Origin of the sequence: Borreliella americana (genome assembly GCF_021043605.1) — a bacterium.
Taxonomy (GTDB): Bacteria; Spirochaetota; Spirochaetia; order Borreliales; family Borreliaceae; genus Borreliella; species Borreliella americana.
On the sequence record NZ_JAJNFB010000004.1, the window covers coordinates 1 to 57671 of the forward strand.

The 57671-nt window shown below is 27.6% G+C and carries 46 protein-coding genes, 2 tRNA genes and 1 pseudogene (1 of these 49 running past the window's edge); 26 read left to right on the plus strand and 23 right to left on the minus strand.

Translation table 11 applies throughout. The features are described 5' to 3' along the window. Positions 1 to 100 precede the first annotated feature (100 nt). The 6 genes from LRB30_RS01755 to trxB all read left to right on the plus strand — a co-directional run bounded on the left by LRB30_RS01755 (position 101) and on the right by trxB (position 12881). Positions 101 to 1360 (plus strand): hypothetical protein, encoded by a 1260-nt coding sequence (locus LRB30_RS01755; protein ID WP_231014028.1) that lies wholly within the window; start codon positions 101 to 103, stop codon positions 1358 to 1360. Then, complete coding sequence (locus tag LRB30_RS01760) at positions 1357 to 2049, plus strand: HAD family hydrolase (RefSeq protein WP_231014027.1); 693 nt, start codon at positions 1357 to 1359, stop codon at positions 2047 to 2049. Before LRB30_RS01755 ends, LRB30_RS01760 begins: the two co-directional genes overlap by 4 nt. 19 nt (positions 2050 to 2068) lie before the next feature. Then, positions 2069 to 8569, plus strand: a complete 6501-nt coding sequence (locus tag LRB30_RS01765; RefSeq protein ID WP_231018722.1) for a SpiroCoCo family coiled-coil protein — start codon at positions 2069 to 2071, stop codon at positions 8567 to 8569. 11 nt (positions 8570 to 8580) lie between these two features. Further along, positions 8581 to 10152, plus strand: a complete 1572-nt coding sequence (gene pheS, locus LRB30_RS01770) for a phenylalanine--tRNA ligase subunit alpha (protein ID WP_231014024.1) — start codon at positions 8581 to 8583, stop codon at positions 10150 to 10152. After that, complete coding sequence (gene pheT / locus LRB30_RS01775; RefSeq protein ID WP_231014021.1) at positions 10130 to 11830, plus strand: phenylalanine--tRNA ligase subunit beta; 1701 nt, start codon at positions 10130 to 10132, stop codon at positions 11828 to 11830. The genes pheS and pheT overlap by 23 nt, the downstream gene beginning before the upstream one ends. A gap of 70 nt (positions 11831 to 11900) precedes the next feature. Next, positions 11901 to 12881, plus strand: a complete 981-nt coding sequence (gene trxB, locus LRB30_RS01780) for a thioredoxin-disulfide reductase (RefSeq protein ID WP_231014019.1) — start codon at positions 11901 to 11903, stop codon at positions 12879 to 12881. Positions 12882 to 12936: 55 nt separating this feature from the next. Here trxB and rlmB read toward each other — a convergent pair whose 3' ends face one another. The 4 genes from rlmB to grpE are packed head-to-tail and all read right to left on the minus strand — an operon-like array spanning position 12937 to position 17266. Further along, positions 12937 to 13677 carry a 23S rRNA (guanosine(2251)-2'-O)-methyltransferase RlmB gene (gene rlmB / locus LRB30_RS01785; protein WP_231014017.1) on the minus strand — a complete coding sequence of 247 codons (741 nt, stop codon included), beginning with the start codon at positions 13675 to 13677 and terminating at the stop codon, positions 12937 to 12939. Position 13678: 1 nt separating this feature from the next. After that, positions 13679 to 14773, minus strand: coding sequence for a molecular chaperone DnaJ (dnaJ, locus tag LRB30_RS01790; protein ID WP_231014016.1), 1095 nt, complete (start codon positions 14771 to 14773; stop codon positions 13679 to 13681). Further along, a complete protein-coding gene (gene dnaK, locus LRB30_RS01795; RefSeq protein ID WP_231014015.1) occupies positions 14773 to 16680 on the minus strand; it encodes a molecular chaperone DnaK in 1908 nt (635 codons plus the stop codon). Before dnaK ends, dnaJ begins: the two co-directional genes overlap by 1 nt. 22 nt (positions 16681 to 16702) lie before the next feature. Beyond that, on the minus strand, positions 16703 to 17266 hold the full coding sequence (grpE, locus tag LRB30_RS01800) for a nucleotide exchange factor GrpE (RefSeq protein WP_231014014.1): 564 nt from the start codon (positions 17264 to 17266) through the stop codon (positions 16703 to 16705). A 370-nt stretch (positions 17267 to 17636) separates the two neighbouring features. Here grpE and nadE point away from each other — a divergent pair, with 370 nt between their 5' ends. Further along, positions 17637 to 19175 carry an NAD(+) synthase gene (gene nadE / locus LRB30_RS01805; RefSeq protein ID WP_231018726.1) on the plus strand — a complete coding sequence of 513 codons (1539 nt, stop codon included), beginning with the start codon at positions 17637 to 17639 and terminating at the stop codon, positions 19173 to 19175. Between the two features lie 627 nt (positions 19176 to 19802). Continuing rightward, positions 19803 to 20632 (plus strand): annotated as a pseudogene (locus LRB30_RS01810) (inositol monophosphatase family protein). Between the two features lie 17 nt (positions 20633 to 20649). On the opposite strand, the gene LRB30_RS01815 reads toward LRB30_RS01810, so the two are convergent. Next, positions 20650 to 21072, minus strand: a complete 423-nt coding sequence (locus LRB30_RS01815; protein WP_231018728.1) for a hypothetical protein — start codon at positions 21070 to 21072, stop codon at positions 20650 to 20652. 103 nt (positions 21073 to 21175) lie between these two features. Here LRB30_RS01815 and LRB30_RS01820 point away from each other — a divergent pair, with 103 nt between their 5' ends. Next, entirely contained in the window at positions 21176 to 22999 is a 1824-nt protein-coding gene (locus LRB30_RS01820; RefSeq protein WP_231014632.1) for a hypothetical protein, read from the plus strand. Next, positions 22992 to 23762 (plus strand): type III pantothenate kinase, encoded by a 771-nt coding sequence (locus LRB30_RS01825; protein ID WP_231014631.1) that lies wholly within the window; start codon positions 22992 to 22994, stop codon positions 23760 to 23762. Before LRB30_RS01820 ends, LRB30_RS01825 begins: the two co-directional genes overlap by 8 nt. Here LRB30_RS01825 and LRB30_RS01830 read toward each other — a convergent pair. From LRB30_RS01830 to LRB30_RS01845, 4 genes are all read right to left on the minus strand, one after another. After that, positions 23759 to 24673 (minus strand): aldo/keto reductase, encoded by a 915-nt coding sequence (locus LRB30_RS01830; protein ID WP_231018729.1) that lies wholly within the window; start codon positions 24671 to 24673, stop codon positions 23759 to 23761. The genes LRB30_RS01825 and LRB30_RS01830 overlap by 4 nt on opposite strands. Positions 24674 to 24761: 88 nt before the next feature. After that, a complete protein-coding gene (locus tag LRB30_RS01835) occupies positions 24762 to 25571 on the minus strand; it encodes a TIGR02757 family protein (protein ID WP_231018738.1) in 810 nt (269 codons plus the stop codon). Continuing rightward, positions 25555 to 26169, minus strand: a complete 615-nt coding sequence (locus tag LRB30_RS01840) for a glucosaminidase domain-containing protein (protein WP_231018739.1) — start codon at positions 26167 to 26169, stop codon at positions 25555 to 25557. The genes LRB30_RS01835 and LRB30_RS01840 overlap by 17 nt, the downstream gene beginning before the upstream one ends. 2 nt (positions 26170 to 26171) lie before the next feature. Further along, entirely contained in the window at positions 26172 to 27467 is a 1296-nt protein-coding gene (locus LRB30_RS01845; protein ID WP_231018741.1) for a hypothetical protein, read from the minus strand. 194 nt (positions 27468 to 27661) lie between these two features. On the opposite strand from LRB30_RS01845, the gene LRB30_RS01850 reads away from it, so the two are divergent. Genes LRB30_RS01850 through LRB30_RS01865 form a run of 4 tightly spaced genes read left to right on the plus strand, consistent with a single transcriptional unit; the run spans position 27662 to position 32782 of the window. Beyond that, positions 27662 to 28423 carry an MBL fold metallo-hydrolase gene (locus tag LRB30_RS01850; RefSeq protein ID WP_231014628.1) on the plus strand — a complete coding sequence of 254 codons (762 nt, stop codon included), beginning with the start codon at positions 27662 to 27664 and terminating at the stop codon, positions 28421 to 28423. 20 nt (positions 28424 to 28443) lie between these two features. Beyond that, positions 28444 to 29211 (plus strand): exodeoxyribonuclease III, encoded by a 768-nt coding sequence (gene xth, locus LRB30_RS01855; RefSeq protein ID WP_231014629.1) that lies wholly within the window; start codon positions 28444 to 28446, stop codon positions 29209 to 29211. Positions 29212 to 29226: 15 nt separating this feature from the next. Continuing rightward, the gene (locus LRB30_RS01860; RefSeq protein WP_231018744.1) at positions 29227 to 30012 is read left to right on the plus strand and encodes a hypothetical protein; all 786 of its coding nucleotides are present in this window, start codon (positions 29227 to 29229) and stop codon (positions 30010 to 30012) included. After that, positions 29981 to 32782, plus strand: a complete 2802-nt coding sequence (locus LRB30_RS01865) for a M16 family metallopeptidase (RefSeq protein WP_231018746.1) — start codon at positions 29981 to 29983, stop codon at positions 32780 to 32782. Before LRB30_RS01860 ends, LRB30_RS01865 begins: the two co-directional genes overlap by 32 nt. A 159-nt stretch (positions 32783 to 32941) precedes the next feature. On the opposite strand, the gene LRB30_RS01870 is transcribed toward LRB30_RS01865, so the two are convergent. The 6 genes from LRB30_RS01870 to fusA all read right to left on the minus strand — a co-directional run bounded on the left by LRB30_RS01870 (position 32942) and on the right by fusA (position 37123). Then, a tRNA-Lys gene (locus LRB30_RS01870) sits at positions 32942 to 33014 on the minus strand. A 108-nt stretch (positions 33015 to 33122) separates the two neighbouring features. After that, a tRNA-Lys gene (locus LRB30_RS01875) sits at positions 33123 to 33195 on the minus strand. Between the two features lie 48 nt (positions 33196 to 33243). Beyond that, positions 33244 to 33888 (minus strand): tetratricopeptide repeat protein, encoded by a 645-nt coding sequence (locus LRB30_RS01880; RefSeq protein ID WP_231014081.1) that lies wholly within the window; start codon positions 33886 to 33888, stop codon positions 33244 to 33246. Next, on the minus strand, positions 33885 to 34241 hold the full coding sequence (locus LRB30_RS01885) for a bactofilin family protein (RefSeq protein WP_231014080.1): 357 nt from the start codon (positions 34239 to 34241) through the stop codon (positions 33885 to 33887). Before LRB30_RS01885 ends, LRB30_RS01880 begins: the two co-directional genes overlap by 4 nt. Positions 34242 to 34319: 78 nt before the next feature. After that, entirely contained in the window at positions 34320 to 35018 is a 699-nt protein-coding gene (locus LRB30_RS01890; RefSeq protein WP_231014079.1) for a Bax inhibitor-1/YccA family protein, read from the minus strand. Positions 35019 to 35041: 23 nt separating this feature from the next. After that, entirely contained in the window at positions 35042 to 37123 is a 2082-nt protein-coding gene (gene fusA, locus LRB30_RS01895; protein ID WP_231014078.1) for an elongation factor G, read from the minus strand. A 305-nt stretch (positions 37124 to 37428) separates the two neighbouring features. On the opposite strand from fusA, the gene LRB30_RS01900 reads away from it, so the two are divergent. From LRB30_RS01900 to LRB30_RS01920, 5 genes are all read left to right on the plus strand, one after another. Beyond that, entirely contained in the window at positions 37429 to 37656 is a 228-nt protein-coding gene (locus tag LRB30_RS01900) for a KTSC domain-containing protein (RefSeq protein WP_014023757.1), read from the plus strand. Positions 37657 to 37894: 238 nt separating this feature from the next. Then, positions 37895 to 38422: a tetratricopeptide repeat protein gene (locus tag LRB30_RS01905; RefSeq protein ID WP_231018748.1), complete on the plus strand. Its 528-nt coding sequence runs from the start codon at positions 37895 to 37897 to the stop codon at positions 38420 to 38422. 117 nt (positions 38423 to 38539) lie between these two features. Beyond that, complete coding sequence (locus LRB30_RS01910) at positions 38540 to 39190, plus strand: hypothetical protein (protein WP_231018750.1); 651 nt, start codon at positions 38540 to 38542, stop codon at positions 39188 to 39190. A 199-nt stretch (positions 39191 to 39389) separates the two neighbouring features. Further along, on the plus strand, positions 39390 to 40610 hold the full coding sequence (locus LRB30_RS01915; RefSeq protein WP_231014075.1) for a ribose-phosphate pyrophosphokinase: 1221 nt from the start codon (positions 39390 to 39392) through the stop codon (positions 40608 to 40610). A 3-nt stretch (positions 40611 to 40613) separates the two neighbouring features. Then, positions 40614 to 41978, plus strand: a complete 1365-nt coding sequence (locus tag LRB30_RS01920; RefSeq protein ID WP_231018751.1) for an FGGY-family carbohydrate kinase — start codon at positions 40614 to 40616, stop codon at positions 41976 to 41978. On the opposite strand, the gene LRB30_RS01925 is transcribed toward LRB30_RS01920, so the two are convergent. Genes LRB30_RS01925 through LRB30_RS01950 form a run of 6 tightly spaced genes read right to left on the minus strand, consistent with a single transcriptional unit; the run spans position 41961 to position 47206 of the window. Beyond that, a complete protein-coding gene (locus LRB30_RS01925; RefSeq protein WP_231014072.1) occupies positions 41961 to 42704 on the minus strand; it encodes an SPOR domain-containing protein in 744 nt (247 codons plus the stop codon). The genes LRB30_RS01920 and LRB30_RS01925 overlap by 18 nt on opposite strands. Beyond that, positions 42688 to 43305, minus strand: a complete 618-nt coding sequence (gene coaE / locus LRB30_RS01930) for a dephospho-CoA kinase (RefSeq protein ID WP_231014070.1) — start codon at positions 43303 to 43305, stop codon at positions 42688 to 42690. Before coaE ends, LRB30_RS01925 begins: the two co-directional genes overlap by 17 nt. Next, a complete protein-coding gene (gene polA, locus LRB30_RS01935; RefSeq protein ID WP_231014069.1) occupies positions 43287 to 46013 on the minus strand; it encodes a DNA polymerase I in 2727 nt (908 codons plus the stop codon). Before polA ends, coaE begins: the two co-directional genes overlap by 19 nt. Continuing rightward, positions 46010 to 46408, minus strand: coding sequence for a hypothetical protein (locus LRB30_RS01940; RefSeq protein ID WP_231018752.1), 399 nt, complete (start codon positions 46406 to 46408; stop codon positions 46010 to 46012). The genes polA and LRB30_RS01940 overlap by 4 nt, the downstream gene beginning before the upstream one ends. Beyond that, positions 46398 to 46817: a flagellar export chaperone FliS gene (gene fliS / locus LRB30_RS01945; protein ID WP_231014063.1), complete on the minus strand. Its 420-nt coding sequence runs from the start codon at positions 46815 to 46817 to the stop codon at positions 46398 to 46400. Before fliS ends, LRB30_RS01940 begins: the two co-directional genes overlap by 11 nt. Before the next feature lie 8 nt (positions 46818 to 46825). Further along, positions 46826 to 47206 carry a response regulator gene (locus LRB30_RS01950; RefSeq protein ID WP_231014060.1) on the minus strand — a complete coding sequence of 127 codons (381 nt, stop codon included), beginning with the start codon at positions 47204 to 47206 and terminating at the stop codon, positions 46826 to 46828. 240 nt (positions 47207 to 47446) lie between these two features. Here LRB30_RS01950 and ligA point away from each other — a divergent pair, with 240 nt between their 5' ends. Further along, a complete protein-coding gene (ligA, locus tag LRB30_RS01955; RefSeq protein ID WP_231014059.1) occupies positions 47447 to 49429 on the plus strand; it encodes an NAD-dependent DNA ligase LigA in 1983 nt (660 codons plus the stop codon). A 19-nt stretch (positions 49430 to 49448) separates the two neighbouring features. On the opposite strand, the gene LRB30_RS01960 is transcribed toward ligA, so the two are convergent. Further along, on the minus strand, positions 49449 to 50942 hold the full coding sequence (locus LRB30_RS01960) for a hypothetical protein (RefSeq protein WP_231018753.1): 1494 nt from the start codon (positions 50940 to 50942) through the stop codon (positions 49449 to 49451). A gap of 283 nt (positions 50943 to 51225) precedes the next feature. Here LRB30_RS01960 and LRB30_RS01965 point away from each other — a divergent pair, with 283 nt between their 5' ends. The 6 genes from LRB30_RS01965 to crr all read left to right on the plus strand — a co-directional run bounded on the left by LRB30_RS01965 (position 51226) and on the right by crr (position 57115). After that, positions 51226 to 53088 (plus strand): hypothetical protein, encoded by a 1863-nt coding sequence (locus LRB30_RS01965; RefSeq protein WP_231018755.1) that lies wholly within the window; start codon positions 51226 to 51228, stop codon positions 53086 to 53088. Further along, complete coding sequence (locus tag LRB30_RS01970; RefSeq protein WP_231014196.1) at positions 53075 to 53542, plus strand: hypothetical protein; 468 nt, start codon at positions 53075 to 53077, stop codon at positions 53540 to 53542. Before LRB30_RS01965 ends, LRB30_RS01970 begins: the two co-directional genes overlap by 14 nt. Further along, positions 53535 to 54404 carry a xanthine dehydrogenase family protein subunit M gene (locus LRB30_RS01975; RefSeq protein ID WP_231014197.1) on the plus strand — a complete coding sequence of 290 codons (870 nt, stop codon included), beginning with the start codon at positions 53535 to 53537 and terminating at the stop codon, positions 54402 to 54404. The genes LRB30_RS01970 and LRB30_RS01975 overlap by 8 nt, the downstream gene beginning before the upstream one ends. A 136-nt stretch (positions 54405 to 54540) precedes the next feature. Further along, positions 54541 to 54801: an HPr family phosphocarrier protein gene (locus LRB30_RS01980; RefSeq protein WP_215535396.1), complete on the plus strand. Its 261-nt coding sequence runs from the start codon at positions 54541 to 54543 to the stop codon at positions 54799 to 54801. Positions 54802 to 54821: 20 nt separating this feature from the next. Further along, positions 54822 to 56543 carry a phosphoenolpyruvate--protein phosphotransferase gene (ptsP, locus tag LRB30_RS01985; RefSeq protein ID WP_231018758.1) on the plus strand — a complete coding sequence of 574 codons (1722 nt, stop codon included), beginning with the start codon at positions 54822 to 54824 and terminating at the stop codon, positions 56541 to 56543. 2 nt (positions 56544 to 56545) lie between these two features. Then, positions 56546 to 57115, plus strand: a complete 570-nt coding sequence (gene crr / locus LRB30_RS01990) for a PTS glucose transporter subunit IIA (protein ID WP_151060193.1) — start codon at positions 56546 to 56548, stop codon at positions 57113 to 57115. Between the two features lie 37 nt (positions 57116 to 57152). On the opposite strand, the gene htpG is transcribed toward crr, so the two are convergent. After that, positions 57153 to 57671 carry the final stretch of a molecular chaperone HtpG gene (htpG, locus tag LRB30_RS01995; protein ID WP_231018761.1) on the minus strand. Its footprint extends 1332 nt past the window's final position, so 519 of the gene's 1851 nt are visible here — the last part of the coding sequence; its start codon lies beyond the right edge, outside the window — the gene reads right to left on this strand; its stop codon occupies positions 57153 to 57155.

The window sequence follows — 57671 nt, forward strand, 5'->3', positions numbered from 1 at the left end:
CAAATTCTTACTATAATTATTTAATAAATAATTTGCGTAAAGTTGGATATAAAAATATTCCAATTTTAGTAGAATTAAAGGAAAAAATAAGAGATTTAAAGTGAGATATATATTTTTATTCTTAATATTTAAGAGTCTAAATCTTTTTGCTCTTGAAAGTTTTTTTTATGATTTTGATGTAAGGACTAAATATTCAAAATATTTTAATTCAAGTTATTTGCAAAAAAAAATAAATCCAATAAAACATTTTATTACAGAAGATTATTATATTGAAGTTTCAAGTGAAGTTTCTTCTGAGTATGTTTATTATTCTTTTTTTAATAAAAAAAAGAATGTAGGCTATATTTTTCCAGGATCTTATGTGATTAAAGTGGGTAAAGAGGGTATTGAGCAAATAAAAATATTTTTTATAAACAGAGGGGATACGTTTATTAGAATAAAGTCTGCAAAATTTTCTTCTAGTGCTGATTTTTATTTAATAAATACTTTAATTTATAAAGATATTAAATTGCCGTTTAAGATTGAAGAAATTGCAGCAATTTCTCTTGCCAATATAATAAATTATATTGGCAAGGTTATTGATTTTAGATATTTTATTCCCGAATATTTTGATATTTATAAAAATATTTCTAATATGGTAATTAGTTTAAGAAAATTTCTTACATCTTTTCCCATTGTCGAAGTTGTTGATGGTGCAATGGATGAGTATGGCAAAATGGTGCATATAGAAACTGGGTTGTTGCAAAAAGATCCTGTGGGTTTTAATTGTTCAGGATTTGTTAAATGGGTGGCCGATTCGATTTATAAATCAATTACAGGACGACTTTTAAAAATTGATGATCTTAAGCTTAGACATATTGGTGTTAGAGGTAGTGGTTTTACTAGAAGTCAAGAATTTAATAAGGATCCTTTTTTTGGTCTTGATTGGATTCGTAATATTGCTTATAGAATAAATAATATTAATTTAGATTTAAATTTATCTAAAATCAAGGAAAATGATGTCAATAATATTAAGTTTTTTGATTATATTGACAATCGTGGTTATAAAATTGAAAATTTAGAGTTTTTATTATATAGTTTGGCTTTAGATGAGCCTGGATATATTTATTTAGGATCTATTAGCACGGGTGTTAACAATTTATCAAGCATGGTGCTTCATAAGCATGTTGTTTTGTTTCTCCCATTTCTTGATGAAAATAGGATTTTTAGGGTTTCTGTTAATGAGGTTAATTCTGAAACTTCAATCAAGTCTCTCCAGAAAAGATATCCAAAATCTTATATTCATTTGGTTAGAGTTAAGGTTCCTGGAAATTTACCAATAGTGCCTATACCCATAAAGGCAAATAATCAATCATCATGATTAAAGCTGTAGTATTTGATTTAGATGGTACTTTGTATCCTGAGGCAGATAGAAATAAATTAATGTTTTTTGAATTTTTAACCAATGTTAAGTTTTTTTTAGCTTTTAAACAGATTAGGAAAAAAATACGAATTTTACAAAGCAATCAATTTTTACCCTCAAATAGGGATGAACTCTTTTCTCTCCAGGTTAAAATGCTTTCTGAGCATTTAAATCTTGATGAGAATCGGTGTGCTTTTTTATTAAATAAAATATATTATAGTCAGAGTTTTAGTGATAAGTTTAAAAAACTTAAGCCATATCTTGGAGTTCAAGATTTAATCTATTGGCTTAAATTTAAGGGAATAAAATTGGGTGTAATGTCAGATTTTCCTATTTTAGGTCGTGTCAAAAATCTATTAGGCATTAATGACAGTTTTTGGGATATTCTTTATTCCTCAGAAGATACTGGATATTTAAAGCCCCATAAAGCACCTTTTTTAAAGGTTATTGAGGATTTGAATTTAAGTAGCAATAATATTTTGTATGTAGGGAATTCTTATGAATATGACATTTTAGGTGCTAGAAATGTTTCAATGAAAGCGGCTTTTTTTTCAAAAAAGAATATAAATATAAATTACAAGGGGACGATTGATTTTATTTTTCATGATTATAAAGACTTAAGAGAATATATACGTTTGAATATATAGAATATGGGTAAAATATTTTATGATAGATTTTGCGACTATTTTAGTTAATCTTTTTTTGGTTTCAATAGTTTTATTTGTTTATAGACAATATGATAAGCGTTCTAGAGCATTAGATAAAATTAAAAAGTTCGTTGATCTTACAAAGGTTAATCTTGAAGATTTTATTGAAGATAAGACAAAAGAGATTAATGATCTTGCTGTTGATATGGAGGCTTATCAAAGATCTAGTATAGAAATAATAAAAAAGATTGAAGAAGTTCAGCAAAAGATTAAAAATAAAAGCAATGATTTTGCAGAGGTTGAAAAAAAGATAGCCTATCATGATTCTATGCTTAAGGATCTTGATGAAATGACTTTTAAAGTTCAAGAGAATATACAAAGATTGCAAGTTGATGGGAAAATAGTAGATAAACTTTCAAAAACTTTAAAAGGATTTAATACTCAAATTGATTCGGTTGAATCAAATTTGAATTCAGTGTTAGAAAAATTTGACAAGACTAATAAAGAAAATCTCGAGTCTATTAAAATTGCTAGTTGGGAAAAGTTTGATACTAATATTAAGGAACTTGTTTTTAAAATGGATAATTTGAATAAAGAGATTAGTCTTTATGAAAAAGATTTAGCAAACATTGAAGAGAGAAAAAATGACATTTTAGTTAAGGGTAATGAGAAATTAGATTTAGAATTCAACGATTTTCTTGAAAAGGTCGAATTTAATATTGGCAAATATAGCAAAGAAATTGAAAGTTCTTTTAATTTTTATGAAAACAAATATAAGTTAATAGAAAATTCTATAGAACTTATTATGGAGAGTGTAAAGAATAAAATTAATGAAAAAGAAGATTTTATTTTAAATAGGCTAAATGAAGAATTACAAAATAAATTTAAGGATATCTTTGCATATGTTGATGATCGTTCTAAGGAAATTAAAGATAAGCTTGAGAATAAATTGGTTTTGGTGGACAATGAAATTTCTTCTATGAGTTCTTCTTTCAAAGATGATGTTTATTCAAGAATTAATTCGCTTGAGGAGGCAATGCGAATAGAGATGGGAAAGTATGAGGAGCAAGTTGATGATGTTTTTGATAAATTTAGATCTCAAGTGGAGTTGAATCTTAAAAATATTTATGAGGATTATGAAGATAAAATAAGTCAAGTTGATAATAACATTAGGGAAAGGGTAGAGCTTAGTTTGTTAGATTTGAATTCTAAAATGGAAAGTGTTCGGGTAGGTGTTATTGATTTAATAAAGAGGCTTGAAGATGATTCTAATGGAATATATCTTGAATTTAAAGGCAAATTTGGGGCAGATATTGAAGTATTTAGTGAAAGTTTTAAGGGCGATATTAATCAGCTTAAAATGCAGTTAGAATCTCAACTCTTAGATGTTGATTCAAATATTCAAGACAAGCTTATTAAGCTTAATGATAATTTGATTTCTAATTTTGAAGAAATTAATGGTAGGTTTAATAATAATTATTCAAGTTTAATTGATAGTATAAATGCTAAGTATACAACTCTTTTTGAATCTTTGGATTCTAGTAGCTCTAAATTTGAAGATAAAATGGAATCTAAATACAAGAGCGTTACAGATAAATTAACGGCAGAAATGAATGAGTTTTCTTTAATTTATGGCGAGAAATTTAAGACACTCTCTCAAGAGGCGATCAACAGTTATCAAGAATTTCAAGATTTAAACAAAAAATTAGAAAATGAAATTGAATCTTTTAATAATATGTTTGAAAAAACCCAGGAGACTTTAAAGGAAGATTTTAATGCCAGTTTAATTAATATTAAAGATGAAATTAGCAAAAATATAGTGGAGTTTAAGGATCGTTATTACAATGAGGTCAATGTTTTTGTTACTCAACTAGAAGAAAGTAAGCTTCAATATTCAAAGTGGCAAGGTGAAATGGATTCTAATTTAAAAAATATTGAATCTCAAATAAATAAAACAAATGAAGAATTTTTAAGTTTGATTCAGATTCAAAAAGAAAAAGGAATAGAGCTTAGTGAGAGCGTTTTTAATGATCTTTCAGATCATATTCAAAAAAAAGCTATTGATATGCATGGCAGTTGGAAAGATGAACTTATTTCTTTAAATAAATCTTTGCTTGATATTAAGATTTCTAGTGAAGAGCTACTTTCATCTGCTACTTTAAAAATAGAAAATTTAGAAAAAGATGTTAATGACAGAATGGAATATGTTTTATTAAAAACAGGCGATATTGAGAGTTTAGTGATAGAAAAATACAAAGAATTAAAAGATATGTCATATTCACAAAGTGATGAGGCTATATTAGGAATTAAAGAGTTTATTAATAGGCAAACAGAAATAATTAAAGATAAAAGCGTATTTATGCTTGAAGATTTGAATAAAAAATTTGATGATAAAAATAATCTTGTCATAAGCAAGATTGAAGAATGTGATTATAAATTAAAAGATTTCAAGATTGAATCAGAAGATATTTTAAATAATTTTAAGTCTGATCTTAATGAATTTATTGAATCAAAACTACAAATTGTCTCTAATATAAAATCGGACAATCAAAAGCAAATTGATGATTTTTTAGATAGAATTTCTAAAGATATTTTAAACAGGAAGGATTCAATTAACAATGAAGTAGATAGTAAGCTTAGTGATTGGCAAAGTAAATTAAATGAAATAACCGTTAAAATTGAAAATTTATTGTCTTCAGGTAAAGTTGATCTGGATTTAATAGATTCTGAGGTTACTACAAAAATTAAAGAGCTTAAGTTTTCTATAGAAAGTCTTGAGAGTTATTACCTTGAGAAAATAGATGAGTTTAGAAATCAAGGCGCTATATATTCTGATGAGCTTTTGCAAGACATAATGAACCATTTTAATAAAGAGACTAGAGAACTTGAAGAAAATTTATCAAAGAAATTTGTTTCAGTTTTAAATAATTCAGAGGAATTTGTTAAAGAGGTTGATAGTTTGTTGCAAGATAAAAGAACCGACATTGCTTCTTTTCAAGCCAATATAGATATTACCCTTGATTCTCTTAGTGTAAAGTTTAACGATATAAACAAAGAAATTAATGGAAAATACAATGAAGTGATATCTAATTATAGGGGGTATTCAGAGAATATTTCTAGTAAACTTGAAAACGAAATAATGCATGAGATTGAAAATCTAAGTAGAAGATTGACAGATAGAATAGACAGTCTTAGTAAAGGTATGGATGAAAATCTTCAAAAACTTAAGGAATCTTTTGATGTGTCAAAATATCAAGTTGAAAAATTTGAATTGAAAGTTAAAGATTTAACAGATGATGGAGAAGCAAAAATTAACGAGCTTATTAAAGAGATCGAACAGTATTATAAATCTAGATTAGAAGAAGCAATTGATTATAGAAGAATGATTGATAGTGATATTATGCAAGCAAAAGAGAGATTTGGGGAGATAACAAATGAGCTTAAAAATAATATTGAAAATAAGTCTGAGTTTTTGAACGATCTTTATAAGGAGAGATTTAAACTTATTGAGAGTAATTTTGAAGAGAGATATTCTACATTTTTAATTGAAAGTGAGGGAGCTATTTCAAAAATTAGAGATGAAATCTATAAAACACTTACAAGCAATGATGAAAATTTGCAAATTAAGATTTCTGAAATGGATCATAATTTTGAGATAATAGAGCAAAGATCAAAAGATATTTTAGAATTTGAAAAAGAATTGCAAGATAAAATTAAAAATTGTTACGGCGTTATAAATTCTCAATTTGGAGAGATTAAAGCAAATGTTGAAGAGAATATAAAAAATCATTTTGAGGCTTGTATAAAAAAGGCAAACACCTTGATTGATGATGACATTTTAAAGTATGAAAATGAAATTCAAAAGAGAATTGATTCTTTAAAATCGATTGAGAGTGCTTTTGATAGCATAGAAAAAAATTTGAATGATAAAGTGAGTGGGTGTGTTGATAAAATAACCAATGATTTTAATCTTAAGTACATTGAACTTGAAGAGAGGTGTAATGAAGGTCAATTAAATTTAGAGAATAAAATTGACAACAAAATTAAAGCCATTGATAATTTAGCTTTAAGTCAATATGATGGGCTTGAGAAAAAGTATACCGATATGTACGATGAGTTTTCAGAGAGATTAGATTCTTATATTGCAACTTTAAGTGAAGAGTTTAAGAGTTCTAATAAAGAGATGATTTTTGAACTTGAATCTCAACTGAAAAATCTTAAAAATCTTGAATCTGATTTAAATAATATTGAAAAGGATGTTATTAGATTAAAAGAAGAGTCTTATCATAATGTTTCATCACATCTTAAACTATTAGAAGAAGACTTTTTTAAAGATTTAAAAATTAGAGGTGAAGAGCTTAAATATTCTTTGGAAAACTTTATTGCCTCATATAATGATAAAATTCAAAATTTAGAATATGATTTGTCTAAAAATTTGGAAGACAAATCAGAACTTATTCAAAGTTTTCGATTAGATATTGAACAGAAAATGAAAGATGATAAAGAGAATTTTTATTTGGATTTTACTAAAGAATTTTCTTCTAAAAAAAAAGATATGCAGAGTGAGATAGCTTTAATGGAAACCAATATTACAGGGAAAGTAGATGAGTTTGTTGATTTTGTAAATAATAAGCAAAGTATTATTGATTCTTGGTTTTTGAATATTAAAGATGATGTAAAAAATTGGCAAGAAAAATCTTATAGCACAATAGAGAAGAGAATAAATCTTGCTGAGCTTGGAATTAAATCATTTGAGGATGATATTTTTAATGTTAAGATTGGTTTAGAATCTTTTAAAGATGGTTTTGAGATTAAGGCTGAAGAGATTTTTAGCAATTTGCAAAACGAGGCTAAAAAAATTGAACAATCGGTTCATCTTGATTTTAAAAATATTGGTGAGTCATTAAATCTTAAGGTTTTAGATCTTGAAAAATTTGTTGATTTTAAAGTAGAAAAGATAGATGAAAAGGTTAATAAGAAAACCGAGGACATTTTAATTCAAGCAGAAGTTAAATTTTTAACTCAGCAAAAGGATCTTGAAGATAAGATTTTTGAGCTTAATCAGAAATTAGAGCATGAATTTACAACTTTGTCTTCTAATCTTGATAAAGTAAGGCGAGAAATAGTTGATGTAATTTCTAGTGATAAAGAAAGTTTTGAAGGGCAAATTGAATTAATGAATAAAAATATTTCAGAATTTTCTGAAAGAATTAATTTATACAGAAATAATATTGAGACATCAATTGAGAATGAATATAATTCGTTTTCTAAGTCTATAAAATCGGATTTTGATTTACTTGAGGATGAGCTTAAAAAAAGTTTAAAACATTCAACATCAGAGATTGAAACCATAAAGAGTGGCTTGCAAGAACAAATTGATAAATTTGAGGTTGAATTTAAGAAAAATCATAAAGAATTATTAAAAGAAGTTGATACCAATATTTTAGAACTTGAATCTAAAATATTAAATTGTGATATTCAATTTAATAAATTTATTAGTGAGATTAAAGAGAATTTAATTGAATATAAATCTGATTTGAGAGCAGAATTTGAATCCAGTTATGATAGAATAAATTTCCAAATTGAGAATCAAATTGAAAATTTTAAAAAATTGGATGCTGAGCTTGAAAAAAATAATTCAATATTTCTGGAGGCTTATTCTCTTAAGGACAAGTTGGAAAAATTATGGAAAACTTTAAAAAATGAAATAGATCTTGCTCAGGAATATAAAAATAATTTTGAAAACGTTAACGAAGAATTCTATAATATTCAAAAAGAAACAGTAGGCATTATTGAAACTTTTAATGAGTTAAAGTTAGAACAAGAATCAATTAAATCTATTAAGAATGATTTTAATAGATTTTTTGAATTTTACTCTTCATTTGATAGTAGATATAAGAGTTTAATTGAATCTTATGATGAAATGCAAATTTATAAAGCTAAAATAAAAGAGATAGCTGGCGAGCAGAGAACTATTCTTGATAATTATGAAAGAATTAGCAATAAAGAGAGTATATTAAAGAGTACTATAGAGTCTATTGATAAAAATTTTGATTTAATAAATGAAGTGGAGAAAAGATTTAATAATTTAAGCAAAGAGAGCGCTAAGTTTCAAGACAATCTCAAGGATATGGAAAATGTTGTTTCAAGCCTCTTATTAAACAAAGGGCTATCAGAAGAAGTGTTGATTAATGCTCAGAATTTAAAGGAAATGCTATTAGATATTGAAAATAAGTTGAAAAATACTTTGATTATGAGAGAGAAGGTGGTGAAATCTGAGACAAGGTTGGAGAATTTAAATATTGCAGCAGAAGAGAGAATAAAAACTCTTGGCATTCTTGTTAAAACTGATTCTAAATATCAAGATAATGTTGGTCTTAATAATGAAACTGTTAGGAATTCTGTAATAAAATTAATGAGGCAGGGATGGAGTGCTGAAGAAATTTCTAGAGCTACCAAATTGTCTATTGGGGAAGTTGAGCTTATTTTAGAGCTTGGTATAAGCAATAAGGATGATTAAAGGTTATATTTATGAAGTTAGATTTAAATTTAATAAAAACATTGCATCCTCTTGAGATTAAAGTAATTGTAAACAATAAAGAAGAGGATGATATTTCTGCTTCAATTATTATTGAAAAATTGGGGTTTAATGAGGGTCAAGCAAATAAAACAATTGAATGGTTAAATTCTAAAGGGATTATTGAAGAGATTTATAGAAAATTAAATGTATTTTATAAAGCAACAGAAAGGGGTCTTGGTGCTTTAAGAGATGGATTTATTGAAGAAAAAATAATAAATCTAGTATCTCAAAAGGCAGTGCTTGCTTCAAATTTAGCCTTAGAGCTTGGTATTGATGTTAAGGAAGTGAGAAAAGCCTTTGGTAATTTATTAAAAGAGGGCATTCTTTCTCTTGATTTAAATAAACAGATTATTGTAAATTGTTTAGACGGCATAGAGGCTAATTATAATAAAATACGTGTTTTGTTAAAAAGAGCAAAAAGTAGCGATCTTCTTAGAGAAAGTTTGACAACCGAAGAGCTTTTATTAATATCAAATTTTGCTAAGAAAAAAGGATCAGATTCTGTATTTTTTAAAATAATAGAAAAACTTAATTTAAAGTTTAGATTATCTAGTTTTGGATTAGAAGTTAAAGATTTTTTAATGAAAAGCAAATTAACTGGAGATGAGCTTACTAAGCTTACTTCCGAAATTTTAAAAAATAAAACATATGAGAATAAAAAATTTAGAGCTTACAATATTCATATTCCACCAGCTAGAACTTTTATTGGGCGTACCAATTCTTATTTAGATTATATTTTAAAAATCAAAGACAAATTAGTAGGTCTTGGTTTTCAAGAGTTTGATGGTCCTTTGGTAGAAACAGAATTTTTTAACAACGATGCTCTTTTTATGCCCCAATTTCATCCTTCTCGTGATATTAAGGATGTTTATTACATTTCAGATCCCAGTATGCAAGAATCTTTACCCGAACCTTATTTTTCTAATGTAAAATTAGCCCACGAAACAGGATATTCAACAGGTTCAAGGGGCTGGAGATATAGTTTTAGCGAAGATCTTTCTAAGAGATTGGTTTTAATAACCCATGGTACCGTTCTTTCTGCAAAACAATTAATTAATGCCAAGAGCCCCGGCAGATATTTTGGAGTTATTAGATGTTTTAGATATGATCAGGTAGATGCAACTCACGGAGTGGATTTTTATCAAACTGAAGGGATTGTTATTGAGGATAATGCTAGCATTAAAACTTTACTGGGCCTTCTTGAAATTTTTGCCAAAGAACTTGCGGGTGCTACAGAAGTTAAATATGTCCCTGCATATTTCCCCTTTACTGAACCTTCGATTGAAATACATGTAAAACATCCTGTTCTTGGCTGGTTTGAACTTGGAGGAAGTGGAATTTTTAGGCCGGAAGTTACAAAGCCTTTGGGTATTGATCTGCCCGTTATTGCTTGGGGGATTGGAATAGATAGAATGGCTTTAATGCACTTAGGTCTAAATGATTTGAGAGATCTATTTACTTATGATATTGGTGATGTTGTTTTAAGACGAGGAAAGATAGATGCCAAAGGTAGAAATTTATAAAAATCTTTTTTTAGATAAAATAGGAAAAAATTTTACAAATTTAGAGATTTCAGAATTACTTGAACCATTTAAGGCAGAATTTGATGGGTTTGATGAAAATTCAGGAAAAATTAAAATAGAATTTAATGATACAAATAGGCCAGATTTGTGGTCTTATTTAGGACTTGCTCGTCAGATAAAAACGTATTTTTTTGGAGAAATGCCTTATTATGATTTTTTTTCAAAAAAGGGAGATTTTAAAAGGTTTTACGGTGAAATTTTAGTGGATGGCAAAATGTCTCAAATCAGACCGTTTATTTTTGGATTTTTAGCAAAAGGATTAATTATTGATGATAGAATGCTTGAAACATTAATTCAATTTCAAGAAAAACTTTGTCAAAATTATGGACAAAAGAGAAGAAGAATTGCAATGGGGATGTATAATTCCAATTTTATTAAATTTCCAATAAGTTATGTTGCTGCATCTCCTAATCATAAGTTTGTTCCTTTGGGAATGGATTGTGAGCTTTCTCTTTTGGAAATAAATGAAAAACATCCCAAAGGATTGGAATATTCACATATTATTAAAAATTTTGATAAGTATCCGTTATTATTAGATGATAATGATAACGTAGTCTCTTATCCTCCAATAATTAATTCTAACAATATTGGATCTTTAAAAGTTGGCGATACTGATTTGTTTGTTGAGGTTACAGGTATTGATTTTGAAGCAACTTTGTTGGCGTTATCTATAGCAGCCTGTGATTTTTATGATATGGGTTTTGAAATTTTGCCCGTAAAAACTGTGTTTAGAGAGCCTTTTGGTTTAGATTTTAAAGAATTAGTATGTCCTTATTATTTTCAAGAAGAAGTGGAGTTTAATGTTAAAAATATTAATAGACTGTTGGGAAGCAATTTAACATTAGAGCGTATTTGCCTTAATTTAAAAAAAATGGGAGTAAATGTTTATTCTAGAGATTTAAAAAACTATATTATTCCACCTTTCTATAGAAACGACTTTCTTCATGAGGTTGATGTAATTGAAGATGTAATGATAGGTGAAGGTCTTTCAAGTTTTAATCCAGAACTTCCCAAGGCTTTTGCAGTGGGAAGGCTTAGTCCTTTAGAAGAGTTTTTAAGAAATGTTAGAAATTTAATGGTGGGTATGGGATTTCAAGAGATGATTTATAATTATATGGGCTCTAAGAAAGATTTTATTGACAGAATGAATATTGATGATCAAAATTTTTTAAAAGTATCTAATCCAATGACAGAGAATTATGAATATATTAGGGCGTCAATAATTCCTAATTTATTAAAATCAGAAAGCGTTAGTTCTAATTTTCCTTATCCACATAAAATTTTTGAAGTTGGCAAGGTGGCTTTAAAGAATCCAAACATTATTGAAGGAACAAGTACTTTTACTAATTTAGCTTTTTTAATGTCTGGCAAAGAAATTTCTTTTAATGAAATTAATTCAATTGTTGCAACGCTTTTTTATTATTTAAATATTGAGATTGATTTAATAGAATCAAAAACCACTTTTTATATTAATGGTAGGGGAGCGGATATTTTAATTGAGGGCTTTAATATAGGGAGTTTTGGCGAAATTTCACCATATGTTTTAAATAATTTTGGTATTTTTATTCCGTGCTCTGTTTTTGAGATTAATATAACCAAACTTATGAGTCGATCTTAAGCATTGAATATTAATTTTAGCAACGTTAAGATTAATATTCAAATTTTTAAGAGAGGCTTGAAGTTTAGATATGTTAGAATTTGAAACTATTGATATAAATCTAATCAAAAAGGAAAATCTATCTCAAAAAGAGGTAGATTTTATTGAAGATGTAATAATTGTAGGATCTGGCCCGGCTGGACTAACAGCTGGGATTTATTCTGTTATGAGTAATTATAAGGCTACTATTTTGGAAGGCCCTGAACCTGGGGGGCAACTTACTACAACCACAGAAGTTTACAATTATCCTGGCTTTAAAAATGGAATAAGCGGTAGAGATTTGATGTTAAATATGAGGGAACAAGTAGTAAATCTTGGGGCTAAAACTTTTCCCGAAACCGTTTTTTCTATAAAAAGAAAGGGTAGTATTTTTTACCTTTATACAGAAAATTATATTTATAAAAGTAAAGCTGTTATTATCGCTGTGGGATCAAAACCCAAAAAACTTGAAACTCTTAAAAATTCGGGTTTATTTTGGAATAAAGGTATTTCGGTTTGTGCTATTTGTGATGGACATCTTTTTAAAGGGAAAAGGGTTGCAGTAATTGGTGGAGGCAACACCGCCCTTTCAGAATCAATTTATTTAAGTAAATTAGCAGACAAGGTTTATCTTATCGTAAGAAAAGATAATCTTAGAGCTATTGCTATGTTAAGAGATAGTGTTGCAAAGTTACCTAATATTGAAATTTTATACAATTCAGAAGCTATAGAAGTAGATGGTAAATCTTTTGTTTCTTCGGTTAAGATTTTAAATAAAAAAAATAATGTTGTTTATAAATTAGAAGTGAGTGCTGTATTTATGGCTGTTGGCTATAAGCCTAATACAGAATTTTTAAAGGGATTTTTGGATTTAGATGAAGAAGGATTTATCGTTACTAAAGATGTTGTTAAAACAAGTGTTGATGGTGTTTTTTCGTGTGGAGATGTTAGCAATAAGCTTTATGCTCAAGCCATTACCGCTGCTGCTGAGGGATTTATTGCATCTGTTGAGTTGGGAAATTTTTTAAAATAGTTTTTATTAAGATGTTTTTTGATTTTTAAATGAAGTTTTTATTTAATTTAATGCTTTAGAGTAGATTTAATTGCCTTTTGATTTCAAAGATTAAAATGCCTGTAGATACAGAAACATTAAGTGAGTCTATTTTTCCGCTAGTTGGTATCCTTATTAAAAAATCAGAATTTTCTTTTATTAGCTTATGTACACCTTTTCCTTCATTTCCTAAAATAAGTGCAATTTTTTTGTCGCTTATTTTGATTTTATTTATATCTTCTCCTTTAATATCGCTAGTGTATATCCAAAAGCCATAGTTTTTTAAAATATTTATTGTGTTGTTTATGTTTGTCACTTTTATTTTTTTTACATATTGGCTTGCACCAGAGCTAGTGCGCAAAACCGTTGAATTGTCTTTTGCGCTACGTTTTTGAGTAGTAATTACAAGATCTATACTAAATTGTTCTGCTGTTCTAAGGATTGCTCCAAAGTTTTGGGGATCTTCTATTTCATCTAGAAGTAAAATGAAAGCATTTTCTTTTTTTTTAAATGTTTCTAGCAAGTTTTCAAAATCTTTAGTTTGAGTTTTTACATTTTTATTTTTTTCAAGTTTTAATTTTAATGCAAATCCTCTGTGGTCTTTGCTTTTAAGAATTTTGTCAAGTTCATTTGTACTTATTCTTGTTGTTTTTATATTTTGTATTTTAGCCAATTTTTCAATTTCTTTAGTTTTTGAACTTTTTTTTGATATATAAAGTTCAAATCCTTTATTATTTTTTATGCTTTCAATTATTGAATTGGCATGAGTTATGTACATGTTATACTTTGAGTAAATCTATTTCATTATCATCTTTCAATTCTTTGCCCAAGTCTTCAAAAAGTTTAATAGCATTAGAATTTAAATTTTTAGGCGTTTTTATTTTGGTGATTAATATTAAATTCCCAAACTTTTCGGTTTGAAGAATTGGCATTCCTGCGTTTTTAATTAGAATTTGTTCTTCATTGTTTATTCCTTTTGGAATTTGTATTTTAATCTCTTTTGAAGCGATTGTTTTTATTTTTACTTCTTTTCCAAGCGCTGCTTGAGTAAAGCTTATTGGAAGCATTGCATAGAGATCTTTACTGTTTCTTTTAAATATTTTATGAGATCTTATCAATATTTTTACATAAAGATCGCCATATTCTTGATTATCTGGATTAACATTTCCCTTGCCTTTCATTTTTATTTGTTGGTTATTATCAATACCTGGGGGAATGTTTAATTGAATAGTTTCTTGCTTTGCAAGGCTTCCTTTTCCTTTGCAGGATTTGCAAGGGCTTGGTATTATTTTGCCCTCGCCGTAACATTTAGAACATGTTGTTGTAACTCTGAAAAATCCTCCGCCTTGTACCACTCTTCCGCTGCCGTTACACATGTTACATATCGAAGGGCTTGTGCCTTTTTCAGATTTTTTCCCGAGACAAGAATCACAAAGCATTTGTCTTGTTATGTTTATATTATTTTTGTAACCAAAGTATGCATTTTCAAGAGATATTTCTATGTTATATCCTAAGTCTTCACCTTTTGCATGTTTTCTATTTTTTTCTTGTCCTTTGTTTCCAGTGAAAAATGAATCAAAAATATCGCCAAAATCTTCAAAGATGTCTGAAAATCCACTAAATCCACCTGAAAATCCTTCAAATCCCCCTCCTTCAAAAGCGGAATGTCCAAATCTGTCGTATTTAGCTTTTTTATTATCATCTATTAAAATTTCGTAAGCTTGAGTAGCTTCTTTAAAGATAGTGGCAGCCTCTTCATTTCCTTGATTTCTGTCTGGGTGATATTTAATTGCTATTTTTCTATAAGCTTTTTTTATCTCATCTTTTGAGGCTCCTTTTGAGAGCCCCAAAATTTCATAATAATCTTTTTTCACTATTTTTTATCCTCGTCAACAACCTCATAATCAGCCTCTTTACCCTCTCCGCTTGTATTGCTTTGTGGGCCATTTTCTTGTGGGCTGCTTGCATTTTGCTGTGAAGAATCTTTATACATCATCTCAGCTATTTTGTAAGAAGCTTTTTGAAGTTCTTCTGTTCTAGATTTTATAAGTGAAATGTCTTCTTTTTCAAGACTTTCTTTTAATTCTTTTATTTTACTTTCAATAGCTTCTTTGTCTTCGCTTGGAATTTTTTCAGAATATTCTTTTAATGATTTTTCTGTTTGATAAATTAAAGAATTAGCTGTATTTTTTGCCTCAATATTTTCTTTTAATTTTTTATCTTCTTCCGCATGAGCTTCTGCATCTTTTATCATTCGATCTATTTCTGATTCAGAGAGCCCTGATGATGATTCAATTCTAATTTTTTGTTCTTTGCCTGTTCCCATATCTTTTGCAGACACGTGAACTATTCCATTAGCATCAATATCAAAGCTAACTTCAATTTGAGGGACTCCTCTTGGTGCTGCTGGTATTCCATCAAGTATAAAATTACCAAGTATTCTATTTTGTGCTGCCATTTCACGTTCACCTTGAAGGACTTTAATATCAACAGAGGTTTGATTGTCAGCGGCTGTTGAGAATACTTGACTTTTTTTTGTAGGAATTGTGGTGTTTCGTTCAATAAGTTTGGTCATAACACCCCCCAGCGTTTCTATTCCTAGTGAGAGTGGAGTAACGTCAAGGAGTACCATGTCTTTAGTTTCTCCTGTTAAAATGCCACCTTGAATAGCAGCTCCAATTGCTACAGCTTCATCTGGATTTACTCCTTTGTTAGGATCTTGTCCAAATATATCTTTTACAATTTTTTGAATAGCAGGAATTCTTGTTGATCCACCTACAAGTATTACTTCATTGATATCAGAAGCTTTAAGTCCTGCATCTTTAATAGCTTTAAGGCAGGGTTCTTTTGTTTTTTGAACCAAATGGTCTACCATTTGTTCGAATTTTGCTCTTGTTAGAGTATATTGTAAGTGTTTTGGACCATTTGCATCTGCTGTAATAAATGGAAGATTTATTGAAGCTTCTTGAGCGCCGGAAAGTTCTATTTTAGCTTTTTCAGCAGCCTCTTTGAGTCTTTGAAGAGCCATTTTGTCGTTTGACAAATCAATAGCGCTTTCTTTTTTGAATTCTGAAATTAAATGCTTTATTATCTCGTCGTCAAAATTGTCACCACCAAGATGTGTGTCTCCGTTGGTTGACTTTACTTCAAAAACACCATCTCCAAGTTCCAATATTGAAATATCAAATGTTCCTCCACCAAGATCGTAAACAGCAACGATCTCTTCATGTTTTTTTTCAATTCCATAAGCAAGAGCAGCAGCAGTTGGCTCGTTAACAATCCTTTTTACTTCAAGACCCGCTATTTTTCCAGCATCTTTTGTGGCTTGTCTTTGAGCATCATTAAAGTAAGCAGGAACTGTGATAACAGCCTCTGTAACTTTTTCACCTAAATAAGCTTCTGCTGTTTCTTTCATTTTTGTAAGAGTTGCTGCTGAGATCTCAGGCGGTGACATTTGCTTTTTTATATTAGAAATGTTTACTCGCGCATCACCATTTAGTCCTTTTTCTATTTTATAAGGAACCATTTTTATTTCGCTTGCAACCTCTTCAAACCTTCTTCCCATAAATCTTTTAATAGAATAAATTGTGTTTTCAGGGTTTGTAACCATTTGGTTTTTTGCAACTTGCCCCACAAGTCTTTCGCCTTTATTTGTGTAAGCAACAATAGATGGAGTAGTTCTTCCCCCTTCTGAATTTTGTATTACAACTGGTTTTCCATGCTCCATTATAGCTACGCATGAGTTTGTTGTTCCTAGGTCAATACCTATTATTTTGCCCATATTATAAACCTCCTTTTTCTAATTAATTTTTGCTTTGAGCAACTTTAACTTTTGCTGTTCTTAATATTCTGGCGTTGTAGCAATATCCTTTTTGGTATACTTCTACTATTTCTGGATTTTTAAGACCTTCTTTTTCTTCAATGCTTATTGCTTCATGACGACTTGGATCAAAGTTTTCGCCATTTTCTCCAAATTTTTTTAAATTATATTTTTTATCAAAGATTGATAGTATTTCATTTTCAATCATACTGATTCCTGTTAATAAGTTATCAAAATCTTTAGATTTTTTTGAAGAGTTAATAGCTCGTTCTAAGTTATCAAGAAAATTAACGACATCTTTCATTATGGTTTCATTTGCAAATTTAACAAAATTGTCTTTTTCTTTTTCTAATCTTTTTCTGAAGTTTTCAAATTCTGCTTGTTTTCTTAAATACAAATCTTTAAGATTGGAGATTTCATTTTCAAGCTCAGTAATTTTTTTATCAGAATTTACTAAATTTAAGTTTTCTTTTTTTTGAGATTTTGTATTTTTATTATCTTGTTTGTTGTTTTTCTCAGATTCGCTTTTAGTTTCTTTTTTTTCCATTTTTCCTCCTTTGATAAAGCATTTTATCTTTAAAAAAAATATTTTACAAATTTTTTTCTTTATTAAAATTTAATAAAATTGATTCATTTTGATCATTTGCAAGATGTATATTTTTCTCAAGCTTTTATTAATAGTGTTGTATTGATACATATTGTTATTTGATAAAATGTTCGTGTGTATTTTTTTGTCAAAATAAAAAATTTTATTTTTTTATTAATAAGAATATTTTTTGTATCAGTTTTTGTTTGTTTTTAGTGTGTTTATAGACACTCTTAATATTGGAGTATTGTTAAAATGTGGGCGAGTATTGGTTTTGCTAAGCTATTAATTTTTTGTTGTAATTTAATCTATTATTGCTTATTATTTATCTATGAAAATAAGCATTGCTCAAACGAAATACAGAGCTTTAGATTTTGATAAATGTATTACTGATTTTAAAATTAATTATGATGAAGCTTTGCTAAGGGGATCAGACGTTTTAGTTTTTCCTTCTACGTTTTTAGGTAATACTAAGTATGGCAAGTTTTTTGAGCTTTTTCAATATTCTAAAAATATATGTAAGTTTATTGAATTTATGAAAGAACAAGTTGATGATAGCACTTTAATTGTTTTTGGTCATAGTGTTTATAAGGTTGACAAATTTGTAGATGTTATTTCTGTTATCAGTAATCATAAAGTTGTTCTAACTGTATCACAATACAATTTGCCTGGATTTTTTAGTTATAAGGACAATTTATTTGCTGTATTAAATTTTGAGGATGATTTGTTATTTAAAGAGCTAATTCCTAAATTTGGCGAGCATTTAAAGAAAGCTCAGTACTTAATAGTACCGTCTAAGTCTTATTTTACTAAGGAAAAGAATAATCTTAGGTTAAAATTCTTTGAAAGAGTTGCTATTGAGAATAACCTGAATGTTGTTTATTCGAATTTTTATGGAGCTGAAGATTCTGCAGTTTATGATGGGTGCAGCTTTTTTATTAATAGTTTTGGCAAGATAAAACAAGCCAAAGGATTTGAATTTGATTTTGTATCTAATGATACATTTCAAGATTTAAAATTTGATACATGTAATGAGCTTTTTGAAAAAATTATTTTAGCAATATCTCTTGTTTTAAGAGAATATGTTTCTTTTTCGAGATTTTCTAAAGTTCATTTGGGTATATCTGGGGGTATTGATTCTGCTCTTGTTGCGTGTCTTGCATGTTTTGCTTTGGGCGCTGAGAATGTTGTTGGGATTTCTATGCCTAGTAAATTTTCATCAGCAGATTCTATTTCTGATGCTAAAGAACTTTCTAGCAAATTAGGTTTTAAATTGATTGAAATGCCAATAAAAGATTTATTTGAGGTAAGCAGAAAATTTTTTGAAGGATATTTTGATGTTAAAGGTGTCACTGGTGAGAATTTACAAGCTCGGTTAAGGGGGCTTTTATTAATGTCTTATAGTAATTCTCAAAATTCTTTGCTTTTAAATACTGGCAACAAAAGCGAGATTGCAGTTGGTTATTGTACCCTTTATGGGGATACTTGTGGAGGACTTGCTTTGATCGGAGATCTTTTTAAGACAGAGGTTTATGATCTTGTAAAGTATATTAATGCAAAATTTGACCAATGTATTATTCCTGTTAATATTATTTTAAAGGAGCCCTCAGCTGAGTTAAGGTTTGATCAAAAAGATAGTGACTATCTTCCAAAATATGAAGTTCTTGATGTTATTTTAAATAAATATTTGATTGACAATGAATCTGTAGATTCAATTTATCTTAATTTTGAAAAAAGTATAGTTGATAAAGTTTTAAATCTTTATTTTAAAAATGAATATAAAAGAAGGCAAGGGGCTCCCATAGTTAAAGTTTCTAGAAAAACCTTTGGTTTTGAGCTTTCAACTTCTATTTTAAATAATAGAATTTAAAATTATGACTAAAGCCTAGGTTTTTAAATTCTTTTCTTTTTTTAAATTTTTATTAATAATGTTTTTTACTAGAAAAATTGGAAAATAGCTTTTTAAGTTCAAATTAAATTTTTATACTTTTAAATTTATTTAATAAACATATATGACCATAGTATATTAATATATTATTAATTTTTATGTTGTGATAGCTTAAATAACTCAAGTCTTTTTTAAGCATTAAATTATGTTAATAATTATTTATTGAATTTAGAATCGATGTGTGTATTACATTGTGGTATGGAATTTTAAATGTAAAAATTATAAAAATGAGATTTGTCCTAATGCTTTTACTTTCAGTTATTATTTTTTAATTTTAATGGGATTTTGGAACTTGAATCAAAGGACATTGTTTTAAATTGGGAACTGTGTTCCCTATCAGGAAAAGGAGTTTGTGTTTGATAAATTTTCTTACCTTTTTGCTATTTAATAGAATCTGTGAGATTGAAAATAAAAAAATAGAATCAATCTAAAAAAAGCAAAAAAATATTTAATTTATCAAAGTAAAATGCTTTTGGAGATGATTTTTAAATTTTAGAATTTATTATTAATAAGAGAATCAAGATAAAAATGGATTGGAGGTTTTGAAAAATTATATTTTTATTAAATGAATCGACTAGGCTTGCATTAAGTGGTTGTGATAAATTAATTTTAGATTTACAATCTGATGGGTCTATTGTAACTCGGGTTGATAAGCAAATTTAGCAATTCTTATTCAACGAAATCAAAAAGCTTGGTAATTTTGTTCTTAAAGAAGAGACAATATCTCCTTATGAAGAAGAGTATATCAAAGATGTTTTAATATCAGAGAGTACTTTTATTATTGACCCTATTTATGGAGCTTCTTCTTTTGCGACAGGTCATCCTTCATATGGAATATCGCTAGCGTATGCTAGTGGCGGCAAAATTATTGAAGAGCTATTTCTTTTCCTTTAAGCGGAGAGTTTTTTATTACTTCTAAAGATAGTGTATCTTATGCTAAAAAACATTGGTAGCTATCCTTTAAAAAAAGATTTTACTCAATTTATTTTTGATACTTCTGAATGTCGTAATATTAATAGTTTGTTTGCAGTTTCAAGGTCTATTATAAGGGCATTTAATTTTGATATTTCTTCTCATATTCATATTAATGGTTCTTGTGTATATTTTTTTGCCAAACTTTTATAGGTCCTTATAAGGCCTATTTTTCTTTTGTAGGGCTTTGAGATATTGCAGCGTGTTTTTAGCTATTGGTAATAAGTTGGGCGTGATTGGTGAATTTTATTGTGTCAATAAAATGACACTAGATATAGATTCAATGTATATTTTAAAACCCAACAATTATAAAAGATGGTTCTTGAAAGATTTTTTATCCTGATGATAAATCGACAATAGACACTGTAAGAAAAGATGCAAATAAAAAATTAATAAGCAAGATATAAAAAGAATTTGAAAATTATTATTTATGTTTTGCAGGTTTGTTGTTATTAGATTCAATGTCGAGTGTTTTGATTAGTTTGTTTAAGGTCCAGCTTGAAAATTTTATGTAAAGCATTTTAATTGGATTTTTTGTATTTTTTTTTAGCACTTTTAACGATTCTATATTCATTAAAGCTATTATTTCCTTTAGTGTTTTTGGCAAATTATTGAAAATTTTGGAGCCTACTTTATGTCCTTCTAGAATAAAATTTTGAAGAGTTATTTGATCTTTTTTTTGTAGGCGCCGCATATATAGTTTCAAAATACGCTCTTGAGATTTCATAATTTCTGAATTAATTTGTTCTTGTTTTTTAGTAATTTTTTTCTTGTTTTCAATAATAGGTTTTTTAGGCAGAGACTTGTAAGGGTTTGTTCCTGGAATATAATTTTTAGGAATTTTCATATATTTTACTCCTATTTAACTAGCTAACCTATGATTGTATTATTTTTTTTGTTTTTATGCAATCAATATTGATATTTTGATTTTTTATGATTAGAATCATCATATGAAGGAGTTTTTAAGGGCAAGGGCTTTTAATTTATTGCTTGGTTCTTTAATGTTGTTTGTTGTTATTTTTTTACAATTTAGGAATTTAAACCTAAATATATTTTTTTTAAAAGATATAAAATTGGAAGTAAATAATAAGGTTGAAAATAGTGAATATATTTTAAATGATATTGTTGTTAATGTTAGGGGACTTAGGATATTTTTATCAAAACTTAATCCACTTGTTGTTTTAGAAACTGGTTTAAATCTTTTCCCCATCTCTTATAAAGTGCAAAACATAGGTATTTATGTTTATTTTGAGAATAATATTTTTCTTGGGTTTTTACTCGATTCAGAAAATAATTTTAGCATTGAATCAAATCTCTCTAAGAGCTTTTTGTTAAGTTATGAAGTTGAAGATCATTATGAAGTTTTATTAGATGAGCCTACTGTTTCAATAAGACAAGGGAAGAATTTGGAATATAAAATTTTTTTAGGAGAAAATGTAAAGATAAGAGAAAAAGATATTTTAATTTCTCCTCAAGCAGCATTTAGAATTGGCAATGCTATTTATATTGATTCACCAAAGAAAAATATTTCAAATTCGATTATAGAGGGCAATCAAAGTAATAAAAGTGATGTATTGGATTATTCCACTATACGTTCAAAAGTTAAAGAGGTGGATAATAAAATTTTTAATGATACTTTAAACAATTTTAGACAAAATGCTTATGATTCTTGGAACAATTCTGTTAATTTTAATGTTTCAAAGGGGGGTTGGCTTAAATATGGTGCATATAGCTTTGATGAAAATTTAATGGTTTGTTTTTTAGCAGAATCTTTAATCAGAGGGGATTACGAGTCAATAATTTTAAAATTAGATTCTTTATTAGTTAAAAATGAACATAAGTTGACTTATTTAAGTTTATGTTATTATGCTAATTCAGATCAATTCAATAAATTTTTTTCTTATTTATCAAGGAATAAAACTTTTATTGATTCTCTTGAAGAAGACAGACTTATGGTTTATTTAAAGGAGGATCCTCGTCTTTTGGAAAAAATTTTTTTATCAGAAAACGGCTCTAAATTAAATAGTGCTTTAAATCTTCTTAAAGATCCTAAAAAAACATTAAGTTCTAATTTTGGTTTAAGCCAAGCCTACAACATTTTATCTAATTATCTTACTTTTCTTAAGATTAGAGCTGAAGATTCTTTTTATTTAAGTTTTAAAAAGGAGCTTTATAAATTTATATTTACTTTATTTGGTGTTACAGATGAAGGAAAAGTATATATTTTAAATAATGACATTAATTCATCTGATGTTGTTGAGTATGCATTAAAGATTTCTGGGGTTCTTAAAAGAATAGCATCTTATTTGAAAGATAATTTAATATTAAAGCTTTCATTTAATGCAATTTATTATTCTTTGATGAGTGATTATGCCAAAGAAATTCCTTATGAAAGCTATTATTCTGATATTATTGATAATCAATATGTGCCCCAATTTATTTTTATTTCTAGCTATGGATCTATCAGGTGGATATATACTGCTTCTAGGATTTTAAATCGCGAAATTACTGATGCTAAAGTTGCAATTGATTTTGATCAAGAGATTAATTATTCAAGCTATATATTTTTTGGAAATATTTTAAATCCAACTTTAGTTAGATTTAGAGAAATTGATTGGTTTACAGATTATAAGTTTTATGTATATTCTGATGGTTGGAAGTATTATCCTTTGAGTAAAATTTTGGTTATTAAAGCAACACCCAAGAAAAAAAGGTCTTTTAATCTTTTATTGAGATTTGACAAAATTGCCAAAAAAATAAATATTTATGAATAAACTCTTATTATCAGAATTGATAATTGACATTGGAAATACTAGCATTGCTTTTGCTTTATTTAAAGATAATCAAGTTAATTTGTTTATTAAAATGAAAACAAATCTTATGTTAAGGTATGATGAAGCTTATAGCTTTCTTGAAGAAAATTTTGATTTTAACGTAAATCAAGTTTTTATAAGCAGCGTTGTTCCTATTCTTAATGAAATATTTGAAAATGTCATTTTTTCTTTTTTTAAAATAAAGCCCTTGTTTATTGGTTTTGATTTAAATTATGATTTGACATTTAATCCTTACAAAAGCGATAAATTTTTGCTAGGTTCAGATGTTTTTTCTAATCTTGTTGCAGCCATTGAAAATTATTCATTTGAAAATGTTTTAGTAGTAGATCTTGGAACAGCTTGTACCATTTTTGCTGTTAGTAGGCAAGATGGAATACTTGGTGGTCTTATAAATTCTGGTCCTTTGATAAATTTTAATTCTTTATTAGATAATGCCTATCTTCTCAAGAAATTTCCTATTAGCACTCCAAATAATCTTTTAGAGAGAACTACATTCGGGAGTGTAAACAGCGGTTTGTTTTATCAATATAAGTATTTAATAGAAGGTGTTTATCGAGATATTAAAAAGATGTATAAAAAAGAATTTAATTTAATAATTACTGGGGGCAATGCTGACTTAATTTTGCCGTTAATTGAGATAGAGTTTATTTTTAATATTCATTTAACTGTAGAGGGCGTTAGAATCTTAGGAAATTCTATTTAAGTTTGTTGATTGAAATTATCTAAAATTGATGTTATCTCTTCATATACTTTATCATTAATTTCTGCTTTAAATGAATTCAAGTTTGATTCTACATAATTTTCTTTGCTGAAGCCCACTATAAATCCACTTAATTTTGTTTTTTTAAACCATGAATATGTTAATTCTAAAATTGTTAAGTTATTTGTCTTTGCTATCTCTTCAAGTTTATTTATGGTTTTCAAAGTATAAGGCCAAATTTCTTTTTTGAAAAGTATCAATTTTTCTGTTCTAATATCATTAAATTTGTTTTTATCTTTTATATTAGCTTTGGATAAAAGTCCTTGAGCAATTGTTGAATATGATGTGGTGGCAATATTGTTATCTTCACAGTAGGGAATTACATCTTTTTCCTTATTTCTAAATAAGGGGTTGTATCCTATTTGGTTTACGTCAATTTTGCAAACTTTTTTTATGCTTTCCATGTGTGATATTTCAAAATTGCTTACACCTACATATTTTATTTTTTCTTTTGCTCTCATTTCTTCAAGAAATGATGCAATTGGTCTTATGTCAGAATCGTTTTTAGGCCAGTGTATATAGTAAATATCTATATAATCAGTTTTTAAATTTTTAAGACTTTCATTAAAGTTCTTTGTATATTCTGAAATTTCCATTGGGTAGCATTTACTCGCGATTAAAATATTTTCTCTTATTGTTGGATCTTCTTCTATTATTTCACCAATTATTTTTTCTGAAATTCCATTTCCATAAGCTCTTGCAGTATCAATATTTCTGATCCCATGATTGTATGCTTTTTTTAATATTTTTTTAGCGGTTTCTTTTTCGACCTGTTTAAAGTATCCTCCTCCAAATTGCCAAGACCCCAAAATTAATTTGCTATAAGTATTTATCTTTTCTTTAAGATTGTTCATATATTCTCCTTTTTATTTTATGATAAATTGGTATTTTTGTTTTAATGATTTAAGTATGTCTTATTTTAAATGTTTTATAAATAAAATTTTATAGTTTTTTAATGGTTTTTAACAATTTTTCTTTATTAAAATCTCTATTTATTCCAAATCTGGTTAAAGAGAAATCGTATTTTACAGGATCTTTATTATTTTCTTTTGAAAAATAGCTTGTAATTTTTATTGCTTTTTTAAGATTTACGTTTTTTAGTTCTTTGATTTTAAATAGTTTTGAAGCAATGTTTGTCATATGAGTATCCATTGGCACTATAAGCTGATTGGGATTGAATTTATTCCAAATGCCCAAATCGACGTCATCTTTGCGTATCATCCATCTTAAGAATAAAAAAAGTCTTTTACAAGAACTTCCCTTTGAAGGCTTTGGAAGCAGCATTCCGAATTCTCTTCCATTTATTTTTTCCATATGTTTAATTAATTCATCTATGCTGAGTATAAAATTTTGGTTTTTATAATAAATACTGTAAAGAAGATTTTCAAGTGTATGGTGATATTCTTTTATTACTTTAAGGGTGCACAGTAGCCTTACAATATCTTTCCCTTTGAAAAATCTATAAACAAATCCTTTAAATATTTCTTTTAAATCTTTTTCATTTACCAGTTTAAGGTTCTCAGAAGGGGATTTGCCAAGTGGTTTAAGTATTGTCTCGATTGCTTCTAAAATTTTTTCTACTCTTCCAAGTGCTAATGAAGAACTAATTAGGCCTACAAGTTCAATGTCTTCTTTTTCTTTATACCTGTATAGAAATTCTAAAGGATCTGGATGTATAAATTTTTTTTTATTGTATTTTGAATATATTTTTTCTAGAAAATCATATAGCGAGCTTTTAGCTTTTATTTGCATTATTATATTCTAATAGTTCTAATAATATTTTTTTAAGTTTTTTATCGTAAAGTTTGTCTTTTGCCCATTTTCCAGTCAAATCATATATTGTTGGAGCAGATCCTCTTTTAACAAGGTAAAATCTAGGATCAACCATATTTGATTTGATATTTTGTTTTGAAGCATAAGCTTTTAAATGTTGAATATGAGCCTTAATTCCTTCTTTAATATTGGAAAAAGAATTTCCTTTTGTAAGATTATTAGTAGCGCCTATTCCTGAAAAATTGTGTTGCTCTTTTGAAACTATTCCATTAAATTTTAGAGCTCCTGTTTCTAGTAGCATTTGAGCATAGGCGATGTCGTAATTAACCCCTTCAATCAAAGATTCGTCTATATAGGTTTTAGCCACAGTGCTTACATAATTTTTGTCAAGGTCTGGATTTATTTCTAAAGTATATTTTACAAGGTCTTCCAGTTGAGTTTTTCCTCTACTTATTAAAAAGGGAATATATTTTTCTTTTTGTATTTCAGTACTTATTTCGATTATCTCTACATTACTATGAGCTTCATTTGTTAGAAAGATATTGATCATTGCAAATAGCAAGAATTTTTTTATCATTATTATTTTTCCTCTTCAATAAATTTATTAATTTCATTAACTATAGAATTAAATTTTGATAACATTGATTTTTTGTTTTTTAAAAAATTAAAACTTTTTAAATAGTTTCTGCTAAAAATAAGATCAGAAATTTCTGCAATATTGCTTATATCTGTTAGCTTTATAGAGTTTATATTAACAACTTTTGTGTGGAGGTTCTTTTCATTTTCTTTTAGAATTAGTTGTAAGTTTTTTAAATTTCTTATTGTTTGTAGTTTTCCTCCTATATTGATATATTTTGTTATGTTTATGTTTTTTTCAAGGATAAAATTAGCAATATTTGCTTGATTTCCTAGTGTAATTAACGTTAGTTTATTAAGGTTCATTTTTGAATTTAAAAACTTTAAATTTTGACTTGATTTTGCTAGTTCAATAATGCTTTGAATATCATTTTCAGTAGATGCAATATCAGCTTTTTCATTAAGAATATTGGCAGGCTCAATTAAATAGCTAATACTTTTATTGATTACATAGCTGAATATACTTTTATGGCTATTTTTAATAAAATCGTAGCTTTTCATATGTTTATATTTTGGTGAATATAAATAAACAATTTTTCCTTTCTTAACAAGCCTGCTAATTAAAGATTTAAACATTGAATCGTGAGAATAATAAGGAAGTATAAGCAAAACAGAATCGTATAGTTTTTGGTTATTGCTAATAAGGGCTTGTTTATATATGTTATTTTCTTTTGGTAAATAATTCATTTCGTTTATGAAAAAAGGATTAAATTCGTATAAAAGAAATGGATTTTGTTTTTTAAGGCCCAATGTTGAGCTTACAGGGTACCAAATCGATAAGTTTAAATCATTTTTGTGATCTTTAATTCTTGCAAATCCAATCTGATAGCTGCTATTGTTTTCGTCTTTAGGATAATTTATAAAAAGTGCTAAGTATGAAAAAATGGTTGCAATAATAACGGTTAAAATAGCAGGCATTACAAGTACTGTTTTTAGCAAAATTGAAAGAAATATTCTTTTTGATTGTTTTGTAGACCTGTTGCTTATTCTTCTTCTTCTATTTACTATTGTTTTTATGTTTTTAAAAAAGATGATTATCATAAAGATTAAGAATATACTACCAATATATAACATTAGTGGTCTGATTTCTGTAAAGTATAAGGTTATTACAAAAAACGTACCTGGAAATATTATGAAGTAGTCTTCATAAGTAAATTCTTTTTTAAAATTAAATAAATTTACTATTAAAAATATGCTAAAACTGGTTAAGAAAATGAGTTCATAAATTTGCGTATCCATAAAAATAATTTTTCCTTAAATAATTATAAGCATAAAAGCAATTTTTCCAAAATAGTTTACAGAATTGATTATTAAATAGTGTTAATCTAATTTTAGATTTAAGAGGAGTTGTTTAATTAAGAGAGTTTATTTTTGTTTAATATAAAATGTTGTGTTAAAATAGATTATGCTTTACAGGCGAAAGGTAGCAACATATGGTCGGAACCTTTTTGGGAACTGGTGCCTCAAGTGGTGTTCCTATGTTAAATTGTAGCTGTAGAGTCTGTACTTCAAGTTCTAGTAAAAATAAAAGATTGAGAAGTTCTTTTTTTCTTGAGGCATCTTCTGGGGTTAAATTGTTGATTGATACAGGTCCTGATATTAGACAACAACTTTTAAGAGAAAATATAGACAAACTTGATTTAGTACTTTATACCCATGAACATTATGATCATATTATGGGTTTTGATGATATTAAGTTTTATACACGAGCTGCTCCTTTAAACATTTATGCTAGAGATACTGCCATAGTTCATATAATGAATGCTTTTTCGCATAATTTTTCATCCAAACCTTCTTTAAGTGGAAAGGCAGACATTATTCCTAATGTGGCTAAAGATTTTAAGCCTATTTTTTTTAAAGGTCTAAAAATAGTGCCAATTCCTTTGATTCATGGAGATATAGTTAGTTTGGGTTATAGGGTAAACAATCTAGCGTATCTTACTGATGTTAAATTTATTCCTGAATCGTCTTATGATTATTTAAAAAATTTAGATTTACTTATAATAGATGCCATGAGGATTAAGCCTCATCCGACTCATCTAAATTTTTCAGAGGCTATTCGCGAGATTAAAAAAATCAATCCCAAAATTTCTTACTTTACACATATTGCACACGATATAATGCATGAAGAATTTGATTATTTAGAAAAAGACAATATCTATTTAGCTTATGATGGATTAAAGATTTATATTTGATTTAAATTTAAAGAGGATTTATGAAATTAATTTCATGGAATGTAAATGGAATTAGAGCTGTTTTAAAAAAGGGTTTTCTTGAGTTTGTAAAAGAATATACTCCAGATATTTTGTGTGTTCAGGAAACTAAAGCCTTAAGAGAACAGTTGCCAAAGGAATTGATTCTTGAGGATTATTATTCTTATTTTTCAAAGTCAAAGATTAAAGGCTATAGTGGTGTTTGTATTTACTCTAAAGTTAGGCCTATTTCTGTAAATTTACTTGGAAAAGAAATTTTTGACAATGAAGGGAGGGGGCTTGTAGCATACTATGATAATTTTGTATTAATTAATGGTTATTTTCCCAATTCTCAAGCTTTAAGAAGAAGACTCAGTTATAAACTTGATTTTTTATCTTATGTTGAAAATCTTATAGATTCACTTGTGAGGGGTGGTAAAAATGTAGTAATTTGTGGTGATTTTAATATTGCTCACACTGAGATTGACCTTGTAAATCCTGATTCTAATAGAGACTTGCCCGGATATTATGTTGAAGAAACGGATTGGCTAGATAGCTTTTTAAACAAAGGATATGTGGATACATTTAGGATATTTAATAAGGAGCCTGGTTGTTATACTTGGTGGAGCTATATAGCAAGAGCTAGGGAGAGAAATATGGGTTGGAGAATTGATTATTTTGTTGTTAATGAATTTTTTAAGAGAAATGTTAAAAAATCTCTAATTTTAGACAAAGTAATGGGAAGTGATCATTGTCCTGTTTTTTTAGAGTTGGCTGATGTAGTTAGCTAAAGGGAGGAGGCTAGATTGAAAAAAAACATTGTAATTTTTTATTTAATATTTATTGTTAATTTTAGTTTTGGCATTGATTTAAATGATCTAGATTTTTATCGTAATCTTGAAAAGGAAGAATTGATATTTTTTATTAATTTATTAAAGAGGGAGCAACTTGTTTTGGGAAATAGCTGTGCTTTAGAGTATATTGAATTGGCTTATAGGGCATTAAAAGAAAAAAACATAAATTTATTATTAAAAAATGACAAAGAATTATTAGTAGATAATAATACCGAGCACTTAGAGCGATCTAAGGCATATAACAATGCAAGGCTTATCTTTAAGGCTACAAAGGATTTAAATGCTTTGGTTCATATTAGCAGGGATGGACTTTTAAAGACTTTAGATGGTAGAAAGGTAGGGGTTAAGGATAACAAATTTATTATTTTAGATTCTTTTTTGAATAACGATTTTTATGATGATGTTCCAAGCGAATATACTACTATTGAAATTTATAATAAAAGCATTTTAACGCCCAATTTAAATAAGTTTCTTCTAGATAAGCATTCAAATCCTTTTATTTATCTTGAAGATTTTAATAAAAAAGTTTACTTAAATGATATTCCAAAATTAAGCAAAGAAGAGTTGTTATTTTTATTTTATGAGCTATTTCCAGTTTCTAAGCTAAAGAGTTTGAAAGATTGGAATGATTTTGGATTTTCATCTATTTCAAAAGCATTGAATAAAATTTATTCTAAAAAAATAAATTCAATAAGAGGGAATGCAAATGAATTATCAAAGAATAAAAAATTATTGTAAATTTACAAGCGTTTTTCTATTTTTTTTGTTTTCCTGTGTTTCTAATGAGTTAAAGTTAGATCAAAGTTTAGTAAAAGGAAAACTTGTTAATGGGCTAAGGTATTATATTTATAAAAATCAAACCCCAAAGAATGCCGTTAATATGGGAATTGTTTTTAATGTAGGTTCTCTTAATGAAGAAGATAATGAGAGGGGAATAGCGCATTATCTTGAACATATGGCTTTTAATGGTACAAAAGATTACCCAGGGAATTCTATAGTTGATGTTCTTAAAAAATTTGGAATGCAATTTGGTGCGGACATTAATGCTGCTACTAGTTTTGATTTCACTTATTATAGACTTGATTTGTCAGATGGTAAGAATAAAGGTGAAATTGATGAATCTATGAATATTTTGAGAAACTGGGCTTCTCAAATTAGCTTCATGAAAGAAGAAGTAGATCTAGAGCGAAATATTATTATTGAGGAAAAAAAGCTTGGTGAGACTTATCCTAGAAGAATTTATAAAAAAATGTATAAGTTTTTGACAAGTGGAAGTCTTTATGAATTTAGAAATCCTATTGGCCTTGAAGAGCAGATTTTATCTTTTCAACCAGAGGATTTTAAAAAATTTTATGGAAAGTGGTATAGGCCAGAACTTGCAAGTGTTATTGTGGTGGGAGATATTGATCCTATAGAAATTGAAGAGAAAATAAAGAAGCAATTTATTTCTTGGAAAAATCCAACCGATAAAATTAAAGAAGTAAAAGTAAGTTTAGACGTAGAGCTTAAAGATAAGTTTTTACTTTTAGAAGATTTGGAAGTTGGAGAACCCAGTTTAATGTTCTTTAAAAAGGAAATTATTAACTTTATAAATACCAAAGATGATGTTTTAAATGATATTAAAAGGTCTTTATTGGCTGCTCTTTTTGAAAATAGATTTTCTGAATTAAAGACCACCGGGGTAAAGCATTTTAAAAATGTTTCAAATAAAGATTTTTTTTCATTTAAATCAGATAACAATACTATTGTTGCAAGATCTATTTCTTTAAACTTTAATCCAGATCATTTGAATGAAGGAATTCAAGATTTTTTTTATGAGCTTGAGAGGATAAGAAAATTTGGATTTACTCAAGGTGAGTTTGAAAAAGTTAGATCTCAATTTTTTAAATCTTTAGAATCAAGGAAAAGGAATATAAATAAAACAAATTCATGGTCTATTTTTGAAGATTTAATAGAAATTGCTATTTATGGTTCTAATAAATTTGATATGAATGAATATTATGACCTTTCTTTTCAATATTTGGGAAAGATTGATTTAAAAACAATAAACAATCTTGTAGGAAGAGAGTTTGATGTAAAAAATTGCGCAATTTTTTATTCTTACCATGGAGGAGCACATCCTGTTTTATCTTTTGAAGATATTGGGAATCTTCAAAAAATAGCTTTAAAAAAAGAGTTAAAGTCTTATGAGAATTTTTCAATTAAGAATAAATTTTTTAATAATTCTTTAGATGATAAAGATATTATTAGAGAAAATGAGTTTGAAAATGGAATTTCATCATTTGTTCTTGAAAACGGGGTTGAAGTTTATTTTAAATATAATGATCAAAAAAAGGGTTTAATTGATTTTAGTGCAACTTCTTGGGGAGGTTTGCTCAATGAGGATTTAAAACTTATTCCTGTTTTATCTTTTGCGCCCGGAGTAGTATCTGGTTCAGGTTACGGTGATTATTCTGCATTGCAGACTGAAAAATATTTATCAGACAAAGCTGTTTCTTTAAGTGTTTCTGTTGGGTCTCAAGAATCGTATATTAATGGAAGTTCAGATAAAAAAGATCTTGAAACTCTTTTTCAGCTTATATATTTTACTTTTAAGGAACCCAAAATTGATGATGTTTCTTTGCAAAATGCTATTAATAATATAAAAGCATTAATAAAGAGCAATGAAAATAGTTCTGATTATCATTTTCATAAAGCCATTAGTAAATTTTTAAATAATAATGATCCTAGATTTGAAGATATAAAAGATAGTGATTTGCAATATTTTACAAAAGAAAATATTTTGTCTTTTTATAAGAAAAGGTTTACTTATGTAAATAATTTTAAGTTTGTCTTTGCTGGAGACTCAGATATTCAGACAATAAAGGCTTATTCAAAGAAATATTTAGGCAATCTTAACTTTAAAGAAATAAATGAGTATAAAGATTTAGATTACTCTTACAGTAAAGATTTTAATAAAATAGTTGTAAGGAAAGGAAAAAATTCAACTAGTTTTGCTTATGTAATTTATCCTTTTAAATTTAATTATTTAGAAAAAATTTCGTTAAATTTAAATGCTTTAGCAGATCTATTAACGGATGGGCTTATAAAAAATATTAGAGAAAAAATGTCTAGTGTTTATTCAATTCAAGCCTTTTTTGACTCCAATGTAAGGAAAAATGTAGATTCCGATGGTATTTTGTCTATTTTTTTTACTACCGAGCCTAAAGAGCTTGATAATGTTTTAAATTCTATTAATCGCTATATGATCGAAAGGCAAAAAATAGATTTTAATGATAAAGATTTTTCTTATATTAAGAAGAATTATATTAAAAATACAAAAATAAATTCAGAGAAGAATGATTATTGGATTTCAAATATATTGGCAGCAGTATCCTGGTATGGAGTATTTAAAAATAATTTTGGTGTTAAGTTTATAGAGACAAGCTTAAATAAAGATTTAATAAATGAATTTTTTAAAAAAATTAATCTTGACGAAAGAGCAGAGATATTGTTAATACCCGAATAATATGTGTTTACTTAAAAACCATTCTTGTTTTCTGGGTTTACTAGAAAGCAAGAATGGTTTATTTAATTTCTTCTTAGCAAGACATCCTCTAGGGGAATCGAACCCCTCTTGCCAGGATGAAAACCTGGAGTCCTAACCGATAGACGAAGAGGACAAAAGTGAGCTCAGTAGGACTCGAACCTACGACAAACGCCTTAAAAGGGCGCTGCTCTACCACCTGAGCTATGAGCCCAAAAGTCATTTTATGACCATTAGAAATAATAATATATTTATTTTCCAATAATGTCAAGCTAAATTGGTATAAAATTAATAATTTATACCCAAAATGTATTTAACAATTTGAGCTGCACAGGACTTGAACCTGTAACCAGCGGATTAAGAGTCCGATGCTCTACCACTTGAGCTAGCAGCCCAGTTTATTAATTTGCTAACAATAAGAATAAGTTTTTATAAATTTAATGTCAAGGTTTGCTGTTGCTTTTTTTTAATTCTTCTAGTAAATTTTTTGCTTCTATATTATTAGGAGAGATTGTAAGAAGTTTAATTAGTGCTTCTTCTGCCAATATTTTATTTTTTGCATTTATTCTTGATCTTGCTAATTTTATTAATAGATTTTGGTTATTAGGAGAAAATCGTAATGCATGTTCGTATGCAAAATCTGCTTCATTGTATCTTTTTAGCTCATAGAAAGAATCTGCAATCAAATTATAAACTTTTATTATTCTTGCTCCTTTAGAATCAAGGCTAATGTATTCTTGAAAATATTTTAATGCATTTTCATAATTTTTTTGAAAAAAATAAGCTTCTCCTAGTGCTTGAATAATTCTTATGTCATATTTTTTAATACCAAGCCCTATAATCGCCTCTTTTTCAGCTCTCTTGTATTCTCCTATGGCTATTAGGCTCCATATCAATATTATCCTAGCATCTAAGTTGTTAGGATTTAGTCGAATTTCTTCTAAAGTGTTTAAAATAGCTTCTTTAAATCTTCCTTCTTTATACATAAGAAGAGAGTCTTCTTTTTCTTTAGGTGGTGATTGTCCAAATAATAAGCTTGAATTGGATAGCATAATTAAAGTTATTTGTAATAGAAAAAAAAATTTCATTCTTCTAAATCCTCCATTTCACAATTTCCTTTAAATATTGCTCCAGAATCAATAAAAAGCTCTTTGGTTTTAATGTTTCCTATTAATTTGCCAGTTTTGTAGATTTTAATTGTTTTTAAAGCCTCAATATTTCCTTTTATTTTGCCATGATTTAGCAAATGTTGGCATTTTATTTCAGCTTTAACATCAGCTTTTTCCCTTAGATAGATTGAGTTTGATGAGTTTATTAAACCTTTAAGCTTTCCCTCTATTATTATTGGCTTATTGCTTTCAATATATCCTTCAAACTCAAAATTTTTTTTTATTATATTTTGAGTGCTACTTTCTTCGAATTCTAAGCTATCTATACTCATAAGAGACCTCTAAAAATGAATGCTTTAAATTTAAAGCATTCATTTGTGATTGAATTTTTATGATTTTTTATTATTTTATTAGTCGTTTCTTCTTTGGCCCAAAAATCTTAGAAGATATAAGAATAAATTTATAAAATCTAAATAAAGTTTAAGTGAGGCCACAACCGCCATTCTGTTTTTTATTTCAGTGTCGTCTTGTAGCATTTTATCCATTTTAGAAATATTTTGAACGTCATAAGCTGTTAGGCCTGTAAATATGACTACGCCCAAAATAGATATAAGGAAATTAAGACCCGAGCTTCTAAAAAACATATTAACAAGAGATGCAATAATGATTCCCCATAATCCCATTATTAGATAGCTTCCCATTTTTGTTAGATCTGTTGTTGTAGTGTATCCATAAACAGACATTCCAAGAAATGTTCCGGCAGTAATTCCAAATGTAAATACTATTGATCCTTGTGTATAAATCATAAATATAGAAGATAATGTTACGCCTGTTAGTGCTGAGTAGAGCAAGAAAAGAGCTGTTGCAGTATTGCTTGATATTTTATTAAGAGCACCACTTATTGCATATACAAGCCCAAATTGTATAAGTATTATAGCCATAAATGACATTGAATTTGAGAATATTATTGCTTTGATTGTTTGATTTTCTGAGGTTGCATATGCAAACATTGCCGAGATTAAAAGTCCAATTGACATAAGTCCAAAAACTTTGGCTAAAAACTTGTTTTTTATTAGTATTTCTTGTTTTTCTTGTGTTAAATCGATCATAATAAAGCCTCCTTATTATTTTATTAAGATTTGTTTTGATCGTTAAATTTTTTGCGAAGTTCATCAAATATAGCGCTTGGAACTTTTCCGTATTTTAAGAATTCCATTGAGAATTCTGCTTTTCCTTGGGTAGAGGATCTAAGGACTGTTGAAAATCCAAACATTTCGCTTAAAGGTACCTCAGCCTCAACTTTTGAAAAACTTCCATCTTCTATCGAACCTGTTATTATTCCTCTTCTTTGGTTTAAAAGTCCAAACATATTTCCTTGGAATTCAGTAGGTCCTTCAAGGGTAACTTTCATTATTGGCTCAAGGATTGTAGGCTTTGCTTTTTCATAAGCTTCTCTAAAAGCACCAATTGCTGCCAATTGGAATGCAATATCAGATGAGTCAACAATGTGATATTGGCCATCATTGATTGTAATTTTTATGTCAACTATTGGAAAGCCAATTAATGTTCCCCTTTCCATTGCTTTTTGGAATCCTTTATCACATGATGGGATATATTCTGTTGGGATTACTCCCCCCTTTATTAGGTTAACAAATTCGTATGTTTCTCCTTCTTTATGAAGAGGTTCCATAAACCCTGCAACTCGTCCAAACTGACCAGCTCCTCCAGATTGCTTTTTGTGAGTATAGTTAAATTCAGCTTTTCTTGTAATCGTTTCTCTATAGGCCACTTGTGGCATTCCAGTTTCAACTTCTGCCTTGAATTCTCTTTTCATTCTTTCAATGTAAACTTCTAAGTGTAGTTCTCCCATGCCTTGAATTATTGTTTCGTTTGATTCAATGTCAACATAAGTTTTAAATGTTGGATCTTCTTTTGTAAATCTTCCAAGGGCTTTGGCCATATTGTCAGCAGATTTTTTGTCTTTTGGCTTTACAGAAAGAGAAATTACTGGATCTGGAATAAACATTGATGTCATTGAATAGTTGATCGATGGATCACAAAACGTATCTCCTGATGCGCATTCTATTCCAAATAAAGCAACAATGTCACCACTTCCTCCAAATTCAATGTCTTCTGTATTATTAGCGTGCATTCTGATAAGTCTTCCGACTTTGAATTTTTTAGAAGTTCTTGAGTTAATAAGTTCTTGTCCTTTTTTTAAAATTCCTTGATAGATTCTGACGTAAGTTAACTGTCCGTATTGTCCGTCTTCAAGTTTAAATGCAAGAGCGACAGTTGGGAGTTCGTTGTCAATTTTAAGATCGATTTCTTTCTCATTATTATTAAGGTCAAGGGCGGTGTTTTTTATATCATGAGGGGATGGTAAAAATCTGGTTACAGCATCTAAGAGTAATTGCACTCCTTTATTTTTATAAGCAGATCCCATAAATACAGGACATAATTTTAAAGCTAATGTTCCTGTTCTAGTTGCATTGTATATTATTTCAGTAGGAACATCTTTTCCTTCCATGTGCAATTCCATAAGTTCGTCATTAAAGTCGGCAAGGGCATCAAGCATTATTTCTCGTTTGCTTTTTGCTTCTTCTAAAAGATCTGAGGGTATTTCTTTTTCAATTATTTCTGTTCCATCTTTTCCTTCAAAATAGTAGGCTTTCATTAATACAAGGTCTATCACTCCAGTATGCTTGTCTTCTAATCCAATGGGAATTTGCATTAAAACAGAGTTTAAGTCAAGTTTTGATCTTAGTTGATCTTTTACATTGTAGGGATTTGCTCCGGTTTTATCGCACTTGTTTACAAATGCAAGTCGCGGCACACTATATCTTTTAAGTTGTCGATCAACAGTTATTGATTGGGATTGAACTCCTGCAACAGAATCAAGAACCAATATTGCTCCGTCAAGCACTCTAAGAGATCTTTCAACTTCAATTGTAAAATCTACGTGTCCAGGTGTATCAATAATATTTATTGGAAAATCTTTCCATTCAACGTGAGTTGCAGCTGATGCTATTGTGATTCCTCTTTCTCTTTCAAGTTCCATTGAGTCCATTGTTGCACCAACTCCATCTTTACCCTTTACTTCGTGAATTGCATGAATTTTATTACAATAAAAAAGAATGCGTTCTGTAAGAGTAGTTTTTCCTGAGTCGATGTGCGCGCTAATACCTATGTTTCGTAATTTATTGTAGTCCATTAGACTTTGTCCCTCCTGATGATATGTGACTAGAAGATTAACTATCTTAGTAATTTTACAAAATTTTTTTTTAAAAATCTATCTTATATCGGTTTATAATATTAAATATTCGGAAGTTTAAATCATTTTATATGATATTTGACAGATTGCTTGATTAAATTTGTATTAATGTATATCCTTATCTTAGGGAATATATCATTTAGTAGATTTTGATTTTATTGATTAAAACTTTTTATTTTTTATTTAGTGAATTAACTCTTACTTTATTATTATACTCCTAAGATAATTATTTGGAGGAATTTGAGTTGGAAACTTTAACAATATCTAATGAATTGAGCAAAATATCACAGGTAGGTTACGATTCTTCTGTTTCTGAGCTTTCTGTGTTTTTTAAGGATGGAAGAGCTTATAAGTATTTTAAGATTGAACCAAGACACTTTAGTGCAATATCTAAACTTGTTGAGGATAGAAGATCAGTTGGTAAATATTTAACAGAAAATGTATTTAACAAATATGACCAAGAAAAGCTTTAATTTGTTTTTTAGATAGTATTAAAAGCCCTTTTGTTTTTAAAGCAGGAAGGGCTTATTTATATTTATGATTAGCTTTTAGAGTAGTAAATTTTGTTTTATAGTCGTCAAGATGGTTTATTGAATTTTAAAATTCAACAGCAATGAAGTTTTGTATTTTTATTATTAGTTTTAGTATTATTTTGTTGCTTTGAATAATTTAAATGGTATAAGTAGTATTAAGGAATCAAGTAAATTTTTTATGTATAAATTGTTATTTATTATTGTTTTTGTTTTGTCTTGCAGCTCCATTTTTAAGGAATATCAAAACATATCAGGTGAATATTATAAGCTTGCTAAATTAAATGAAGAGCTTGGTAATGATGAGACTTCTGTTTTGCTTTATGAAAAATCTATTAAATTCAATATTAATGCTGATGATGATTCAAGTTACAATTTTATTTTAGCTTGCATTAATTTGAAAAAATATGCAGAGGCTGAGTTGAAACTCAATTCTATTATAAAAGAAGATCCAGAAAATATTTTGTTAATTAATCTTAAGGGATATTTGCTATTTAAGAAAAATGATTTGGACAATGCTTTGATTTATTATTTAAAAACTCTAGAATTTGCGCCTGCAAATAAAGAGGCTCTATTTAATATTTTTTACATTTATCATTTAAAGAGCGACAAAAAAAATGCAAAAGAATATATCTCAAAATATAAAGAGTTAAATCATCCTATACCAAGTGGTGTGGAAGAAATAGTTTCTTCTGTTCTTAAGAATTAAGTTTTTAGTTTTTTGTTTGCCTTTTACTTTGTGGTAATCTTTGTGGTAATTATTATATAATAAGGTATGCAATATAAACCCTGTTTTATTTTTCATAAATTTTTGTAGGAGAGTTTTATGATGAGGCTGAAAGTTTTAATTTTGTATTTGTTTGGGATTATTGTGACCAATGGTTTTACAGATACTAATTTTGAATTCAATTTTGGTGGTGGGGTTGCTTTTCCTGTTAGTCCCTTTTCAAGCTTTTACAATGAAGCTTTAGAGATTAATGCAAAGCTTAAGCAAAATTTGCCTTCAGATTTATCCCCAATAGGAAAAGAAGAGATAGTTCAAAATTTTTCCGATTTAGCTAATATTGCTAAAGCTGGAATAAGATATGGAACTTATGCTCAATTTGGTGCCAAATTTGACGATTTTATTTCTATTGGATTTGAGCTTTTATTTGACATGAATCTTCTTAAAGTAATAAAGCGTTCAGATGGAACTGCAAATGAAAATTTCTCATTTATTATGGCAATAACACCGAGATTTTATACAAAATTAGATTTTTTTGTGTTAGCTTTAGCGTTTTTCACAGGGCCTAAGATCAATATAGCGACTTCTTCTGCAGATTCTGTTTTGGCAGAGCTTGGAACAATGGGTTGGGATATTGGTGCTAGACTTTCATTCTCTTTTTTAATTCTTGAAGGTTACTATGTTTGGAATATTAAAAATCCTAAATTTTCTGATTTCAAGTTTGGAATAGGTTTTGAATTTGGAATTGTGTAGTTTATTTAATTTTGTTTTTAGGATTATGTATAATATTTGTTATTATTAATAAAATTTTTCAATTTTTATTTTTATTATTAAAGCTAAAATATTTTAATGGCCTTGCTTTAAAAAATTTTAGTTATTTTCGTGTGTATAAGTTTTATTAATTATTAAATTAAGATTGTTAAGATTCTTAAAAAAAAGAACGAGGAATTGGGTGAATTTACTTAAAAAAAAATCAATAGGAATTATTGCTTGTCCTGGGGGCAAGGTTTTTGCTAGTAAAATAATAGAAGAGCTTGACAGAATATTTATAAATATTGAAAATGAAATTGTAGATAGTATATGCCAAGATTCTAAGGCCTTAAAGGAAGAAATTTTTAAGATTGAAAAAGTTTTATCTCCTTTTCTAGAAGGACTTAGTTTATCTACTCTTAAAAGCAAAGAGCCTTTAGAAATTCCTGTAAAATTTGTTAAGTTTGCCAATGGTGAATTTAAAACAGAAATTTTAAAAACAATCAGGAATAAGGATATTTTTATTGTTCAAGATGTTGCTAATGCTTATGAAGTTGAAATAAACAGTAGTGAAAAAATAATTATGACAGTTAATGATCATATAATGAATTTAATGACAACAATAGATGCTTGTATGCAGGCCAAAGCCAATTCCGTTAGTGTTATTATTCCTTCTTATCCTTATTCAAGGCAAGATAAAAAGCATTCAAGAGAATGTTTAACAGCAAGTCTTATTGGAAGATTTTTAGAAGAGTTGGGCATTAGGCATATTTTAACCCTGGATATGCATTCAAAGGCTATTGAAAATGTATTTAGGAAAGTTTATTTTGAAAATTTAAATGTTTCTTATGAAATCTTTAATTCTCTTAAAGATTTAATCGATATTAGGGATTCTAATTTAGTTATTGTTTCCCCCGATACAGGTGCTGTAAGTAGAAATAAATTTTTTGCATCAAGTCTTAAGAGTCCTCTGGCTTTGCTTTACAAGGAAAGAGATTATTCAAGAGTTTCAAATGATGTTGCTGATTCAAATATTTCTGTAACCAAGCTTTTAGGAGATGTTGAAGGTAAGAATGTTTTTATGAGTGACGACATGTTAGCTACTGGAGGAACTCTAATTAAGGCAATGAAATTGCTTAAAAGCATGGGTGCTAAAAAGATTATATGTGGAATTAGTTTGCCGTTTTTTAATGGAGATGCTATTAAATATTTTGATAAAGCTTATGAGGAGGGATATTTTTATAAAATAATTGGAACAAATGCTGTTTGTCATAATGATGAATTAATAAATAAACCTTGGTATCATGAGGCTAATGTTGCGCCTCTTTTTGCGGAGGCAATATTTGCAATTTATAATAAAGTTGGTTTACAAAAAATTCTTGATAGAAAGGACGATATTCAAAAATTGATTACCAAGGGTTAATTTATGAATACTCTTAGCATTGATATTGGGACCAGTGTTTTAAAGGCAGCATTAGTTAGTTCTAAAAATGGAGTTTTAAGTTATATTGATATTAGTTACTCAGATTATTTTGATGTTGATTTCGAAAATTTTGACTTTAATATATGGCTTTTTTCTTTTAAGAAAGCTATATCCAATTTTCAGCCTAGCAAAATAGATTGCATTTCTATTAGTGGTATTTCACCATGTTTGATTGCTTTAAATTCAAATTTAATTCCTTTGGAAGTGTTACATTGGAATTCCCTTAAAATTAAGCCTTGTTTTAGGGGTAGGTCTGTATTTTTACCATATGTACTTAGTACAGTTGAAAGAGGAACATATTCTAAAATAAGCTATTTTGTTTCTTGTTTTGAGTATTTTATTTATTTGCTTACAGGAAAGCTTTTTACAAGCTTTCCAAGCATGGAGTATATCCCTTTTATTTGGGATGATATAGAGATAAAAAAATATGGACTTAACAAGAATAAATTTCCTCCGTTCATAAAAATGGGAGAAAATATTGGTGTTGTAACTTATAAAGCAGGAATTGAATTTGGGCTAAATAGCGGAATTAGTGTAATTAATGCAGGATCAGATTATTTAAATGCTTTGGTTGGAAGCGGTGCTTTTCAAGAAGGAATTGTGTCAAATAGAATGGGTACAAGTGAAGGGTTTAATTTTGTTTCAAGTACATATTTGCCAGGATTTTCTTTAGAATATCCTTATTTTTTAGAAGGATATTTTATTATTGGGAGAATTGTTCCTTTTGGATATTTGATTCAATTATTAAAAGACAGTTTTTATAAAAAAAGTTTAACTTTTGAGTTACTCTTAAAAAAGATTGTTAAAAGTGCCACATTAAATAATGTATACTTTTATCCAAGCAAAATTAAACTTTTTAATGATTTATTTATTTTAGATCCTTGTCTTTGCAAAGATTTAAGTAAAGGAATTTTTGGTAGTATTAGAAATCCATTAGAGATTGGTTTATCAATGCTTGAGTTTGTATGTTTTGCTTTTTACAACAGATTGGTAGAGCTAAAAGCCTATAAAAAAGAAATTTTAAGTATTTTTGTTAGTGGATCTAATTCTGATAATTTGCTCTTAAATCAAATAAAAGCAAATATTCTTGGCAAAGATTTAAAGATTTTTGATTTTAAGCATTCAGAGATTATTGGAGGAGCAATTCAAGCATTCTATTCTTTAAGAGAATTTGGCAGCTTAAATGATTCTTTTTTAAAGCTTACAAAGATTAAGCATGTTGTTTCGCCTATTATTGAGGTTCATGAGGAATATTTAGAAAAGTATCAAAAATATATTAATAATTATAGTCTATTTGTTAACGGGTAGTATGTAAGTTTCTTTAAATTCGCCTATCCCTGCTATTTTTTTAAAGTCAGCTTTTGCTTCTGATTTTGTTTTATAAGGACCAGATCTTACCCTGTAAATATCTTTATTATCTACTGTTGCAGAATATATTTTAGCAACTATATTATATTTGAGTAATTTTTGAATATAGTTGTCTGCATTGATTGGATCTGAGAGTGATACAAATTGTATGTAATATTCTGTATTAGGATCATAAATGTTATCAGTATTTAAAGTTTTTTGGGTTGTGGGTTGAGATTTTTCAATAATTTTTGATTTCTGAGAAGTATTAGGTATTTTTTGGGTTGTGGGTTGAGATTTTTCAATAATTTTTGATTTCTGAGAAGTATTAGGTATTTTTTGGGTTGTGGGTTGAGATTTTTCAATGGTTTTTGATTTCTTATAAGTACTAGAGGTTTTGTTTGTAGGGTTTTTTTCTTTATTTAAATCCTGTGTTAAATCTATAATTATTTCATTTTGAGTTTCAGATACCTTTAAAGATTTTTCATTTTGATCAACGTTTTCTAAGGTGTTTTGATCTTTATCTTCTTCTAAAACAATATTTTTTTCTGCAATGTCTGAGGCCAAATTTTTGTTTGGAAAAAAAATAATTGTTCCAAGAAATATTATGATACAAACTGTTGCAATCGAGGTTAATGCTACAAAAAATCCTTTGTTATTGTCATTGTTTTCATTCAAATCTTTCATAGTTAATTATCTCCTGCATTTTTTTTTCAATTTCTTTTTCTAGATATGCATAATTCTTGTTATTAATTATATTGACTATTTTTAAGTTTATAATATTTTTTTTAAAAAAAATATCTTTTTGGATTGTAAGTATTTTATTGATTATATTTGAGTCAATGTTTGGCATAGAATATAATAATCTGTTTTTTATTATAGAATTCTTTGCTTTAAGCACAATTATATAGTCGCAAAGTTTTTCTAAATTCATTTTAAAAAGCAAAGCAGCATTAATTATTATTTTTGTAGATTGGCTTTGGATTAGGATTTTTTTTATTTTACTGAGTATGATTGGGTGCGATATGCCTTCAAGTTTTTTTAATTCTTTATTGTCATTAAATACAAGATTTCTTAGCAAAATTTTGTCTATTCCATTTTTAGTATTTAATATTTTTTGACCAAATATTTTAACTATTTCTTCTTTTTTTTCATGTAATACTGAATGTCCAAGCTTGTCTGCATTTATTTCTAAAAATCCATATTTATTGCTAATTATTTTTGAAGCAGTATCTTTGCCAGATGCAATTTTTCCTGCTACTCCAATGATTAATGGATTTCTCCCCACGATTTACCCGTCTCAATATTTGCTCTTAAAGGCAGATTTAATGTGTAAGCGGTTTCCATCATAATTTTTAATATTTTTTTCACTTCATTTTCTTCTTCAATAGGAGATTCAATGAGCATTTCATCATGTACCTGTAGCAATATTTTTGATTTCATTTTTTTATTTTTAAATTCATTAAATACTTTGACCATTGCAATTTTCATGATGTCGGCGGCACTTCCCTGAATTGTACTATTTATTGCTATTCTTTCAGCAGCAGATCTTTCTAGATAATTATTGCTATTAATTTCTTTTATATATCTTCTTCTTTTTAAGATGGTTTCGCTATATCCAGCATTTCTTACGAAGTTTATTTGATTTATTATAAATTCTTTGATTTTGGGATAAGAGTCAAAGTAAGAGTTTATAAATCCTTTTGCCTCTTCTTTTGTGATGCCCAGTTCTTTTGCAAGTCTAAAATCTGACATTCTATAAATTATTCCAAAATTAATAGATTTTGCTATTCTTCTTAAGTTAGGAGTAATTTCTTTTTCCTCTATTTTGAAGAGCTTAGAAGCAGTTTCTGTATGAATATCTTTATTGTTTTCAAATGCTTTAATAAGGACCTTATCTTGTGATAAATGAGCAAGTATAGCAAGCTCAATTTGAGAATAATCAGCCGAAATAAAAATATTTCCATTTTCTGGTTTAAATGCTTTTCTTATTTTTCGCCCTTTTTCATCTTTTATTGGTATGTTTTGCAAATTGGGGTTTATGCTAGTGATTCTACCAGTTGCTGTTTTTGTTTGTATGAAGCTTGTGTGCAGTCTGTTTGTTTTATAGTTTATTAGTTCTATTAAATTATCTGTGTAAGTGCTCTTCAATTTTGCAATTTGTCTGTATTTTATTAGATTTTCAATTGATTCATGCTGTTCTCTTAGAGATTCAAGCACCTTTATATCAGTTGAATCTTTTTTCATTTTTTCCGATAACTTTAGATTTAATTTTTCAAATAAAATTTCATGCATTTGTTTTGGAGAATTTAGATTAAAATCAATTCCTATGCTTTTTATTATTTCGTTTTCGATTACTTCTAATTCTTTTCCAAGTTCTTTCCCATATTCTTTTAAATATTCTTTATCAAGGTAAATGCCATTTTCTTCCATTTCTATAATTACCTTGTTAAAAGGCATTTCTATTTCGTGCATTAACTTGTCGAGTTTATCTTCTTTTAATTTTTTGGTAAATATATTAAATAATCTAAATGTAATATCAGCATCTTCAGATGAATAGCTTGTTGCCATTTCTAAAGATATATTTGCAAAGTTATCATTTTTTTGTATCACATCTTCATATTTAATATTTTTATGCATTAAATATTTTTCTGCAAGAAAATCAAGCGATACTTTTGAGTTTGTATCAATAAGGTATGCGGCAATCATTGTGTCAAAATAAGGTGGTATAGGGCTAAATCCATTATTTTTAAGTATTTTATAGTCAAATTTATAGTTTTGACCAATTATTTTTGGATTTGATTCAAAAAGATTGTTAAATTTTTGTATTATATAATTTTTTTCTATGTAAATTTTTCCTTTGGCTTCGATTGGAATATAGTAACCTTCAAATTCTTTAAATGAAATTGAAATCCCAATTAATTTTGCCGTGTAAGTGTCAAGCGAAGATGTTTCTGTGTCTATTGATATGTATTTAGCCTTTTTAAGGCTTTCTATTAAATCGTCTAGCTCTATTTTTGTTGTTATTGAGTGGTATTTAACATTTTCTGTGTCAATTGTATTTATGTTATCTGGGCTGTTAGTAATAGGTTCTTGTTTGAATAGGCTTTTTTGGTCTGCATTTTCTTTTTCTTGTTTTAAGATATCTTTTTTATAAGTTTTTATCAGGGAAATTGCTGAGTGTTTTTCAAACAAAGATATTATCTCTTCGCTAAAATTTTTTAAGGCGAAGTTTTCAATTTCTGGAATTTTTAAATTTTCTTCAAGACTTATAAGTTCGTAGCTTAAAAAAGCATTTTCTTTTTCTTTGATTAAAAGTTCTTGGTGTTTTTTATTTATTAGTTTTAAATTTGAATATATCCCTTTTAGGGTTTTAAATTCTCTTAATAAATTTGCTGCTCCTTTTGGGCCAATGCCTTTTATTCCAGGTATATTATCAGACCTGTCTCCAACAATAGCTAAATAATCTTTTATTTGAAAGCTATTTACTCCAAATTTTTTTATTACGTACTCATTATCCATTTCAATAAAGCTGTTGTTTTCAATTTTAAGTATTTTTATGTACTCTGACATTGTTTGCAGTAAGTCTTTGTCAGGAGAAATAATGTAAGTTAAATAGTTATTCTTTGCAGCCTTTTTAGCAAAACTAGCTAAAAGATCATCAGCTTCGTAGCCTTCAAGCTCAAAGATTGGTATTTTTGCCTTTAAAAGGCCTTCTTTTATCCATCCAATTTGAGGTATTAAATCGTCCGGAGGTAAGTCCCTTGTTGCTTTGTAGCTTGGATATTTTTGTTTTCTGAAAGTTGGTACCTCTGAGTCAAAGGTAATAATCAAATGTTTGGGATTTTTTTCTTTTATTATGAAAAATAATGTTTTGAAAAAGCCAATAAATGCGTTTACATTTTCTCCTTGTGTGTTTAAAAGTGGATAATTTTTCATTACGTGATAATTTCTAAATATTATGTTTAGTGCATCAATTAGATAAAGTTCTTTCATATTTTAATATCTAACATTATAGGTGAATTATTTACTGCAAGGTTTTGGTGTTTTTTAATTTTTGGAATTTTTCTTTTTGCATTTGCAATTTTCTGTAAGATTTCACAACAAATTTGATATTTAATGTATATTTCTTCTTTTAGTAGATTAATTTCTTTAATTAAGTAATCGAAATTATCCAATTTTTGATTTTTAGATTTCAACCATGCATTTATTGTTTTATAATAGTTTTTGATTGATTCTAATATTAAATCTTTCTTAGGATTGGTTATATTTAATATTCTTATTTCTTCTTTTTGTAATTCATCACTTTCTATTGTTAATATTAATTTCAATTCTTTTAATTCCAATAATAAATTTCTAAAATGTTTTTTTAAAATTTCATTAGCCGACAATATTGATTCCTAATTTACTTTGAGTAATATTATTTTCTTTTTTGCTTAATTTTTTCCAAGCAAAGCTTAATATTTGCAGTTGTTTTATGACATTGTCAATTTTGTGTATTTCTTTTTTCAAAAGAACATTTTCTAGCTCTTTATTTAGAAACAAGTATATCGAGAGTAAGTTTGTAGAAATGCTTCCGCCTTGCTCAAAATTTAAGGTTGACATTAATTCAGTAATGATTTCTTGTGCGTGAAAGATTTTTTCATTAGCTTTAACTGCATTTTGCCAATTTTCATCTTTTATAAGCTCTTTTGCAACTTTTAAATCCTGTATTGCTTTCTCATAAAGCATTATCAATATTGATAGGGGATTTGATGTGTTTATTTGTGTTTGTTTGTATATTTTTTCTTTTTCTATCAAAATTTCCTCTAATCCAAAAGTTTAATTTGCTCTATTATTTGTTCTTTTTTAAAAGGTTTTGTAATATATCCTCTAGCTCCAAGAGATAAAGCTTTTTGTATTAATTCTTGTTTTCCAATAGCTGTAACCATTAATATATTAACTTTTTTAAGCAATTTTTTATTAATTTCATGCATTCTCTCAAGAGCTGTGATTCCATCCATTCCCATCATTGTTATATCGAGTGTTATTAAATCAATATTATTTTGTTTTTCAAATTCTTTAACAGCCTGAATGCCATCTTCTGCTTCTAAAAATTCTTTAAATCCCAATTGACTTAAGATTTTTATTAGGTTTTTTCTCATAAAAAGTGAGTCATCAGCTATTAAAGCTTTTTTGCTTTCTTCCAAACTAGCGCTCCTTTTATCCATTTTAACATATTAAAATATCTTTAACGACAATTAAAATATAATTCACATTTTTATAATATTGTCTTTTTGATTGATATTTTTCTTTAAAGATTATTTTAATTTGAACATAAATAAAATAACATGCATTTTTTGTGATACTTTATAGTTTGTATAGTAAGTCGGTTTTTGCTTGCTAGAATTGTTTGATAAAATAATAACTAATATGTTAAATTTTACCCTATGAACAGCAAAGTACAGCAAGAAATTGCAGATTTAAAGAAGTTGATTAGAAAGTGGGATAAAGAGTATTATGTTGATTCTTTGCCCAGTGTTGAAGATTTTGTATATGATCAGCATGTTTTAAGGCTTCAAGAGCTAGAAAGTAAGTATCCCGAATATAAAACCTTAGATTCTCCTACTCTTAGATTTGGTAGTGATCTTTTAAACGACTTTAAAGAGGTCAAACATTCTGCTCCTATATTAAGTCTTGATAAGGTTTATGATCTTAATTTGCTAAAATCATGGATATATAAGATTGATTTTAATAATTCTTTTAATATTTCTGTTGAGCCAAAGATTGATGGATGTTCTATTGTTCTTTATTATAAAGATGGCGTCCTTGAAAAAGCTCTTACTAGGGGTAATGGAAAATTTGGCAATGACGTTACTAAAAACATTAGAACTATTAGATATATTCCTTTACTTCTTGATGAAAAAGTTGATTTAGTATTAAGGGGCGAAGTTTATATTACTAAAGAAAATTTTTTAAAAATAAATAAGTTTTTGGGAAAGCCTTATACCAATTCTAGAAATTTGGCTTCGGGAATACTTAGAAGGGTTGATAGTAGAGAGGTTGCTAATTTTCCTTTAAATATTTTCATTTATGATTTTTTGAATGCTGGATTGGAGTTTAAAACAAATGATTTGGCTATTGCAAGACTTAAGAAATTGGGTTTTAAAGTCAATCCTTTGATTAGGTTTTTTGATCAAAAAAGTTCGCTTGGAGAAGTTTTAAGCTATATAGCAGATATAACAAAAAAAAGAGATTCTTTTGAATATGAAATAGATGGTGTTGTTCTTAAGGTTAGTGATTTTGCCTTAAGAGAAAGGTTAGGGTATACTGTGCATCATCCTAAATGGGCAATGGCTTACAAATTTGAAGCACTTTCGGGTTTTAGTAGAGTAAATAGCATTGTTTTACAGGTGGGACGTAGTGGTAAAATTACTCCGGTTGCTAATATTGATAAAGTTTTTGTTTCAGGAGCTTTTATTACTAGCGCAACATTACACAATCAAGATTATATAACTTCTATTGGTTTGAATGTTGGTGATGTTGTTAAAGTTTCAAGAAGAGGAGATGTAATTCCTGCTGTTGAAATGGTGATAAATAAATTTTCAACAGGATTTTTTAAAGTTCCTAATAATTGTCCAGCTTGCGAAACGGCTGTAGTAAAAGAGGGGGCACATTTTTTTTGTCCAAATAATAATTGTCCTTCAGTAGCAGTTGAGAGAATAAAATATTTTTGTAGTAAAAATTGTATGGATATTGAAGGATTTTCCGACAAGATAATTTCTTTTCTTTTTGAAAAAAAATTTATTTCTTCAGAAATTGATCTTTATACATTTGATTTTTATAAACTTCTTGAATTTAAAGGGTTTAAAGATAGAAAGATAAATAATTTGATAAATTCAATTGAAGCTAGCAAAAAAAAGCCATTTAGTAAATTGCTTCTTAGCATGGGAATTAAAGATTTAGGGGAAAACACAATAAGGTTGTTATTTCTTAATAATTTAAATTCATTTTCAAAGCTTTTTAAGCTTTGTCAAGACAGAGATTTTGCATTTTCAACATTGCTTAAAATTAAAGGCATAGGAGAAAAAATTGCTCTAAATATTATTGGAGCTTTTAATGATTCAATAATGATTAATAAGTTTAAATTTTTTGAAAATTTGAAATTTAAAATGGAAGAGTTTATTGCGATTGATGATGAAAATAAGTTATTGGTCGGCAAAAAGTTTTGCATTACTGGAGCTTTTAATGGTTATTCCAGGGCTATTGTTATTGACAAGCTAAAAAATAAAGGAGCAATTTTTAACACTTGTGTGACCAGGAGTTTGGATTTTCTTGTTGTAGGAGAAAAAGCTGGATCAAAGCTTAAGAAAGCTTTGAGTTTAAATATAAAAATTATGTCTTTTGAAGACATAAAAAGTTGCTTGGATTAGTTGTAAAAAGTGCTTATTTTTATTTAATTATTTTTATTTGCTTAAATGCAGGCTTTAGGTTTTTATACATAATTCCTAGTTCGTGGATATTTTTGACTTCTATTAAGTTTCTAAAAAATTCTTCTTTATTTTTTAGAGTAGGGTTAATAAAATATTTTTCAAATTTATATTTTGAAATTATTTCATGATTTTTTAAAGCTTCATTCAAATTGTTAGTTGGATCTATTTCAATATAGTATGTATTTTCTTTTTTAAATGCAAATTGATTTCCCCTTTCTTTAAATTTATAGTTATTAAGATATATATCGGGATAAATTTGAAAATCGGCTGTTTTGATCATAGTTGTTTTTGGGATGCTTTTAGTATTTTCTTCTAGATTTTGGCTTTCATTTTTTTCTATGGGCTTTAAATATTCTTTTTCTAATTTTTTATTTTCTCCTAAGTCGTCATTTTTATTTGTAATACTTGGAATGAAAGTTTCTTCGTTTAAGGGTTTTTGATAAATTTCTTTTTTTTTAAAATTTTTTAATTCTTTTTGAAGTTTTAAAATAGTCTCTTCATTCTCCTTTATTTTGTCTTCTAATTCTTTGAATTTGTGTTTATCGGTTCTTATTTTTCTTTGATTTTCTTTGTTTATTGCTTCATTTGCGCTGATTTTTCTTTTTAGATCATTGATTATTCTTCCTATTGAAGATAAGTTTTCCTCAATTTCTTCTAAGTTTTTATCTGAGTTATCTTTTTTTTTTAAATTTCTTAATTCTCTTTGCAAGTCTAAAATAGTGTTTTCATTTTCGTTGATTCTGTCTTCAAGGTCATCGATGTTTTTTTCGTTAATAGCATAATATTTTTCGTTTTCATGAAGATTTTCTTTTAGATTTTTTATTATTCCTTCATTAGAAGGATAATTGTCCTCATTTGCTTCTTCAGTTCCATCATTATATTCATAATTGTCTTCAAAATCATCATCATCATCCTCTTCTTCAATGCTTTCAATATCTATTTTTTCGTAATTTTCATCTTCTTTGGGCTTGTTTTTTTTATTAAGGAGCTTTTTTATTTCTACTATTTCATTTTTTAATTTATTGGTTAAAATTTCATATTTTTTTGCTTTTTTTTCGATTGATTCTATTTTTTTATTTTCATTTTCCAATGTTTTTTGATTTTTGGTTTTTAAAAGCTTTTCTATATTTTTAATTTTATTTTCATAATTTTCAATTACAGATTTTAGATCATTTTCGTCCATTCTTTTTTTAGGCAGGTTTTTGTCTCTTATATTTTCTGGCAATTTTAGATCTTTGCCCTTTTTAAGGTCTTCATAAGAAACTGTGTTTTTGTTTAAATGTTTTAAGGTATTTATTTGATCGCTTTTATTCCCAGAATTTTTAAATTCTTCACTTAAGTCTTCTAGAGGAATTTCAATGCTAGAGTAACTTATTGTATTATTAGCCCCAAATAATGATATACATAAAAGTATTATAAAATACTTAAAGCTTCGATTTTTTGTTTTATTCATAAGGTCCTTGTTTTTATTTAGAAAACATCTATAATTTATAATGTTAGCATAATTTGTCCATTTATCAAAAGGGATAGAAAATCACGGGGGTAGGGCTATTTTTATTGACAAATAGTGTTGATTTCGAATTAGTTTTAAGTGAATTTTTATTAAGTTGTTTTAAGATTATTGCATATGTTTGTAAGGTTAGATGTTTTTGAGATTTTAGTTTTTTAGTCCTTTTTATTTATGCAACATTGGGTTCTTGCTAATTTAATTTTTTTGTTTAGTGGGGTTTGTGAGTTTGACAAATGTGGATGCGCATGAATTTTGGGCTTTGCCAGTTTGCTGCAATGTTAAAGATTCTTTTATTGAAGATTTTAGTTTTGTAGATGAACATGTAAATTCAATTTTTAGCATCAGCTATAAAGATAATATAACTTTAAAGTTTAGAGATTTTGTTGATTCTAATGAATTTAATTTAAAGCTTTTTGATAATAAAATAAGCTTTAAAGGTCAAGTTCCTTTGGTTTTGTATTCAGATAATTTGGATTATTTGCTAAAAGCAGAAAAAAGTGTTCTTTTTAATCTAAGAGTTGGCGATGTGAGTAATAGTTATTCTTCTGGATTTACAAAGAAAGAATCTGAAACTTGCAATGTTTTGAATGCTTGTTATGAATTTAGTGATTACAATAGTTTTTCAAACGACTTTATTTTAGTTAAAACATTTTTTGATTCTGAAAATTTAATTATTGATGCCAATGTAGACAATATTTCTTTTTTAAAATTTTTTATTAGTGAAAATTTTGGTATAAGTAAAGATAAAATAAAAATCAATTCTCTTGATAATTACTGGTCTAGCTCTATTTTTCCTATTTCTTTTAATGCAATTTTACAAGGCATTGCAATTTCAAAAAAGATTAATAAAAAGGTTAATGTTGTTTACTACAAAAGACATTTTGGAATTTTAGATAATTTAAGTTTAACTTTTTCAGTTTCTAATTGTTTATTGGCAGATAATAAGCTTTCAAAGATTATTTTAGAAGTTATAATAAATAGACCTTTAAATTTTTTATATAAGTTTTATTTTAAATTTATTAATAATATTTTTAAAAATTTGTTTTTTGATGGGTTTTTAGAAATTTTTTTTGTTGAGAATAAAAGTGATTTTGTCTTTTTTTATGACAATCTTTTGGCATTTGAGACTTCTGTTTATAATTTTATTTATTCCAATTTTTATAATATTGCTTTATCGATGTCTTGTGAGCCAATAGGTTATTTACTTACGCAGATTAAAGGCGATTATACTAGTTTTTTGAAAATTTTTAAAAAACTAGATTTAAAAAATTCTTTAATAAAGAAATCTTCTGTTTTAAGTGTTAATAAGGATTATGATATTTTTGATACTAGTCGAAGGGGAGTCGGTTTTGCTTATGCAAGTTCAAACACCTATTTTTTAAGTGAAGAGCAATATGTTGTTGCTTTCTTGTATAAGGATGAATTAAATGTATTTTTGCCCTACAGTATTATTGACAACAATTTAAGCAACTATTTGAAAAATAGCTTAGCCAAAACACTGGACTTGACCTATAGCAGTGTAAATTTTTTGATAGACGAGAGCGTATTAGATTTTGATAATTTTTATAATCTTCTTTTTAAAGATCCTTATTTAATTGAAAAAGCAATTTTAAGCATTAAGGACAATTTTTCTTCTTTGATAGATGCAGATTTTATAAATGAATATCCTATAGTTTTTAAGGAAAAAATATCTATTGGTGGTGTTAATGATTGTGTGCTTGGGTGTTCTGTTGAACTTAAATTTGAATTTTATTCTCTTAGTACTGTTTTTAGCAATGTAAGCTTTTTTGTAGAGCAAGGCAAATTTACCAAGCTTAAGTTAAATAACAAGAGAATTCGTACAATATTTGGATTGGCAGTTGATTATGTATTTTGCCGTGCTAATGTAAGTTGTGATATTAAAGATTGTTTAAGTCTAGAGTTTATTGAAGATGGCGAGTTTATTTTTTCTTTTAGAAGTGTTTTTGTTGTTTCTGTTTCTGCAATTCGAACTGCTTTGATTCAGGTATTTAATTTCAATGTAAGCAGCACCCCTCTTGATTTTGAAGAAATTTTAAATAGTTGGAGTATAAAAATTGACGCTAATTAATTTTAATTTAAATGGAGAGAGTATTTCAAAAAAGATTAGTCTTTCTTTGGGGACCAGGAATCTTTTGGATTCTGTTTTTTTTGCTAATAGCAATAGTTTGGAGTATATTGTTAACAACAGATTTTTTTTAATTTTATTGGATTTCAAACTTGTTTATTCTGATTTAATTCCTGCTTTTATTTTAAATGGTCGGAGTGTAGTTACCTTTGAAGGACTTAAGAAAAAAAGGTTTTATAAGCACGTGCAAAAGATTTTATTAGAAGACGATTTTAATTTTTGTAGCAATTGTTTTGAATCCAATGTTTTGTTGTTTTATTACTTTTTGGAAAACGAGATTGTAAGCAAATCAGATATTTTAGGCTATAGAAAGTCATTAAAATGCAATTGTATGGATGTTGATACTTTTTTATCTCTCTATTTGAAAGCTGAAGAATTGTATAGAAAAAATGGCTAATGTTAAGGTTTATTACCCCGAAAGTTTTAATATACTATCTAATTTATTTAACAAAAATTTAAATAATTATATCATTTATAATGAGCTAGATTTTAAAAAAAATCCCAATTTGTTTAATAGAGAAACACCTATTGATAATTTTTTTGTTGTTGGTAATTTTGAAAAATTCAATAAGGTATCTTTAAGGGGTAATTTTCTTGAGATGGGACCTTGTGTTACTTACAACGAGATACTTCAGATTGGTAAGAAAAATATTCCAAGTTTGTTTTATGAATTTATTTCAAAATTTAATGATAAAATATATTTAAATAGTATTAACCTTGCAAATGGGTTTTATTATAAAAACACTGTTTTTGATATTTATCCCTTGTTGCTAAGTCTTGATGCTCAAATTGAGTTTAAAAATGTTTTAACCAAAAAAACATATGTTTTTAGTGCTTATAATTTAAATAGAACTGAGTATATTGCAAATCGAAACACTGTTCTTGTTACTAAATTTAAATTTCCAATGATGAATTTATGGAACAGAAGCTTTTATCATAAAATATTTTTCAATACCTTGTCTTTTGACATTTTAGAAGAAGCAGACATTATTTTTATATGTATTCTTTTAAACATAAAAAGAGTCATTATAAATGATTTTTTGTTAAAGATATTTTATGATGACAAAGTGATAGTCATAAAGGATTTCCAGATTTTGCTTTTAAACAAATCTTTGCCGCTTTCATTTTCTGAGATAGAAAATTCTCTTAAAATGTTAGATAGAAATATAAGAGATTCTAAAAATTTCAATATAGGAGAGAGAAATTTAAAGCTAATAAAGAATTTTTATTTAGACATATTAATGGGTTGTAATTTTTAATTGTTCGAATAAGTTTAATTACTATCTTTAGTATGTTATATTTCTTATATAAAGGGAATATATAATTTATTTTTATGTATTATAATGTAAAAAGTTAATCAAAAAATAATATTCATAATGAGGGGTTTCTGTACTTATGGTAAAAAAAGAAGCAATTATTAAGGCTGTAAACGGTTTGCATGTTAGGCCTGCATCAACTTTTGTAAAAAAAGCTAAAGAGTATTCTAGCGAGATAACAATAGAATCCGATGGAAAGTCTGTTAGCGGGAAAAGTTTGTTCAGGCTTCAAACTTTGGAATTATCATCAGGTAAAAAGCTTTTGATATGTGCTGATGGTGAGGATGAGGAGATTGCTGCTTCAGAGCTTGCAGAGCTTATCGAATCTTTTAAGGAATGAATTTTAGAAGGATTTAAGTTATGACTTTATCGGGCAAAAGAATATCCAAAGGTATAGGCATTGGAGAAGTTCTTTGTATTAGTAAAAATTTTGATAAAATTATAAGTAGAGAAAAAATAGATTTTTCTCAGATTGATAGTGAAATATCAAAATTCAATAAAGCCAAGTCAAAAGCAATTCAAGCTCTTAAGGATCTTGAAAAAAAAGCCGTGCTTCAATTTGGAGATGATAAAAAAGGCATTTTTGAAGGGCAAGTGTTGATTGTTGAAGACGATGAACTTTCTGAGTTTGTTATTGAGCTTATTACAAAGGAAAATTATAGCGCCGCTTATTCTATTTATTTAGCGTTTGAAAATTTGGTTAAAAGTGTAGAAGATTATAAAGATCCTTATTTAAAAGAAAGAGCGTCTGATTATAAGGACATTATAAATAGATTAATTTCTATCATTTTAGGCCAAGTATCCGATTTTTCTGAGATTAATAAAGATATTATTCTTGTTACCGAAGAATTAACCCCATCTGATACCATGCAATTTGACTTAAATTATGTTAAAGGGTTTTTAACTGCTGTTGGAGGAGAAACTTCTCATGCTGCTATTTTAGCAAGAACAATGGGGCTTCCAGCGCTTGTTATGACTTTGTCAGATATTGATGCGTTAAAGGATGGTGATAAAATAGTAATTGATGCAATATCTTCTATTGTTATTAAAAATCCTTCTTCTGATGAGATTGATCTTTATGAAGGTAAGATTTTGCGTCAAGTGGAAATGGAAAAAGAGCTTTTTTCTTTAAAAGATAAAGATGCTGAAACAAAAGATGGTATAAAGGTGTTTTTAAAGGCAAATATTGGAACACCTGTTGATATTACCTATGTTAATAAATATGGTGTTGAGGGAATAGGTCTTTTTAGAACAGAGTTCTTATATATGAGATCTTTACAACCTCCAACAGAAGATGAGCAGTTTGAAACTTATAAGAGAGTTATAGAAACAATGGAAAAGAAAGGGGTTGTTACTATTCGTACTCTTGATGTTGGCGGGGATAAAGAAATTCCTTATCTTAATTTTAAGAAAGAGGAAAATCCCTTTTTGGGCTTTCGAGCGCTTAGGATGTATAAGGAATATGAGGAATTAATCCAAGCACAGTTTAATGCTATTTTTAGAGCCAGTCATTATGGGAAGATAAGGGTAATGGTTCCTATGCTTACCAGATATGAAGAGATTGAAACAATAGAATATTTTGTGAATAATGCAAAAATCAACTTAAAGTCTAGAGGATTGCCTTTTGATGAAAATTTGGAAGTGGGTTGCATGATAGAAGTTCCTTCTGCGGCTTTAATTCCCTCTAAACTTGCCAATAAATTGAAATTTTTTAGCATAGGAACTAACGATTTAACCCAATATGTTTTAGCTGTTGATCGTGGTAATCAAAAAATATCAAATTTATATGACAAGTATAATCCTGCTGTGTTGAAATTAATCAAAAAGGTTTTTGATGATGGGGTTAGTTCTGGAATTGATGTGTCTGTTTGTGGTGAGCTTGGAGGAGATGATGCTGGAGCGTTGCTTCTTGTAGGCCTTGGGTTTAGGTCTTTGAGTATGATTCCTAGTGCTACACTTAGAATTAAATATTTGCTCAAAAAGTATACAATAATGGAATTGGAAGAATTGGCAAATAAGGTTTTAAATAGTGATTCCGAGCAAAAAACTTTAAGTTATTTTGATAAATTTATAGGAGATTAATTATGGGTTTTTTAGATTTTTTTAAAAAAACCGCTACATTGGATTTGATTGCTCCGATTAGTGGAAAAGTTATGTCAATTGATAAGGTTCCCGATGAAGCTTTTGCTGAAAAAATAGTTGGCGATGGAATTGCAATTCTTCCAACAAGTAATGAGTTGCTAGCGCCTTGTGATGGGAAAATAGGTAAAATTTTTAAAACCAATCATGCCTTTAGTCTTGAAACTAAAGAAGGCGTTGAAATTTTTGTCCATTTTGGAATTAATACTCTTAATTTAAATGGCAAGGGTTTTACAAGAGTTGCTGAAGAGGGCATTAATGTTAAGCAAGGCGAAGTTATTATTAGACTTGATCTTGAATATTTAAAAGAGCATTCAGAATCTGTTATTACTCCGGTTGTTATTGCAAATTCTGATGAAGTTTCAAGCATAGAATATTCTTTTGGAAGGCTTGAAAATGATTCTGAATATATTTTGTTATCCTCGACTGTTTTAACAGAAGAAATTAGGCATAAAATATCTCAAACAAAGCCTGTTACAGCAGGCAAAGATTTGGTATTGCGAGTTAAAAAGTAAAAAGAGAGAGCTTAAAACTCTCTCTTTTTACTTTTAATTATAGGAAGTCTTTTTCTATAAATTCGTTTATTATATTTATGAATTTTCCTGGATTTTTGCTGGGCATTCCTGAAGTTAACATAGCTTCTTCAAAAAGGAGAATGCTTATTTTTTCTAATTTTTCAGGCTCTAGATTTTTTAAATTTTGGACTATTTTATTATTAGGATTTAATTCAAGTATTGGTTTAATTTCTTTTACTTCTTGTCCCATTGACAGCATAATTTTTTGCATTTGGTAAGTTGGATCATTGCTATCAATTATTATTGCTGAGGGCTCTTTTATCAATGTTGCTGATAGATTGACTTCTTTTATATGATCCTTAAGGATTTCTTTTACTTTGATAAGGATGTCTTTGAATTCTTCTTCAATTTTTTTGAAATTTTCATCTTTTAATTCATTACTAGTTTCGTTTTTATTTATTGCTTTTAGTTTTAATCCTTCGTATTCTGGAATTAGATTTAATATAGCCTCATCAAGTTCATCGTCCATGATTAGGATTTCAAATCCTTTTTCTTT

Bases quoted from the DNA above. Each gene is read 5' to 3' on its own strand.
- LRB30_RS01820 (WP_231014632.1), top strand. From the start codon at position 21,176: ATGAAGGAGTTTTTAAGGGCAAGGGCTTTTAATTTATTGCTTGGTTCT.
- crr (WP_151060193.1), top strand. From the start codon at position 56,546: ATGGGTTTTTTAGATTTTTTTAAAAAAACCGCTACATTGGATTTGATT.
- LRB30_RS01865 (WP_231018746.1), top strand. From the start codon at position 29,981: ATGAATTATCAAAGAATAAAAAATTATTGTAAATTTACAAGCGTTTTT.
- LRB30_RS01880 (WP_231014081.1), bottom strand. From the start codon at position 33,888: ATGAAATTTTTTTTTCTATTACAAATAACTTTAATTATGCTATCCAAT.
- ligA (WP_231014059.1), top strand. From the start codon at position 47,447: ATGAACAGCAAAGTACAGCAAGAAATTGCAGATTTAAAGAAGTTGATT.
- LRB30_RS01905 (WP_231018748.1), top strand. From the start codon at position 37,895: ATGTATAAATTGTTATTTATTATTGTTTTTGTTTTGTCTTGCAGCTCC.
- LRB30_RS01920 (WP_231018751.1), top strand. From the start codon at position 40,614: ATGAATACTCTTAGCATTGATATTGGGACCAGTGTTTTAAAGGCAGCA.
- LRB30_RS01960 (WP_231018753.1), bottom strand. From the start codon at position 50,942: ATGAATAAAACAAAAAATCGAAGCTTTAAGTATTTTATAATACTTTTA.
- grpE (WP_231014014.1), bottom strand. From the start codon at position 17,266: ATGGAAAAAAAAGAAACTAAAAGCGAATCTGAGAAAAACAACAAACAA.
- LRB30_RS01980 (WP_215535396.1), top strand. From the start codon at position 54,541: ATGGTAAAAAAAGAAGCAATTATTAAGGCTGTAAACGGTTTGCATGTT.
- LRB30_RS01925 (WP_231014072.1), bottom strand. From the start codon at position 42,704: ATGAAAGATTTGAATGAAAACAATGACAATAACAAAGGATTTTTTGTA.
- polA (WP_231014069.1), bottom strand. From the start codon at position 46,013: ATGAAAGAACTTTATCTAATTGATGCACTAAACATAATATTTAGAAAT.
- LRB30_RS01850 (WP_231014628.1), top strand. From the start codon at position 27,662: ATGGTCGGAACCTTTTTGGGAACTGGTGCCTCAAGTGGTGTTCCTATG.
- ptsP (WP_231018758.1), top strand. From the start codon at position 54,822: ATGACTTTATCGGGCAAAAGAATATCCAAAGGTATAGGCATTGGAGAA.
- pheS (WP_231014024.1), top strand. From the start codon at position 8,581: ATGAAGTTAGATTTAAATTTAATAAAAACATTGCATCCTCTTGAGATT.
- LRB30_RS01815 (WP_231018728.1), bottom strand. From the start codon at position 21,072: ATGAAAATTCCTAAAAATTATATTCCAGGAACAAACCCTTACAAGTCT.
- nadE (WP_231018726.1), top strand. From the start codon at position 17,637: ATGAAAATAAGCATTGCTCAAACGAAATACAGAGCTTTAGATTTTGAT.
- LRB30_RS01825 (WP_231014631.1), top strand. From the start codon at position 22,992: ATGAATAAACTCTTATTATCAGAATTGATAATTGACATTGGAAATACT.
- LRB30_RS01760 (WP_231014027.1), top strand. From the start codon at position 1,357: ATGATTAAAGCTGTAGTATTTGATTTAGATGGTACTTTGTATCCTGAG.
- pheT (WP_231014021.1), top strand. From the start codon at position 10,130: ATGCCAAAGGTAGAAATTTATAAAAATCTTTTTTTAGATAAAATAGGA.
- LRB30_RS01890 (WP_231014079.1), bottom strand. From the start codon at position 35,018: ATGATCGATTTAACACAAGAAAAACAAGAAATACTAATAAAAAACAAG.
- dnaK (WP_231014015.1), bottom strand. From the start codon at position 16,680: ATGGGCAAAATAATAGGTATTGACCTAGGAACAACAAACTCATGCGTA.
- xth (WP_231014629.1), top strand. From the start codon at position 28,444: ATGAAATTAATTTCATGGAATGTAAATGGAATTAGAGCTGTTTTAAAA.
- LRB30_RS01840 (WP_231018739.1), bottom strand. From the start codon at position 26,169: ATGATAAAAAAATTCTTGCTATTTGCAATGATCAATATCTTTCTAACA.
- LRB30_RS01835 (WP_231018738.1), bottom strand. From the start codon at position 25,571: ATGCAAATAAAAGCTAAAAGCTCGCTATATGATTTTCTAGAAAAAATA.
- LRB30_RS01910 (WP_231018750.1), top strand. From the start codon at position 38,540: ATGATGAGGCTGAAAGTTTTAATTTTGTATTTGTTTGGGATTATTGTG.
- rlmB (WP_231014017.1), bottom strand. From the start codon at position 13,677: ATGTACATAACTCATGCCAATTCAATAATTGAAAGCATAAAAAATAAT.
- LRB30_RS01765 (WP_231018722.1), top strand. From the start codon at position 2,069: ATGATAGATTTTGCGACTATTTTAGTTAATCTTTTTTTGGTTTCAATA.
- LRB30_RS01845 (WP_231018741.1), bottom strand. From the start codon at position 27,467: ATGGATACGCAAATTTATGAACTCATTTTCTTAACCAGTTTTAGCATA.
- fusA (WP_231014078.1), bottom strand. From the start codon at position 37,123: ATGGACTACAATAAATTACGAAACATAGGTATTAGCGCGCACATCGAC.
- trxB (WP_231014019.1), top strand. From the start codon at position 11,901: ATGTTAGAATTTGAAACTATTGATATAAATCTAATCAAAAAGGAAAAT.
- LRB30_RS01885 (WP_231014080.1), bottom strand. From the start codon at position 34,241: ATGAGTATAGATAGCTTAGAATTCGAAGAAAGTAGCACTCAAAATATA.
- LRB30_RS01830 (WP_231018729.1), bottom strand. From the start codon at position 24,673: ATGAACAATCTTAAAGAAAAGATAAATACTTATAGCAAATTAATTTTG.
- LRB30_RS01975 (WP_231014197.1), top strand. From the start codon at position 53,535: ATGGCTAATGTTAAGGTTTATTACCCCGAAAGTTTTAATATACTATCT.